This is a genomic window from Pseudanabaena mucicola FACHB-723 (genome assembly GCF_014696385.1).
GTDB lineage: Bacteria > Cyanobacteriota > Cyanobacteriia > Pseudanabaenales > Pseudanabaenaceae > Pseudanabaena.
The window spans coordinates 1-42043 of the sequence record NZ_JACJQB010000030.1 but is presented as its reverse complement, the minus strand read 5'-3'; the positions used below and the strand labels follow the sequence as shown (position 1 = coordinate 42043).

Below are 42043 nucleotides of genomic sequence, written 5' to 3'. Positions count from 1 at the left end.
GAGTTGCGGCGCTTCGCGCCGCAACTCTATTTGGGTTTTATGTCTTAACTTACTTGGCTATAGCTATAAATCGCTACAATTTCATCATTCATTTTTCTTGCTGCTACTCGGCTTTTGTCCTTTGTAGCAGCATTTCTTTCTTGTTACCATAGGTAGAATTGAGATACTCAAGAACTCCTCATCATTTCCTCATTTTTTGCTGATAATACAAGTATTGCCACAGAATATTAAGCTAAAAGGTACTGTTGTTTTTTGACAGGAGGGAATTTTGAAAATTTTATTAGTTGAAGATGATTTGTACTCTGCGGCGACACTCTTACAGCTACTTGCAGAATCTCATTACACAATTGATACGGTAGCCGATGCAAAAATGGCTTGGCGATATGTGGAAACCTACAATTATGACTTGATCATTCTTGATGTAATGTTGCCTGATAGTGATGGTATTGGACTATGCACCAAGCTGCGTAATTCTGGATATAGCATTCCTGTGCTGTTACTGACGGCGAAAGATAGTATGAACGATCGCGTGATGGGGTTAGAAGCGGGAGCCGATGACTATGTGGTTAAGCCCTATAACTTTCAGGAATTAGTGGCAAGGATTCGAGCGCTATTACGCCGCTATTATGAAAATAATAATCTCATTCAAGAATTGATTTGGGAAGACTTGCGGCTCGATCTGAAGATGCATACCGTTACTTACAAAGAGAAAATTTTACGCTTAACGCAAAAGGAACATGGACTATTAGAAATATTTCTTAGGCATCCACAACAGATATTTAGTCGTAGTGCTTTGATTGATCAGGTGTGGTCGGCAGGAGAGTTTCCCAGTGATGAAGCAGTGACTACCCATATTAAGGGATTGCGGCAAAAACTGAAGGCGGCGGGACTACCAATAGATCCTATTGAGACTTTGTACGGATTGGGCTATCGGCTCAAACCTGCACCTGTATCGGTATCTGCACCTGTGCAACTTAAGGCGGTAAGTTCTTTGCCTAAAGAGTCTGTAGTTGAGAACCTATCACCTCTAGATAATGGGCGAGTACAGGAAGTTATTGCGATTATGTCTAAGAAATTAATTGCGGGTTTACCAGAGACGATCGCCATGTTTCGACGAGTAGCGATCGCTTTGGAGAAGAATAAATTGGGTGCGAATCTACGTTATGAAGGATATATGCAAGCACATCGACTGATTGGCTCATTAGGTTCCTTGGGGTTTCCTGAAGAATCGGCGATCGCCCGCCAGATTGAGGAGATGCTAAATAGTGAGTTCCCTTTAGTTAGTTCTAACGCGGAGTTGCTAGGACAATTAATTACAAAGCTTGAACAGATTACCCTAAAATCATCGCCGACAGTTCTTCCTGAGCTTCCATCCCATCATTCCCATTCACCATTACCTCTGTTACTAATTGTCGATGATAATGTTTTGTTGACACAGAAGATTTTGCTAGAAGCGGAAACTTTGGGAATGCGGGTGCAAACGGCGTTGGATCTGACAACTGCTAGAGAGAAAATTGAGAGGGAAGTTCCTGATGTGATTTTGCTAGATATCGCCCTTCCTAACTCTAGTCAGGAGGGGCTGATGTTTTTGGACGAATTGGCTCAGAGAGAGACGCAAATTCCAACGGTGATGATGACGGCAGCGAGTGGATTGAACGATCGCATAATGGTGGCGCGTAAGGGTATTTGCTCATTTATTGAAAAACCCGCTTCGACGGAAGAAATTCTGAATACGGTGTCGCAGGTTTTGTATCAACACGGTAGCGATCGCTCTAAGGTGATGATTGTCGATGACGATCCGACTTTGCTCAAAACCCTGCGACGATCACTGGAAAGTCGAGAAATCGAAGTCATTACTTTACAGAACCCCAAACAGTTTTGGCAGGTATTAGAATCTACCACTCCCGATCTCTTAATTTTGGATTTGATCATGCCAGATTATAGCGGTGTTGATTTATGTCAAGCCGTGCGAACGTCTTCTCTCTGGCATGATTTACCGATTGTGTTTTTATCGGCTCATAGCGATCGCGAAACAATTAGGCAATTATTTGTTGCGGGTGCTGATGATTATCTGAGTAAACCAGTCGCGGAAAGTGATTTATATACCCGTATTGTCAGCCGTTTAGATCGCAGTCGCTTATCGAGACAGACTGCTGATTTTGATGGTTTGACAGGGGTTTATACCCACCGTCGCGGCATTCAAGTTTTGACACAGCTTTTGCGGATGGCGGCACGCAATCAACAGACTCTCAGTTTAGCGATTTTGGATTTGGATTTATTCAAACAAGTGAACGATCGCTATGGGCATATTATGGGCGATGCGGTGTTGAAGCAATTTGGTAACCTCTTGCGTCAAAATTTTCGCAATGAAGATGTAACAATGCGTTGGGGCGGTGAGGAGTTTGTGGTGGGGTTGTATGGGGCTAACCTTCAACAAAGTATCGAACGCTTAAATATTTTGTTGGCAACATGGCGCAAAGAAAGATTCACCACGGTGAGAGGTGAGTCTTTTGGAATTACTTTTAGTGCGGGTGTGGTGGAATATCCCCATAAAGGCACAACTCTAGAGGTTTTATATCGCAATATGGATGCAGCATTGTATCAGGCGAAGGCGGCAGGAAGAGATCAGATTGTTGCCGCAAGTGATTGGTTGCAGTCGGCTTGATTTCCTCAGACTTTCCTCATTTTTAACTGTTATTTATTGAAAAGCAATTGGGACTGAATCTCAGGCATTAACTACATTTTATAAAGAATTTGTAACATGAGAATATTTGAGCAATTTTATGAATGTCCTGTTACTGGTCAAAACTCAGCAATCTGGCAGCTAAAATGCCATTTACGGATTATTCATCGGCAATTCGGACAACAAGTTGTAATCGTCTCTGTGCAGAACTGCGAGATTGGTTGGTTTATTCCTTCCCAACTCGAACAACTTGCCACACACATAGTTAGGGTGTTTCAGCTTGACCCTGAGCGCTTGCTTTGGATCGAGCGTGACCCCCATTACGCTAACCGTCCCATTAATACAGAATATAGTGAAGTTTCGTTTGATTGGCATCAGGGGGTTGCTACTAATGCTAAATGGAAGGCGATCGAGAATGAATCAGTAGAATTTCTCAGCTACAAAGAATTTATTTGGAATCGCGATTATTTCAGTCATGCTTTCGTTGTAAGCGCTTAACCAATCTTGCATCGCATTACTGACCAAGTTTTAATCCTGAACATTTATCACCCAAATTCCTACATTAACTATGTATTCGTGTGATCCACTCATGTCCAAACCCTTCGTTAAATTAACATTGATGATTGCTGTGGAAGAGGTTGATAGTTTCCTTAACGATTATCCCAATTGCTTGCACCCAGAATATTCCATGATACCTGAATGTCAAATCAAAATGACTAATACTGAACTGCGACAGCGATCGCTAGAGCATATTACCCGTCACATCCCCAAGCGCTATGAGATAATTGACTGTGCGAGGGAAAATCCTGAAAAGCCGAAAATGCCCTACAGTGTTGTAGAGCAAGGAATACATATTAAAGCTCTAGTTAAAGATGGTATTTTTCAAATTTTGCCATAGGTAGCCTAGCGTAGTTAAAATACAAAACCAGATCTTGTGACGCCCACTACGCGCACGGCATAAGATCTGGTTTTAAGCTTATTTATGCTGCACTACTTAGTATGCTCGGCAGACTCCCCACTTTAGAAAACATACTAGATTGGTAATGGATAATTTTTTGAGACAGGTCGATCATGATTTTTACGAATTTGAAGCGATTAATCTGACTAATTGCGATCGCGAACCAATTCATATTCCTAGTTTGATTCAGCCCCATGGGCTATTGATCGTGCTTACCGAGCCAGATTTGCGGATTGCTCAGGTGAGTGCCAATTCCCTTGATATTTTAGGAATTGCGATCGATGACTTACTTGATCGCCCCTTAGCAGAATTTACAGGGAAAGAACTGATTAAATCGATTCGAGCTTGTCTCAATCACCATTTTGAATATCCCAATCCTCTGCGTGTTAATTTTTATGGATTGGCGGAGAGCTTACCTAGTGCTTTTAATGGCATTGTCCATCGCGCCCCCACAGGTGAAATTGTGCTGGAACTGGAACCTTGGGACGCATCGGTGAGCAGTGATTTTTTTCATTTTTATTACCAAATTAAACAGACTCTTACTAAAATCCAGACAGTAAAAGACCTCGCGGCATTATGCGAACTAGTGGTGCAGGAAATACAAGCATTAACAGGATTTGATCGCGTGATGATCTACCGCTTCAATGAGCAGGGAGACGGAAGTGTGATTGCAGAAACTAAACAGCCTGACCTAGAGCCATTTTTAGGACTACATTACCCTGACTCAGACATTCCCAAACAGGCAAAACATCTCTACACCCTCAACTGGTTGCGCTTAATTCCCGATGTGAATTATCAACCAGCGGGGCTAGTCAGTCATGGGCAATCTCTAGACAGAAAATCACCTTTGGATATGAGTTATTGTGTTTTGCGATCGGTGTCGCCAATGCATATTGAATATCTGCAAAATATGGGTGTAGCTGCCTCGATGTCTGTCTCTCTGGTTCAAAATCAAAAGCTATGGGGATTGATCGCCTGTCACCATGAGACACCCAAATTTGTACCCTATGAAATTCGTACGATCTGCGAATTTTTGGGACAGTTGATGTCTACGGAATTAGCCAATAAAGAAGCCAATGAGCATCTTGATTACAAAACACGCCTCAAAATCCTTCAAGGTCAGTTTGTAGAACGTTTGACTAAAGCAACGGGATTTGTGGAGGAACTCAATTACGATCATGCCGCTTTGTTAGAGCTGACGAGCGCTCAGGGTGCGGCTATTGTTGATGGCGATCGCCTGATTTTGATTGGCGAAACTCCTGATGCCGCCGCCATACAATCTCTACTGAATTGGTTACAAGATCGTTTTGATCAGGATCTCTTTGTTACCGATGCGTTATCCAGTCTCTATCCTGAAATGATGGAATATCAGGCCACTGCCAGTGGCTTGATGGTAATGGCAATTTCTAAAATCCAGCATCGATATGTTCTGTGGTTTCGTCCAGAACAATTGCAAACCGTTACTTGGGCAGGCGATCGCGATAAACCAACACAAGTTGCTGAAGACGGTAGTATTGTTCTGCTTCCCCGTCAGTCCTTTGCCGCTTGGAAAGAAATCGTGCGCGGTAAGTCTACTCCTTGGTTGCCCTGTGAAGTGGAAAGTGCGACCAAACTGCGGCAGGCGATCGTTGATATTGCCCTGCGACAAGCCCATGAAATCGACATGATTAACGCAGAGCTCGAACGGAGTAATAGTGAACTCGATGCCTTTGCTTACATCGCTTCCCATGATTTAAAAGAACCCTTGCGCGGTATTCATAATTATGCCACTTTTTTATTAGAAGACTATGGCGAAATCCTTAATGGTGATGGGGCAGACAAGCTGCAGACATTGGTAAAACTAACGAAACGGATGGAAGCATTGATCGAATCTTTGCTAAAATTCTCGCGACTAGGTCGTCAGGAGTTGCAGATGGAACCCCTTGATCTCAATCAATTATTAAGAAATGTGATAGAAATATTTGCGATGAATCCGCAATGGCAGAACTGCAAAATTCTCATCCCCCGATTGCTGCCGATGGTATGGGGCGATCGCCTCTTGATCGAAGAGATTTTTATTAATTTGATTAGCAATGCTTTTAAATACAATGAAAATCCTGAAAAATTGGCAGAAATTGACTGGCTTGAGGATCAGTCTAAATCGCCTTTGGTAATGCTCTATGTGCGCGATAATGGGATTGGTATCCGTCAGAAGCATTGGCAATCAATATTTCAAATCTTCAGACGGTTAAATGCACCGAGTAAGTATGGTACTGGTACGGGTGCTGGGCTAACGATTGTCAAAAAGATTGTCGAACGCCACAAAGGTAGCATTCAAGTGCAATCTACCTACGGAGAAGGAACTACTATTTCTTTTACTCTACCTGCGAGAAATCCAAATTTGCTATGAACGATCTGCATTTGCATTACCGTCTTGACCACATTAAGCAGGCAACGCGATATTCAAATCTATTACGAGAATAAAACAAGTTGCTGTTTTACCTAGCTAGGAACAATTCACCATCTGAAATTCTTCCTGAAATTTATGCTCTTGACATCACCACCCTTAGACTCCACGATCACCATTCTGATTGTCGATGATTCGGCAGAAGATCGTGCTACTTACATTCGTTACCTGCAATCAGATACATCCCGTTACTATATTTTTCTGGAAGCGGAAACCCTAGCAGAAGGTATAGATCTATGGCAATCGCAACATCCTGATATTGTCCTCGTTGACTATTTTCTCCCCGATGGTGAGGGATGGGAATTATTAGCCGCTATGGGCGAAGGCGATCTTGTGCCGAAGCTAGAGGCGATCATCTTAACTGGGCATGATGGCAATGAGCAGCTTATCTTACAAACAATGCGGTTAGGAGCTGCCGACTATCTTATTAAAAGTGAGGTGACATCGGTATCTCTCTGTACCCGTGTGGGTCAGGTGTGTGATCATCTAATTCTTACCCGCCAGTTGCATCGATCGCAGGAGCAGGAACTTTTAATTGCCAAAATTGCTCTACATATTCGTCAATATCTTGGTTTGGAAGAAATTCTCAATGCGATCGTTCAAGAAATACGCACCTTTTTAAAAGCCGATCGCACCGTTTGTCTATCAATTCAATCCCGATTTTAGTGGTCGGGTTGTTGCTGAGTCAGTCTTACCACCTTGGACAACCTGTCTCAATCAACAAATTGACGAGTTCTGCTTTCAAGGTAATCTCGGAGGTGAATACGCGGAAGGTCGTGTTTTTTCAACTTTCGATATTTATGAGGCGAACTTAACTGAATGCCATTTGCAACTAATGGAACATTTTCAGGTCAGGGCAAATCTTGTATTACCGCTCCTGATCATCAACGGCAAAAATCAAAGGCTATGGGGATTGTTGATAGTCCATCAATGTTCTAATCCGCGCGTTTGGCAAAAGAGCGATATTAGCTTACTGCAACAATTATCAGTACAGGTAGCGATCGCAATTCAACAGGCAGAACTTTATCGGGATCTGCAAAGTAGCAATGCTGAATTAGAAAATCGAGTTACTGAGCGCACTGCCGAGCTGTTTCAAAGGCAAATTGCCCTGCAAGAATCCAATCGGCGCTGGCAATCGTTATTAGATAATGTCCGCTTAATTGTTATCGGCTTAAATCGTCAAGGACAAATAGAGTATGTCAATCCCTATTTTCTAGAGGCGACTGGTTACGATCTAAAGGAGGTCATGGGCAAAGATTGGTTTGCTAACTTTTTACCGCACCTCGACCGCGCCCAGAGTAACCGTGATTTTGTCGATGCTTTAGTTAATGACTTTCAGCCCTATTATCAAAATTCTATTTTGACTAAAGCCAAGGAAGAAAGAGAAATTTCTTGGAATAATACGCTCCTTCGCAATGAAACGGGAGAGATTATTGGAATCATCAGCATCGGTGAAGATATTACCGAAAAGTTGAAGATTGAACGGGTCAAAAGTGAATTTATTTCCATTGTTAGCCATGAACTACGCACACCTTTAGCCTCGATTCGGGGCGCTTTGGGGCTGCTAGCTTCTGGCGTATTGGCAGACAAGCCCGAAGTTGCTAAGAACATGCTCAATATTGCGGCGACCGATATTGAGAGGTTAGTCCGCCTAGTCAATGATATTTTGGACTTAGAGCGCTTAGAATCCAATCAAGTCGATATCGATCGCCAATGGTACGACACATCAAGTCTATGCCACCAAGCCGTTGAAACCATGCAGGCGATCGCTATGGAAAGTCAGATCCAGATCTTAATTAAATGTCCATCCTTCGAGATTTTTGCCGATCGCGATCGCCTTGTGCAAACCCTAGTCAATTTACTCAGTAATGCGATTAAGTTTTCACCACCGCAAAGTCAAGTCGAGATTACAGTAGAATCTGCTAATGAGGCGATCATTTTTCATGTCAGAGATTGGGGGCGTGGGATTCCCGAAAACTATCTAGAAAGGATTTTTGGGCGGTTTAACCAAGTTGATGCTTCAGATTCTCGACAGATGGGAGGCACAGGGCTGGGTTTAGCGATCTGTCAGAGTATTGTCCAGCAGCACGGCGGCAAAATATGGGCTGAAAGTAAATTATCAGAAGGAAGTACGTTTTCATTCACAATTCCACACCAGAGGAAATCATAACCATGATCACCAAATCGATTCTACTAATTGATGACGAACCAAATCTGGCTCAAGTCATAGCTGTTTGTTTAGAAAGCTTTAAAGGCTGGAAAGTCCAAATCGCTAATTCTGGAAAAGCAGGACTAAGTATTGTTGAATCACTTAAGCCCGATGCGATTCTCCTTGATGTGATGATGCCTGAAATGGATGGTATTAAAGTTCTTCAGCATCTACAACAAAATCCAGTAACTCAAAAAATTCCTGTAATTCTGTTGACCGCAAAAGTACAAGCTAGCGATCGTGCCAGATTTGCTCAACTAGATATTGCAGGAGCGATTGCTAAACCCTTTGAGCCACTGCAAATTGCCGATAAAATTGCTGAGCTTTTAAATTGGTAACTATAGCGCAGGGCAGTTAAGAGAGTGTTTGAGAAGTTAAGCGAGACGTTTAAGGAGGAGCTGAATCATACCGATATAGAAAAAAGCCTGAGAAGATTCAGGTAAAAGTTCGTATTCTCTGTTTGAGATGGAAACCAGTGGAATGCCCCTGTGGGTGTGGAAATAATCGCAGAGAAGCTTAGAGCGTGTTTGAGAAGTTTTTTACCCCCTCTAACTCCCCCTTTGAAAGGGGGAGAATTTAGGTTTCCCCCCTTTCAAAGGGGGGATTAAGGGGGGTAAAAGCAGAAATTTATGCTAGACAGAAGACTTCCCAAACACGCTCTTAGGCAGACCACGCAGTGGTCTGCCTAAGCTTTAATTTTGAGCTGACTGATAAATTTTGTGGCAGAATCGCGAATAGCCTGTTTTTCAACTTCAGTCTTCTTGTTATAGGAATTCACCATTAATGATACTCGTCCATTCTCGGCAAAACTCTCGCGATGTTGATCGACAAAATGCCAATACAGATAATTGAATGGACATGCCTTGTCACCAACTTTCTCTTTGACATCATATTGGCATTGGGAACAGCAATTACTCATTTTATTGATGTAATTTCCACCTGCGACATAGGGTTTGGATGCCAAAATACCGCCATCGGCAAAGGTGGACATCCCCAACACATTAGGAAGTTCTACCCACTCGTAGGCATCGATATAGGCAAGCCAAAACCATCGATTTAATTGACGCGGATCGGTATTGGTAAGGTTGCTAAAATTGCTCAATACCATCAAGCGCTGAATATGATGGGAATAGCCATAATTTAAAACATTAGTTACGGCATCTTGCATACAGAGCAAATCTGTATCGGCATCCCAATAGAGCTGTGGCAAGTCGTTGGTAAATCCAAAATAATTATGCTCACGGGCTTGGGGCATCTGTGCTTCATAGTAAACACGAATGTATTCGCGCCAGCCGAGAATTTGCCGCACAAAGCCTTCCACAGAATTGAGAGGTGCAAGATTTTGGTGATAAGCTGCGATCGCAATTTCACAGATTTCCTGTGGCAGTAATAATCCATTATTGAGATAAATCGACAATACCGAATGAAATAGAAATGGCTCACCCGTCTTGGTGGCATCTTCATACGCACCAAAGTTAGCCAGCCGAGTTTCGATAAATACCTTTGCTAGTTCTAAGGCTTGGTCACGGGTAACCGCATAGCTAAATCGATCTAACTTCCCAAAATTATGAGGCAAATAGTTATTTACTAAATCAATTACTTCTTGAGTAATTAGATCGGGTGGAATTTCAGGTATTGGGGGGATAGAAATATTTTTGGGCAGCGCTTTGCGGTTTTCTTTGTCATAGTTCCAATTACCGCCAATCGGTTTACCATCTGCCATCAGATAGCCCGTTTGCTTGCGTAATTCTCGATAGAAGTTTTCGAGACGGTATCCCTTTTTAATTTTGTCTTTGAACTGATCGGCATCAGCGATAAAGAAGTTATTGGGGATTTGCTCTATGCGATCACAAAATGTATCCGCTAAAGCCGCCATCTGCGATCGCGTATCCCATTCCGAGGGCTGCATATAGCTAAGTTTGATCGCAGGATATTGCTGCAAAAACTCAGCTAAAGCCTCGGCATGAAACCCCTCTGTAAATAAATTCAGAATAGGAAAACCTTGCTGATAACATGCGATCGCAAAATGTCGTTGAGCGCTGAGAATATAAACTAATTTCTGTTTATGGTGCGGAATTGCCGTGGCATATTTGAGGGATTCGACAAAGATGAGTAATGGCTTTTGGTCAAGTAATTGCTTAGGAAATACACTGAGATTGAGTTGGTCATGAAGAATAAATAAACTGCGATCGCAATTTGCTAACTTGTTCTCCAGACTAGCGGTAATTGGATAGTTATCAATTTGAGAAAGAAATTTACGGGCAGTTTCTAGCATAATAATTTATTTTTAGATAATGAAATGCGCCGCAGTGCGGCGCATTTCATTATCTTTTGGCAGCAAGGCGATGCTGAATTTCTAGATACACCAGCAAAGCATTCACATCCGCAGGGTTGACCCCACCAATGCGACTCGCTTGCCCAATCGTCATCGGACGAATTTTGCTTAACTTCTCTCGCGATTCCTTAGAAAGAGTTTCGATCGCATTGTAGTCAATGTCCGTTGGCAATTTGCGATCGCTATGTTTGGCAACCTCCTCAATTTGATGCTCTTGGCGTTGGATATAGCCCACATACTTGACTTCGATTTCGGCGGCAAGACGCTCAAAGCGATTTAGATTGGCATCGGCTAAACCATAATGAATTAGTTCCGCATAGTTAAACTTAGGGCGACGCAATAAATCCGATAGTGTAATTGCCCCACGAATCACTTCTCCCGTTTCAGCAGTAATCCGTTGACCTAATTCTTCCTTTTCTTTGACGCGAGTTTCGTTGAGACGGTGGACTTCTCTATGGACGCGCTCCTGCTTGTCACAGAATAATTGCCAGCGCCGATCATCAACTAAACCAATTTCACGACCAATGGGAGTCAAGCGGCGATCGGCATTATCCGATCGCAAAATCAAGCGATATTCGGAACGGCTAGTCAACATGCGATAGGGTTCGCGCAATTCCTTCGTACATAGATCATCAATCAGAGTCCCGATATAGCTACTAGCTCGCGGCAATACCACCATTTCTCGCTTCTGGGAAAATAAAGCCGCGTTCATCCCCGCCACTAGACCCTGTGCCGCAGCTTCTTCATAGCCTGTGGTTCCATTGATTTGTCCTGCACAAAACAGCCCTTCAATTAATTTGGTCATCAAAGTGGGATAGCACTGAGTCGCAGGGATGTAATCATATTCCACAGCATAGGCAGCCCGCAGCATATGACAGTTTTCCAGCCCAGGCAGAGTCCGCAACATTTGCAGTTGGATATTTTCTGGCATTCCTGTAGAAAAGCCTTGAATATATAGCTCAGGAATATCCCGACCCTCTGGCTCAATAAAAATCTGATGACTCTCTTTATCAGCAAAACGGACAATCTTATCTTCAATACTGGGACAATAGCGTGGGCCCTTCGCGTCAATAAATCCACCGTAAACAGGGGTCAGATGTAAATTGTCACGAATAATGCGATGGGTTTCGGCAGTGGTGCGAGTTAAATAGCAATTCATTTGTTCCCGTTCTACCCAAGCACTCGGATCAAAGCTGAACCAGTTCTGCTCCGTATCCGATGGCTGCACTTCCATTTTGCTGTAATCGACGCTACGGCGATCGACCCTTGCGGGTGTGCCTGTCTTCAGGCGATCGGTGACAAAACCGAGGGCATTGAGGGTTTCGGTTAAACCTTCAACCGCAAACTCACCTGCGCGTCCCGCAGACATAGAGCGGTTACCCACCCAGATTTTGCCATTGAGGAATGTACCCGTTGTCAAAATCACAGCTTTGCAAGCATAGCCCACGCCAAATTGAGTTTCCACACCGATAATTGCTTGGTTCGCATCAAGCAATACATTAATCACCGTTCCCTCGCGCACCGAGAGATTTGGCTCATTCTCAACTACCGTTTTCATTTCAGCGGCATATTCGCGCTTGTCGGTTTGCGCCCGTAATGCCCAAACGGCGGGGCCACGCGAACTATTTAAGATTCTTTTTTGGAGATAGGTGCGATCGGTGATTTTGCCAATTTCACCACCGAGGGCATCGACCTCATGGACAAGTTGCGATTTGGCAGGGCCGCCCACAGCGGGGTTGCAGGGTTGCCATGCAATGCGATCGAGATTAAGGGTAAGTAGTAAGGTTTTGCAGTTCATTCGGGCGGATGCAAGGGCAGCTTCACAACCTGCATGACCCGCACCAACGATGATCACCTCAAATTCATCAAGAAATTGGACTTGGTTAGCTAAATTTACGGAATTGCCCTGCATCGCGCTCACTATTTGACAGATATGAACAACAAAAATCTATTTTATTGTATAGCTGCCGCCACTTGTTTCTTGGGTTTAGACGGGCAACAACTATAGTTGTAATTCCAATAACATTGCGTAGGGACACACTTAGCATGTTTTAATGCGATATTGCTATACAAATAATGGAAACCATGGCAGTAGATCTGACCCGCGTCCAACCACCTCTCAATGTTTATCCGCCGAAGGCCAATCAATTTATATTGAAAATCATACGGCTGTTAACGCCTTTTTGGTTGCGGTGGCAATGTGGCATCAAGCAGATTGAAACTCGCTATATTGATCGCCTTGTCGAAGCTACGAAAAAATTTGAGGATGGCAAATCTCGATACATGCTTGCTTTCCGACATCCCACTACCGATGATCCCTTTGCGATGTTGTATTTGCTTGCCTATGCCGTCCCAGAACAGGCAAAAGAGATGGGAATCAAGCTCACCACCAAGCCCCATAGCGGTTTTGTGTACGATCGCGGTATTTCTCTGTGGGCAGGGGACTATATCAATTGGCTATTTCCCGCCTTGGGCGGTATTTCCATATTTCGCGGCAAGCTGGATCGTCCTGCACTAAACCTGATGCGAAAGCAAATTACTCAAGGTGATGTGCCGCTATCGATGGCTCCTGAAGGTGGCACTAATGGCAAAAGCGAAACCGTGGCGGAACTGGAACCAGGGATTGCTCAGATTGGATTTTGGGCGGCTGAGGATTTACAAAAGGAAGGTCGCACCGAGGAAATGTTAATCATTCCTGTGGGGATTCAGTACGAATATTCAACCGATGCGTGGGGCGTAATTGATCAGACGATTACCATGATTGAAAAAGAAAGCGGAATTATTAAGCCTGCGATTACTTCAGAAAATCGTTATCAACGGCTTTATGATTTGGGTAGCTATCTGGTGCAGTGGGTCAGTGACTATTACAAAGCTTTTTATGGCAATTACGCTAAATTTAATAGCCAAAATACAAATCCTGACAACTTAGCCGAAAATTTGCAAGAACTCGCCGATCGCATTTTGAGTGTGGCGGAAATGAATTTCGGGATTAAAGCGAAGGGATCACCAATTGATCGTTGTCGTCGTCTAGAACAATGCGGTTGGGATCGTATTTTCCGTAACGATATTAAGAATATTGAGCAGCTATCTCAGGTGGAACGGGGTTTTGCCGATCAGCTCGCCCTCGAAGCTAGTTATAGTAATTGGCATATGCGGATCGCCGAAAGTATCATCGGAGTCACCAGTGACTACGTGCGTCAACATCCTAGCCCTAGCCGCTATATTGAGGTATTGAAACTGATGTGGAGCGTTTTACAACGAATCAGTGAGCGTAATCCCGATTCACCTTTCAAAGAAACCCCTAATTTTGGCGATCGCAAATTGACTATTTCTGTTGCCGAACCGATCTCGGTGTCGGAGCATCTGGCTGAATATCAATCTAGTCGCGCTGCTGCCAAAGAATGTACGCGCAAACTGACCGAAGAAATCCATCACGCGATGAAGGATTTAGTTATTCCCTCAGTAATGTAGAAAAAAGCGCCGCGATGCGGCGCTTTTTTGTAGAGATCGTCCCCGCCTTCGGCGGGGACGATCTAATTTGTTTGATTTAAAGATTGCGATATAAACTCTGGCAGTCTTCGAGGTTGAGTCGCGATCGCGTGGCAATGTTCATTGATGAAGTTTCACCGCGTGCAAGGTGAATTGCCCCTGCACAGCCAATCATCGCCGCATTATCAGTACATAGGCTTAGGGGTGGAAAGATCGCACGAATGTCATGCTCGGCTGCCATGGTCACTAATCGCGATCGCAAAGCACTATTCGCTGCCACGCCACCAACCGCCACAATTGTCGATAAATTATGCTCCAGCGCACATTTAATCGTGCGATTAACCAATGCCGCCGCCACGGTTTCTTGAAAACTGGCGGCAATATCAGCAATCGGCAATTCCTCACCATTGGGGCTAAGCTTTTGAGTAAGTCGCAATACTGCCGTTTTCAGACCACTAAAACTAGAATCATAGGGAAAATCAGGAATTCGCCCCTGTGGCAATTTGTAAGCTTTCGGATTTCCTGCGATCGCAATTTTGTCGATCACGGGGCCTCCGGGGTAACCCAAGCCTAACAACCTTGCCACCTTGTCAAAGGCTTCACCCGCCGCATCATCACGAGTTTTTCCCATCACCTGATAGTCGGTATAGTCCTTTACTAAAATAATGCTGCTATGCCCACCAGAGACCAACAGACATAAAAAAGGTGGCTCTAGGGTAGGCTCAGCCAGCAAAGCCGAACAAATATGTCCCTCAAGATGATGGACGGCAATCAAAGGCTTTTGATGCATCATTGCCAAGGTTTTCGCCGCCGTCACGCCAATCATCAACGAGCCAATTAGTCCGGGGGCAGTGGTCACCGCGATACCGTCAATATCTGCCCATGTTTTACCTGACTCACGATAGGCTTTTGCGATCGCAGGATTAATCGTCTCCACATGCTGACGTGCCGCAATCTCTGGCACCACACCACCATAGAGCGCATGGGTTTGGATCTGCGAAGAAACCACGCTACTAAGAATTTGGCGATCGCAAACCACCGCCGCCGCCGTTTCATCACAGCTAGATTCGATCGCAAGAATAGTTGGCATTTTAATTAGCTGTTAGCAATTAGCTGTTAGCGATTAGCTTTGAGGGGACTTACCTATGATACAGAAACACTTGGCAGCTTAAGCGGCTGTTGGCAATTAGCTGTTAGCAATTAGCTTTGAGGAGACTTACCTATTCTAAAAAAGCTAATTACTAATTGCCAACAGCCAAAAGCTAAAAGCCAAAAGCTAAAAGCTAAAAGCCCTTAATTGATAACTTACTTTACAGGATGTGAAGATTGCTTTACCAAGGCGCGATCGCTGATATAGGATCTGAGGCTAAGTTCTCAAACTAAAATCTCGTTATTTTTGCCTATCTTAAACAAAGGTAAATTAAGGTCAGTCCATGAAAAGACTTTTTGCTCTCATCCTCGTTATTAGCTTGTGGTTTGGCGTAAGCCTTGCTGCAACCCCTGCCGCATACGCAGAATTCTCCTTCAACGCCTTGACTCCCTGTGCAACCTCTTCTGCTTATCAAGATCGCTTGCAATCAGAAGTTGATGGCTACACCACACGTTTGGCTAACTTCCAAGCTGGTAGCGCCCCTGCTGCATACCTCAAGGGCAAAATCGCCCAAACCGAAGCTCGCTTTGCTAAATATGCAGATGCTGGCTTACTTTGTGGTGAAGATGGTCTACCTCACTTGATCACCGATGGTCGTTTGGATCGCTTAGGCGAATTCACCATTCCTGCCTTGATGTTCCTATACATCGCTGGTTGGATTGGCTGGGTTGGTCGTGCTTACTTGATCGCCATCCGTAAGGACAAGGCAACTGCTCAACAAAAGGAAATCCTCATCGATCTTCCTCTTGCTATTAAGTACATGCTAACTGGCTTTGCATGGCCTTTGGCTGCACTGAAAGAATTTGGTACTGGCGAACTTGTAGCTCCTGAAAACGAAGTTACTGTTTCCCCTCGCTAGACAAAACTATATTTCTCTAAAAGCAATACTATGCATTGCTTTTAGAGAAATATTCAGAAAGAAATTACTACTTCAAGTATTTATCAAATCTATCTAAAAGGAGAACTCCATTGAAAGGTTTCTTATCATCTGCTCCTGTTTTAGCTGTTGTATGGATGTCCATCACTGCTGGTGTATTGATCGAAGCTAACCGCTTGTTCCCAGACACCCTCACATTTCCTTTCTAAGCTGGCTACAGCCTATTAAAACAATGAAAGCGCGGCTTTTGCCGCGCTTTCATTGTTTTTTATGTAAAAAAAGAGTTAACTGATCCAAATCCAGAAGATGAATGGCGGCGCGAAGCACCGCCATTCATCTTCTGGATTTAAGCGCAAAGCGTTGCGTTGTAAGTAAGACTAAAGCGCTTTACTTCGTTGGGGATCAATGACATTCAGCATTAGTTTCTAAAACTTTTCTATACTTCCTTGCGAACCACTAAGTAGATCTGCCAAGATGTAAGCAATGTCGTTCGCCCTAAGGGAAGATTTGCGTGACTGTTGCCGCCTCTGTTGCTTCGCCTACTGTCCAGATTCCAACCGATTCAGGAATATATATTACAATTCACGGCCACTTTTATCAGCCTCCCCGTGAAAATCCCTACCTGAATGCGATCGAGCGCCAAGAGAGTGCTGCTCCCTTCCATGATTGGAATGCAAGAATTCACCACGAATGCTATCGCCCCAACGCATTCTCACGAATCGAGCGCCATGATGGCAAAATCGTCAAAATTGTCAATAACTATGAATACATGAGTTTCAACATGGGGCCAACCTTGCTCTCATGGATGGAATTTCATGATCGCGATACCTATCAAGCCATCCTCGATGCAGACAAACGCAGCGCTGATCGTCTCAATGGTCATGGCAATGCGATCGCACAGGTTTACAACCACATCATCATGCCTTTGGCGAACTGGCGTGACAAATTAACCCAAATTCGCTGGGGAAAGGAAGACTTTAAATCTAGATTTGGCAGAGATCCCGAAGGCATGTGGCTAGCAGAAACTGCCGTGGATTACGAAACCCTTGAGGCACTGGTTTTAGAAGGGATCAAGTTTATTATTCTTGCGCCATCACAGGCGCAGCGTTGTCGCCCTATGCCCACCAAAGACAATCCCAACCCTGCATGGGAAGAAGTGGGTGGGGCACAGATTGATCCCAATCGTCCCTATCGCTGCCACTTACGCCGCCATAGTCAGAATGTAGGCGGCAATTTCTCGGAAATTGGTCAGTTTCATCTTCCCGCCGACACGGATGCCTATATCGATGTGTTTTTCTATGATGGTCCCATTTCTCGCGATATGGGCTTTGGTGATTTATTAGGTAGTTCCCATAACTTTGCCGAACGCATCGGGCAAGCTGTCCGCCATGATGCTCGTCCACATCAAATGGTTTCCGTTGCTACCGATGGGGAAACCTTTGGACATCACAAGCACTTTACCGAAAAAACCCTGTCCTATGCCTTTGTTGGGGAATTTCCGAAACGGGGCTGGACTGTTACAAACTACGCCCATTATTTGAGTCTATTCCCACCCACATGGGAGGCTGAACTAAAATCTGTCACCGCTTGGAGTTGCGCCCATGGGGTCGATCGCTGGCAAGGTGGCTGTAACTGTGGCGGCGAAGGAACAAACTATCAACTACTATGGCGGCGACCATTGCGCGATAGCCTCAACTGGTTGCGCGACCGCCTCGCCGCGGTGTATGTGGATATTGGACGCAAGTATTTTAATGATCCTTGGGAAGCTCGCGATCGCTATATCGATGTCCTGAAATATTCCTTGCGGGACGGCATTGCCGAAAACTCGCCTGTACTAGAGAAATTCTTTGAGCGGCAATGTGGTAGCAAGGTCGCGACATCCGCACAGCGTATTGATGCTCTGCGCCTATTAGAGATGCAGCGCCATGCTCTGTTGATGTTTACCAGTTGCGGTTGGTTCTTTGAGGAATTATCGCGTCCTGAGACCGTGCAGATTTTGCGCTATGCCGCCAGAGCGATTGAGCTAGCCGCCGATGTTGCAGGCGTATTGCTAGAGGCTGAATTTATCAAGCGGATGGCAAGCGCTCCCAGTAATCTGCTTGAATTTCGCGATGGCGAAGGGGTTTATCGAGAGCAAGTAGTCACCAATCGCATCAGTCTGGCGCAGGTTGCTGCTCAATATGCCCTGAGTTCGACTCTTGGGAACTATTCGCGATCGCAACAAATTTATTGCTACACGATCCAACAGCAGGACTATCAACTGCAAAGAATCGGTTCAATGTCGTTAGCAATTGGTCAGATTAATTTGGTCTCAGGGATTACCCAAGAGTCAGTCAACTACATTTTTGCCGTGTTACACCTCGGTGGTGATGATTTCCATTGCTGCATCCAACCCTTTACAGGGCGACGTGAATATGAAGAAATCAAGGCGACATTGTTTAAGGTTCTGAAACAAGCGAATACGGCGGCGATCATTCTTGCTATGGCAAGCAACTTTAGCGGTGAGCAGTTCAATCTGCACCATCTCTTTGCGGAGGAGCGCCATCGGATTTTAAGAATGCTTGCCGATGAGACGTTAACGAGACTCGATCAGCTCTATGAGCAGGTCTATCGCGATAACTATGGCATTTTGATATCCTTCCGTCGTGATGATTTGCCAGTACCCCATGAGTTGCAGGTTGCGGCAGATATCGTCTTAAATAATCGTCTTACAGAAGAACTCAAGCGACTAGAGATAGGAGAATCACTGCCTAATGTGGGTCTAGATGCCGTGGCAATCGAAGCGATTAATCTTGGTTGTAAGTTTACTAATTCTGAAGATACAGAAATTCTGGAAAACTATATTTTGAAGCAGATTCAGATGCTTTCACAACTGCAAGAGCCAAACGAAAAATCCATGTTTAGCTACCTTAGTCAGATTGAGCAGTCTTTGTTGATTAGCGATCGCTTAAATCTGCAACTTGATCTCAATCTAGCTCAAGAGGCTTTTCTGAACTATCTATCGCGACGAATTGCTCCTCAATGCGTCCTAGCACGTCAGATCCTTGATTTGGAAGCTGTTGAAAAGCAACCAATTCACATTGAAGTTAATCTCTGTGAGAGGATCTCAAATCTGGAACTACACCAGTTAATTGATACTGCTGGCAAGCTTGGCATTGCCACCGAAGCTTGGCTTCACGCTTAATTAAATAATTAAGTAAACGATTAGAAAGATTTAGAAGCTTGCAATGCAAGCTTCTAAACCTAAAGCCTTAAAAATCTAAAGCATTAAAAATATCGATGAATTTTGAAGACGAATTAAATCTAACCCTTCGCGCCCGCTATCCTCTGATTTATATTCCTTCAGCAGAAGAAGAACGAGTCGAGGCTGTCATTAGCAATGTATCAAAATCCCTTGGACGCAGCATATTTGTATGGGATTTTGTCGATGGCTATCAGTCGAATCCCACCGATGCAGGCGCAGGTAGGCGAAATCCGTTACAAGCCTTAGAATTTGTCGATAAAATTCCTAAAGGGGCTGTGTTTATCCTACGAGATTTTGATCGCTTTCTAGAAGATGTGGCAATTGCCCGTAAGCTCAAAAATCTGGCGCGGAAGCTCAAAAGTGAAGCTCAAAATATTATCGTGCTTGCTTCACAAATTAATATTCCTGACAGCCTCAGTGAATTTTTCTCGATTTTAGAATTTCCACTTCCCAATGCCAATGAATTAAACACAGAAATTGATCAAATTATTCGTTCCACGCATTCGGCTAACGACATTCAACTGGATAAACAAGCGATCGCAGATTTGGTGCGTGCAGGTCAAGGACTTTCGTTAGAGAGGATCAGACGGGTACTGGCCAAAGCAATCGCCGAGCATGGCAGATTGCGTCCTGAAGATGTGGAACTCATTCTCGAAGAAAAGCGCCAAAGTATTCGACAAACCCAAATTCTTGAATTCTATCCATCAACTACGGAAATTAGTGATATTGGGGGCTTGGATAATCTCAAGGAATGGCTATTGCGTCGTGGTGGAGCCTTTAGCGATCGCGCCCGTAAGTATGGACTACCCCACCCCCGCGGCTTACTGCTAGCAGGGATTCAAGGTACAGGGAAATCTCTGACTGCTAAGGCGATTTCCCATCACTGGCACTTGCCACTACTCCGTCTCGATGTTGGTCGCCTTTTTGCAGGTTTAGTTGGTGAAAGTGAGTCCAGAACCCGTCAAATGATTCAGCTTGCTGAAGCGCTATCTCCTTGCGTCCTGTGGATTGATGAAATTGACAAAGCCTTTGCAGGAACCGATGGACGTGGGGATTCAGGCACAACGAATCGGGTGTTTGGGACATTCCTAACATGGATGGCGGAAAAGACATCCCCTGTCTTTGTGGTGGCTACTGCCAATAATATTCGCACTTTGCCCCCCGAACTATTGCGAAAAGGACGTTTTGATGAGGTGTTTTTTGTCGGTTTGCCTAACCAAGAAGAGCGATCGCAAATTTTTTCTGTCCACTTAAACAAATATCGTCCCCATAATACTCGTGCCTACGACATCGAACGCCTTGCTTACGAAACCCCAGACTTTTCTGGTGCAGAAATCGAGCAGGGCATCATCGAAGCGATGCACATTGGCTTCAGTCAAAATCGTGACTTTACCACCGATGATATTCTCGAAGCCGCTAGCCAAATTGTGCCATTGGCGCAAACAGCGCAACAGGAAATTCAAGTTTTGCAAGAATGGGCAGCTTCGGGCAAAGCCAGATTAGCCTCTCGTCAAAATGTATTTAACAAATAAAATTAGCCAAACTGCGATCGCACCTAAATTCTGACTAGCTCTGAACCATTGATCGATTTGCGAACATGAATTTGGGTGGGTAATCGCTCAGCTAAGGATTGAATATGGGTAATTATGCCAATTAATCGATCCTGTTGCCGTAACGATTCCAGAATTTGGGTAACGGATTCGAGAGTTTCACTATCGAGAGTGCCAAAGCCTTCATCAAGGAACAGGCTGCCCAGTTCAATGCCCATGGATAATCTTTCGGATAATGCTAGTGCCATTGATAGGGAAGCCGCAAAGGTTTCCCCACCCGAAAGAGTCCGCACCCGCCGCTTTTCGCCGCCATTCCAGTTGTCTGACACCCAATAGTCACCACTTTCAATTTGGAGAATATAACGATCTTCCGATAGTTGCTGCAAGAGCGTGGAGGCACGGTGAGCGAGTTCCTGTTGCAGACTATCGAGAATATATTCTTGGAATTTATTAGATTGCAAATCTTGGGCGAGGGTGTGATAAACCTGTTCTTGAGCCTGTAAAGCAATTTTACGCGCTTCTAATTCCTGCGATTCTTGATGTTTTTGGTGAGCTTGTTCTAGCCATGCTTTGATGGAGGCACGATTCTCATTGGCTAGTTGCAGAGATTGTTCTATTTGTTGTGATTCCTCACGCAGCTTGGCGATCGCAATTTCATCGGTATGTTGATCGGCAATTGCTTCGGCAAACATTTGCAAACGGGTTGTTAATTCCTGTTCTTGCCGTTGGTAGTTGTCGATTTCCTGTTGCCATAGCGTTATTTGCGATCGCGAAACTTGCGCCGCCAAAAATTCTGATTCGGTAAAATTGATCGAGTTCAGTTCTGATTGCCAATTGTTTTCCTGTTGCGAACATTCAGAAATAGTCAAGTCGTGATTTTCCTGAGCTTTATTTGCCGCCGCTTCCCATTTGACAACATTTTCTCGCGCTTTTTGATAGGTTGTCTCTATATTTTGGGAGCGCTGATGTAGTGAGGACTTTGCTTGCAAAATCGACTCCTGTAAAGACTCATAACTCTGTCCTGCGGTAATTTCTTGCAGCCGCACCCGTAGCTCTTGCAGTTGCGATTGACGCTGTGATCGTTCTTTTTCCGCTTTTTCCAATTCTATTTGGGCAAGTTGCCGAGATTCTTGATTGGAATTTAATTTATTAGTATTGTTTTGTACTGCGATCGCAATTTCTTTTTGTTCCGCAATTAATTGTTGATAGGCTTGCTCTTGTGCTTCTAATTCTTGACGATCGTGAATCAAATCCTCAGCTTGCCATGGGGATGGAAAGATCTGATCGATCTGTTCTCGCAGACCTGTAACTTGTTGGCGTAGATCGGCAAGATCCTGATTTTGCGATCGCAATTGTTGCTGGGAATTATCTAAATTGGCGGTAATTTTCACCCTGTCTTCTCGCAATTTTAGCAACTGCCTTTCGATGCGATCGCAATTTTTTTTCAAAGGCTCAGTATTAATTAAATCGATTTCTGATAGCGCAGGCAATTCATCAATATGATAGATCTGATTACAAACAGGACAATTGTCACCATCATGGAGTTGAGTCCGTAACGCACTGACATGACTGCTTTGTAATGCTTGTAAGTTGGATGCCTCGGCTGTGGCGAGGGCAGTATTTGCCTCGCTAAGCTTATCTTCAGTCCCAGAAATTTCCTGTTGTAATTTTTGTAACTGCTGATTGAGATTACTAATTTCTGTGTTGAATTGCACCGCTTTTTGTTGCCGCTTCCCAAAGTCAGTCTGCAACATTTGCCACTGCGTCACGGTTGCGGCAACCTGTCTTAACTTTTCTAAGCGTGTGGCATCGTGGGGAGAATTTGCGATCGCAGTGGCAATTTTTTGTAATTGCTGAGTTGTGGTTTGCAATTCCGATTCCGCCTGTTTTACGGATATCGTCAATTTTTCAAGAACCTGCGATCGCTCTTGGCTATTTTGTTGGGCGCGTTCTAGCTCCGTGGCACATTGTTGTTGTTGTATATGCAGAGATTCCGCTAGAGCTAAATTACGTTCTTGGGCTGCAATTTGACCTTGAGCGATCATTTGTTCAGCCCGAAATTGATCAAAAACCTGTTGTTGCGTATCTAGGTCTAATTTGCTATTAGCTAGCTTTTGCTGAGCATTATGCAAATCTGCGATTGCAGTTTCTACCCGCTTACGCACAGTTTGTAAAACCGTCCAAGTACCCACAATCGAATTTGCTAATTGAGCATTGCGGAACTGAATTTCTAAAGTCTGAATTTTGGACGAATCCTGTTGTAATCGCTCTAATTTGGCTAAAGCCTGTTGGTGTTGTTGAATTTGGATAAATAATCTTTCCTCGGCTTCCAAAAGCTTGCGACTCTGCTTGGCTTTAACATCTAATTCAGGTATGGCAGATTCTAGATTCGCCAGCTCTGTTTGTTGGGCATGAACCTCTTCACCATCAGGTACTTGCATCCCTTGCAAAACCTTCTCCAAGCCCTCTCGCTCCGCTTTAAATCGACTGCTGCGATCGCTTGCCTCTTTCCGCATTTGCTCAAAAACTTGAAACCCTGCTAACTGACGCAAAATCTCACGGCGTTTACCAGCTTCACCCTTAAGGAATTCATCAAACTGTCCCTGCGGCAAGATGATCACCCGAGTAAAAGTCTCGAAGTCCATGCCGATGATATCTTCTACTTTTTGACTGCGATCGCAGCGCTCCCATTCCCCATCCACTAACTGATCAAACAGAAATTTCTTCTCATCGGTTTTGCCACGATTGCGCCATGTGCGTACCACTTTGTATTCCGTTTGCCGCATCACAAATCGAAATTCGACCTTTAACTGTGTCGCCCCTTGGCTCACTAACTCCCTTGATGCGTTTGGCTTTTGAGCAACTTTGTCATAGAGCGCAAAGGTAATCGCATCCAAAAGCGAAGTTTTGCCAGCTCCCGTTGCACCTGTAATTGCAAATAAATCAAGGCTGGCAAAGTCGAGAACTTGTCGCGACCGAAAACTGGTAAACCCTTCGACAATTAGTTCAATGGGACGCATAGTATTGTGTATAGCAAAAGGTCAGAATTACGGATTAGGCGAATGGAGGGATAAGGCTAGATTACTCATCTTGCCCTATAACCAACGGGACAAGTAAAGCCTTGATTATTAAAAACTGGTCTAGGTGGCTTACCTGAAATATTTTGATCGGATATGCAGACTACGCTTGCTGTCGTTTTTTTGGCTTTATCATAGGTAACTGCGCCGACCACCCCAGAGATATCAGCTTTGCTCAAACCTAGTTTAAAGAGGTCGTTGGGAACATCACGGGGAGTCGCATAGATAAAAGCGCGATTGCCTGCGACTTCATAGGCGTATTCGTAGCGCACAGATTTAGGTGGCTCTGACCAACCCATCCGTAGTTCAGCATAGGAGGAAGCAAAAGTCTGATTCTCTATAAAATATGCTTGCTGTGACCTTACATAGGATCCCACAATTGGGATTGCAGGATTGCCGCAGCTACAGGCAATCGGCACTTGGATAAAACAAATACCGATACCAAGAGGAATTGTCGCTAACCCACAGATTTGAAGAACTCGTTTGCGGGGAAATTTAGGCTTAGACTCGCCAGACATAGAAGGATGCTCCATGCTTTACCTCAACTATGATTTAGATTACAGCCGCTTCACTTTAGTTTTGAGAATCTTTTCCTCAACCTCATTTACCTGCACCTCTCGTAAGCGGGTAGCATAGGCAGGAAAAGGAAAACCAACTAGCAAAGGTGATGGCACTTCAGGCTGATGGATAAACATACTACCCGATTTGAGTAATAGCGATCGCTTCCGACAAGCCCCTGTCAAAAAGTTATACTCAGGACGTTCCACCTCGGCAGAGTCCAATCGCCCCACCACGCGCACAGCCGCCTGACCCACCACCCGCCGCTCTACCTCCGAAGCAGTTTGTTGTGCGCCAATCAAAATAATTCCCAACGAGCGTCCCCGTTCGGCAATTTCCACAAGCAGATCCTTAATTGGGCTACGACCTTCCTTAGGAGCGTACTTATTCAACTCATCCAAAACGATAAAAACAACGGGATATTGACCGCGCTTTTCCTTTTCCATGAATAGCTTTTGTAACAACACACCCACTACAAATTTCTGGGCTTTGCTACCGAGCTTGTTAATATCTGCGATCGTTAATTGATATTCCGCAGCTAGAGGATCAAGTTTATGTTTTTGCAACTCCTCCGCAGGTAAATCACCACGAATCAAGTGGGACATCTCATCCGCAATACCCCACATGCGCCTTGTGAGGGCTTCAGCCGTGGAAGGGGCATTGCGCCCTAGCCATTTTTGATCTGCATTCTCTACCAGTTTATCTTCGAGAAATTCAATTAAATCTCGGAAGGTTTCCACCGTATCCTTGCCATCTTCACCATATTCATCATCAAGATCAAGATTAGTTTTGGGCATGAATCCCATTTTCATGTCGTGCTTATCATTGTCGATCGCTAATTTTGCTAAACGTTCTTCAACAATACTTACCAAAAAACCAATATTACTGCGCTCTAAGTCTTCACCAGCAAACAAAAAATGAAATAAGCGATCGCGACAAAATTCCCGCATTCCCCAAGCATAGGCAGAAATTTGATCAGACCGTTGATCGAGATGGGGTTCTATTTGTTGTGTATTTTTTTTGGGTGCGACGCAAAATCTCACATCTTGAAAGGGTTGGACTGGCAAATCAAGAATTTGATAACTAGCGCGATCATCTTCCCGCATCTTGTTGTTAGGCTTATCTAGGAAAAATAAATCCTCCCCCTTAACGTTGAAAATCAGAGCTTTAGTATTGGCACGTTTAGAACCAAGGACGGTGGAATTAAAAATAGAATGAAGAATAAACAGAGCAAATGAGGTCTTGGTTGCCACGCCTGAAATCCCTGAAATATTGACGTGAGCACCCTTTGTGCCATCGATAAATTCATAGTTTAAATAGGCTGGACTACCATTTCGCATAATTCCTGCGGAAATACGCTGTTCCATACCATCGAAATTTAGAGCAAATCGCAGGTTCTCATCTTCGGCCAAATAAACGGCATCCCCCGGCTGCGGTGGCAAATATTCTTCAGGCTCAATGCGTGTGACTTGGATATGCGCCGCATAGGAAACATTCACAGGCATACTGCCACTGGTGACCAAAAATGTATCCGTATCAAATTGAGTGCCTTCATGAATCGTCCGCACATGATCGACAACACCATAGAAATTAACCACTCCTTTGTTGTCAGGGCGATCGGTTTTGACTTGCACCACATCATCAAGACGCAAAACATTACCATCACTCACCGCTACCCAAAATTCAAGGGGGGTGGCATCTTTAGTTCCGAGAATATAGCCAATCGGCTCGACCATTTATTGTTTTTCCTATTATGTTTTGAGTTTTGAGTTTATAAATTCTGTTGAAAATACTACAAAATTGTGGATTACATATTTTATTCATCTGTATTTACTGATGTTACGTGGAAGTTTCTAAAGCCCTCACCCCTAGCCCCTCACCCGTAGGAGAGGGGAACAAAAAAATATTAGGATTTGCTCCCCCTCGCCCGCAGGCGAGGGGCTGGGGGGGAGAGTTCCACATAACATCACTGTATTTAGTCTGAGCATATTTTCAACGAGCACCCTCAAATGAAAGAAGCACCCTTTGGGTGCTTCTTTCATTAATATGCGTCCTGCAATTCGTAAAAATCTGGTGTGACGTAATCCTTTCGCATTGGATAGCCAATCCAGTCTTCAGGCATAAGAATCCGCTTAAGATTGGGATGCCCTTCATAGATGATGCCGTACATATCGAAGGTTTCACGCTCTTGCCAATCCGCAGTTTTCCAAATCCAATAGACCGATGGACAACGAGGATCGGTGCGAGGCAAAAACACCTTGATACGGACTTCTTCAAAGCGATCGCTTTTATTAATCCCCTCCTCGGTAAGCTTCGCCAGATGATAAACACTTACCAAACTGTTGCCAGCGCCAGCATCATAACCACATTGCATCATCAAGTAGTTGAAGCCATAGGCATAGAGTGCTGTCGAGAAGGGGAGCAAGAATTGGCGCTCAACCTTGAGAATGGGAACACCCTGTTGATCTAAGCCCAAAAATTCATGCTCAAAGCCATTGCTAGTCAGCCATTGCGACACGGGAGCTGGTGCTTCCGTTGTAGCTAATGCTGCTTCCTGTTGAACTTCTTGATTATCTGCCAACGGTTTCTACCTCCTTCTGAGACATTTGCAATGCAGGTAAAGGAATGCCAGATTCGACTAACTCTTGGGGTGGAGCCATCCGACTAGGCATTTCTAGATATTGACCAGTTAAAATTGGGCTAACCACCTTCATCTCATGCTTCACCGCATAGTAGCGATGGGTGCGATCGAGGTTAGCTCTTTCTTTAAATCCTTCGGTCCCAATTTTTTTACGCAATTTGATGATCGCATCCATAATCGCTTCGGGACGAGGAGGGCAACCGGGAATATATACATCAACGGGGATAAGTTTATCCACTCCGCGCACTGTGGTGTACGAGTCAGTGCTAAACATGCCACCTGTAATCGTACAAGCACCCATGGCAATTACATATTTCGGTTCTTGCATCTGCTCATAGAGTCGCACCAAGGCAGGAGCCATTTTCATGGTGACCGTCCCTGCGGTGATAATCAGATCAGCTTGGCGAGGGCTAGAACGGGGTAATAAACCAAAGCGATCGAAGTCAAAGCGTGAGCCAATCATCGCTGCAAATTCAATAAAACAGCAGCTAGTGCCATAGAGCATCGGCCACAGACTAGACATTCTCGACCAGTTATATAGGTCATTGAGGGTTGTCAAAACGACGTTATTTGATAGATCTTGAGTGACTTGTGGCGTTGCCGCAGGATTGATAAGACGTTGCGTCTGTTCTTCAATACTAAAGTCCAGACCAACATTTTCGGATTTCATGACCATTCTAAGGCTCCTTTTCTCCAAGCGTAGACTAGACCTAATACGAGAATGCTAATAAAAATTAGTGCTTCAACAAAGGCGAGTAAGCCTAGTTTACTAAATGCGACTGCCCAAGGGTATAAAAATACCGTTTCTACGTCGAAGATAACGAAAGCAAGCGCGAACATATAATAACGAATATTAAATTGTATCCAAGCCCCGCCAATGGGTTCACAGCCAGATTCGTAGGTGGTGCGACCTGCGGCTCCTGACTGCTTTGGGCTTAAAAGTCCCGATAGCACCAGTCCCGATATGGGGACAAGTGTACAAATGATGATGAATACCAGTAGGTATTCGTATCCGCTTAAAACCAAGATGTATTACCTCTTCAAGCTAGCCTGACTAAAATCTAATTTATAACGGCGGATATTAGCAACTGCTACAAATTAGGAGATCCTGACTACATTATATCGGTGTGGTGGTAGATGAAAATTTGTTACAGACTATAAATTTCTCTATAGTTTGGCTTATATAATTACAGCTTATGTCAAATACTGATGGTCTCAGACTTTAGCTGTGATCGCAATTTAGTTTGACTTTGCTGCAATTATCTCGATTAATTTTCCTTATTTATCTCAAAATATAATTCCATAATCTCTTTTATTGCTGTTTTTACTACCAATTTAAAATCCTTGCCAAGTGCAATTTTGATGTACTTGGCTCCAGCAAACACCCAATATTTTAATTAAAAAAGTTTAGGAGAATCCATGAGTCAAGGTTTAGCAACACTTTTGCGTGTAGGGACACAAAAATCTCACTCGGCAGCCGAGAGTACAGACTTCATCAAATGTTTTTTAAAGGGCGTAGTAGATAAAACATCCTATAGCAGACTCGTCGGTAACCTTTACTTTGTTTACAAAGCGATCGAAGAAGAGTTTGAAGCTCACAAAAATGATCCCGTTCTCAGCAAGCTCTATTACCGCGAATTGTGGCGTGAAAAGAGCCTAGAACTCGATATGTTGTTTTACTTCGGTTCTAACTGGCGCGAAGAGTTTAAGCCAACCCCTGCTTGTGAAAAGTATCTTGCCCGTATTCGTGAGATTTCGGCTAATGACCCTGTGTTGCTAGTGGCTCATGCTTACACTCGCTATATGGGCGATCTTTCGGGTGGTCAAATCCTTAAAAAAATCGCCAAGGAGGCGATGGGTTTGCAGGATGAAAGGGGTACAGCATTTTATGAATTCGACGACATTCGCAATCATGGCGAATTCAAAAAGCGCTACCGTGAAGCTCTGGATACCTTACCTGTAGATGCCGCCACTGCTGAACGCATTGTTGATGAAGCTAATGCTTCATTCCACATGAACATGGCAATGTTCCGCGAGCTAGAAGGTAATTGGTTGGTGGCTCTAACTAAGTTTGGTTGGAATTCTTTAGTTACGAAGATCAAAGGTGAACCTAAAAATAATTCTGTTCGCCGCGAATCAAAGGTGGCTGGCTAATTAACCAGAATAAAAAAGGGGCGCAAAGCGCCCCTTTTTTATTGCATGGTGACAAATTCTTCGGCAGCAGTCGGGTGCATCGCCATCGTATTATCTAGATCTTTTTTGCAGCCTCCCATCGTAACGACTAGAGACATACCCTGAATGATTTCGGCAGCATCTTTACCGACCATGTGCAAACCGACAACTCGTTCCTCTTCTCCAACAACAATTAATTTCATCATTGTTTTTGCCTCACCACCTGCCAGACTGTAAAACATGGGGCGAAATTTAGTTTTATAGACTTTTACCCGATTGCCATATAGTTCACGCGCTGTTTCTTCAGATAAGCCAACGGTAGCAGCTTCGGGTTGAGAGAAGACAGCCGAAGGAATATTTTTATGACTGATAAAATGTGGTTTATGTCCATAAACCGTATCGGCAAAAGCGCGACCTTCGGCGATCGCCACAGGGGTTAAATTCACGCGATTGGTACAGTCCCCGATCGCATAGATATGGGGTTGATTGGTGCAGCTATCTTCGGTAACTGCGATCGCGTCATTAACAACTGCGATTCCTGCTTGCTCTAGACTGAGGGGGGCTAGATTTGGCTTACGTCCTGTTGCCGCTAAGACAACATCAGCATTGACCTGTTGTGCCTTGCCTTCTGCATCATTAAAGGCAATCGTTAATGCGTTTTCATGCTCCTGACTATTCTTGATAATCTTGAGAGAATTGCTATCAATGCAGGTGTGGAAATTGATGTCGTGATTGACCATCCCTTCTTGCACATTGATACGCACATCATTGTCAAATCCTTTTAAGACATAGTGATCGCGAATAATTTGCGTAACCTCAGATCCGAGTCCCCGCATGATGCCTGCAAACTCAGTCCCAATATAACCACCACCAATCACCGCAAATCGTTTGGGAAACTGCGGCAACAAAAACATTTCTTTAGATGTGATGGCATATTCAATACCAGCTAAATCAGGTTTGAAAGCTTCACCACCCACTGAAATCAAGATGCGTTCGGCGGTAAATTGGCGATCGCCCACAGCCACCGTATGGGCATCAACAAATTTGGCAAATCCTGAAATTAGCTCGACATTGTTCTTTGATAAAAAACTAATGTGCAGTTTATTTAATCTTGATACTTCTGTTTGAATCGCATCGCGGAGTTTCTCCCAATCCAAAGTTCCTTCAGGAATTGTCCAGCCATAGCCTGCGGATTCATGGGGAAAATGGGAAAAGTGGGAGGCATAAACCATCAACTTTTTGGGGACACAACCACGAATTACACAAGTACCACCTACTAAGTCCCCTTCTGCGATCGCAACTTTTGCACCATAACTGGCAGCCCGTTTCGAGGCGGCAAGCCCACCACTACCCGCACCAATTACAAATAAGTCATAATCAAAATCTGTCATATTTTTATTTACAGCCTATTGAGGCTTAAAGTATTACAAAAGAATTTTTGAAAGCGTGGCAGAGCCACGCTTTCAAAAATTCTTTTGGGTTTTAATTAATGGATTAATTGTCCACGTCCTAGCCATATCTCTAGGAGCAAAATTAGAAACCCAAGCATTGCTAAGCGTCCATTCCAAACTTCGGCAGATTGAGTCATACCCCATTCCCAACGCTCTTGTGGATAGAGTTTGGTATTTTTCTGAGGTTGAATTGTTTCTGAGAATGATTTTTTGGGATCGTTGAGAGCCTTGATCACGATGTCGGCTAAGGCCTGGATAAATGTGGGATCAGTATCAGGGGCAGGAACTCTCGCAAAGGTCTCAATACCTGCATGTTCAGCAATTTCGCGGTATTCCATATCAATTTCTTCGAGAGTTTCAATATGTTCAGACACAAAACTAATTGGCACAACTACTAATTCTTTGACTCCTTGCGCCGCCAGCTCCTCGATCGCAATATCGGTATAGGGCTGCAACCACTCCACAGGACCAACCCGACTTTGGTATGCGAGTTTATAGGAGTTAGGGCGGTTAAGCTTTTGCATGATTAACTCTGCACAGGCTTCGATTTCCTTTTGGTAAGGATCACCTGCTTCCTCAATGTAGCTAACTGGTACACCGTGGGCGCTAAAGAATACATAGGCTTCGCTAGGATTTTTGACTTGATCGAGTTGGGTAGCAATTAAGTTTGCCATCGCTTGCAAGTAGCCTGAGTTGTCATACCAAGAAGGTACAACTGTGTATTTAATTTTTTGGAGTTCAGGATCGGTTTTCCAGATGCGGTCAAGCAATCGAAAACTGGAACCTGTGGTACTAATCGAAAATTGAGGATATAGGGGTAAAACAACTAATTCTTCGATTTTATCTCGTTTAATTTGAGCAATTGCCTCTTCAGTAAAGGGATGCCAATAACGCATTCCTAGATAAATATGTGCCTCATGCCCTTTCTGCTGAAGCTGCGATCGCAAAGCTTGTCCTTGGGCTTCAGTAATGCGCCTTAGCGGTGAACCACCACCAATTTTTTTATAATTTTCTTGGGACTTCTTAGCCCGTAACGTCGAAATTAACCAAGCGAGAGGAGCTTGCAATAATGGTGAAGGCAAGCGAATAATTTCTGGGTCAGCAAACAGGTTATACAAAAATGGGCGGACATCCTCTAACTTGTCTGGCCCGCCAAGATTCAGCAGTAAAACTCCTAATCGCCCCATATCAATCGCTATATCCTTTTGTAATTTGGATTTGTTATTTAGATTAAATCTCATTAATTATAGCTAGCGTCAGGATCGTTACACCGTTTTAAGCAGACATTTATAATTTATAGATGAGCTAACCATGCGATTGCTGCATCAATACTCGTAACCTCATCTCCATCAGGCATCGCAGGACGTTGCACCATGATTACAGGAATTTCTAATTCCCTCGCAGCAATAATTTTGGCGTAGGTGGCAGCACCGCCACTGTTTTTACTAACGATTACTTGAATTTGATAATCTTGTAGCAATTGGCGTTCTTGCTCAAGGCTGAATGGCCCGCGATCGAGCAATATTTTGCTATTGGGCAGATCCAGATCAGGTGGATCGATAGAGCGAATTAAGTACCAAGTTTGAGAATGAATTTGCGATCGCAACAAAAACGGCTCTAGTTGCTGTCTACCTGAGGTAATAAATACCCGATTTAACGCATCAGGAATAGCTTGCGCTGCTGCTACGATACTTGCCACTTCAATCCAAATATCACCAACAACTTTTTCCCACTGCGGACGCACCAGCATCAAATGAGGTATTCGGGCAATTTTCGCCGCAATTGCCCCATTATGCGTAATTTGTCCTGCACAAGGATGGGTTGCATCAATAAGCGTATCAATCCCATTGTCCTGCAAATATTTAGCTAGCCCCTCCGCGCCACCAAAGCCCCCAATGCGAAATTTTCCCACGAGTGCGGCAGGTTTCTTGGTTCGTCCTGCAAGGGAGCTAATTACTTCTATGTCGTCTATTGTCGCCAGTTTTGCAGCAAGCTTTACCGCATCACCCGTACCACCTAAGATCAGGACTTTTCTCATTTTTGTCTAAAATAATAAAAAACAGAGCTTACACCACCTAATATGTAGGCAACACAAGCCTCTAGGTTTAAAAATCACCATATTCAACCTGTAAGCAAGTCAAACCCAGATCGCGCCAAACTCTCACAACCTGATCGCGATCATCTAGTACAAAAGCCACATTGTATTGGTCAAGGATGAATTGATCATAAATTTCCCTTTTGACAATACTATCCTTGCGTGTATCTCCAGAACGCCGCATGTATAAACCCTCAAAATCAATTTGATGCTTACGCAGCCAAGCCAAAGTTTGCGGCTTATATTGATCTTCACGGCCAGATACCAACAAAATCTTCTTTCCTGAATTTTGTAAAATTGATCGCACTGGCTCATTCACCATATCCCCCTCACACCTAGAGCCATCGTAGGGACTCCGATCAACGATCAGAGCAAGAGTACCATCCAAATCACAAATAATGGCATCGGTCAGCTCAGGTTTGTATATTGGTTTCGTGGCTCTAGGTGCAGCAATAAATTGATCATAAAGTTTACGAATTACTTTCTCCCCGACAGAGTTAGGACGCTGCAAATCACGTTTGATACAAGTTTCTAAGGGAACATCTCGAAAGTCTACGACTTCTAATACGGCGAGATCTTGAATTAGTTCTCTAACTCTCAATTCATGTTTAGCGTCAAGATTTAGATTATCTACAATGACATGCTTCCCATTGATTAATGACTCTTTAATAATCAAATCTTGCACAGCCAAGGCAAACTGCTCATTATGTTTAGAAGCATAGGAATTATCAAGCATGACAGAAATTTCACCTTGGCTAACCCGTTTAATCGCATTTGGTGATTTATCGACCCTTTTCTTTGCCCATGTGGATTTTCCCGAAGCAGGTAAACCAATTGTGAAATAAACTATCAGCATGAATTTTATGGTGTACTTTACAGCCCTGCATTGATCATCAAACTTGAAGGTTTACCCTTCCTCAAACAATTTGAGATTGCTATATAATCATGGCAATTGCCTCAAAACCAAAAAATTTAGAATTATGATTATATCTACAGAAGCCAGCACTCTAAGAGTTCTCATCGTAGAAGATGAACCACTGATGCAACTAGGATTAGAAAAATCCCTATCGCAACAACCAAATATCAATGTAGTTGGCATCGCTGAGGATGGTTATATTGGCGTAAAAATGGCTCAGGAATTAAATCCTGATATTATTGTCATGGATATTGGCTTGCCAAGACTTGATGGAATTTCAGCAACCCAAAAAATTAAGTCTAATGCCCCTAATATTCATATTGTGATGCTCAGTTCCCATACTGATGATACGGAAATTATTGCCGCCCTATCCAGTGGTGCTGATGCCTATTGTGTCAAAGGAACATCGACAGAAAGCCTCTTAGCAGCTTTTGCCGCCGCCAAGGACGGGGCAACCTATCTTGATCCACAAATTGCACGTAAGGTCATGGATCACCTCAAGCCGCCTACTCCATCGGAAAATACTTCGCACCTCTCTCAACGAGAATTAGAGGTTTTAAGGTTAATCGTTGATGGCAAGAGTAATCCTGAAATTGCCAAAGAACTCTACCTTAGCCCCAACACGATCAAAACCCATGTACGGGGCATCATGAATAAGCTCTCTGTCGATGATCGTGTGCAAGCAGCAGTAGTAGCTTTGCGATCGGGATTAGTCAATTGAGGGATCTTTTTTGACTAAATTGTTAAAAAAAAGTTTACATAACAAAGAAATTTGCTTTAGGGAGATATACGGTGTAAACACGCAAAAAAAAGAGGTAGCAGAAGCTAATACATACAAAAAACTATAGTAAGCTCTATTGCCATTGGTGAAAATGCAAGATAGCTTATTGTATGGGAATAGAGCAAAAGCGTTCTACACAGTCAAAAAAGTTACTAACCGACTAAAGTTAGTTATCTCAAAAACTATCTTGAGATAGATTTATTCCAAAATTGAAATTCTACAGATTTTGCATGATTGCTTTACCAAATTGGTGGTTGACATAAACGCATTAACAGTGCATGTGAGCCATATTTTAGAGTGAAAGCATATAAGTGGGATTTAAGATGTTCACTGTGAACTTGTTTTACGGAAAAAATCGAGGTAAGTTATAGTTTGTAATCGCTCCTAGCTGAGATGATGGGCTACCTATTTAAATAGGCAAGACTACTCAGATCAACTTTATTCTCACACTTGATTTATTCAGGAGCAAAGCTAGTCTAAGAGGAGGCAGTTTTTTGAAAAAGGTATCTTCCCAAGAAGAGGATCTGACAACCAATGTTTCCCTGCCATTGGGCGAAAAGACGCTTTCTCTGAAGGTACGTCGTTCGCTAGCGGTTTTAGGGTTTGCTCTATCCGCAGGCACTGTGGGGGTATTAGTCAGCCAACAGTCGGCAAACAATAATCTTAAAGCTACACCAGTAGCAGCGTCATCCCGTACTTTGACGGATGTGATGGGTCAAAACCAAGATCGTAAGTACGAAATGGCGAGAACTGCGATCGCATCTGGCACATGGGACAACAGCCAAGGCGTAATTGTTCATGAGGTTCGTGAAGATGAAACTCTCTGGAAATTAACTCAGGTTTACCAAGTCGATGCAGCAGCCATCGCCGCCTCTAACGGAATCAGTGCAGATACTGAATTACAAAGAGGTATGAAGTTAATGATTCCTCCTGTAAACGGGTTAGTTCACAAGGTGAAATCAGGTGACACCCTAGAGGCAATCGCTAGCTACTATAAAGTCCCCAAGGACGAAATCATCAAGTTTACCTCTCTAACTTCTGGTGACTTCTTAGCAATTGATCAGCCTTTGGTAATTCCGGGCAATGTGACAGTTCTAATGCAAGTCAAAGAAGATCATGTCAAAAGGCAACTGTTGGCTGAAAAAGAACGTCTCGCAAAACGCCTCCAAGAGCTAGAAGGCAAAAAAGCAGTAGCAACTTTGGCAAGCAACAAGTCTGAAAACAAAGTTGCCGCAGATACAATCTCAAAGCAACCAAAGCATACTCTTTATAAAGTCCAAAACGGCGATACTATTGAGACTATTGCTCGTCGCTATGGCATTACCCAAAGGGCGATCATCGAAGCTAATAAGCTAGAAAATCCCCAATGGTTAGAGTTAAACCAAGAACTGAAACTGCCTCAACAGCAGAATTTGCCGAATACTCGTACGGTTGCTTCCTCGCTTAACGAAAAACCTGTTAAACAAGTTCCTTCACCTACTACAACAGCCAATACTGCCGTTCCTAGAGAAGTAGAAGCAATTCGTGTAACTGCGGCAACTCCGATGGTGTTACCTAATGCTTCTGTGGCAAAGATTGCAGCAGCAAATCCTGCATCCCCTTGGGATGGTTTAATGCAACTAACTGGTTCTGATGTCGCTGCATCTAAAACTGTAGCAACCACATCGGTTAATGGCGAGCCTGTTACAAGAGTTGCGGCGGCGCTCTTTCCCTTTACTCCCGACCAACTACTTGGTGATTTAAGCGGTGGTGCTAGAAGCAATTCTATTCCTGCACTAAGTATCAATTTGCCTGCCAGATCGATTGCCGCACCAGTAATTCCCTCTCAAGTTGCTTCCGAGCAGTACAGTGTCAGTGGTTCTAATCCTATTGACAATAGAACCTCTCAACCAGTAGCTGAGCCTGTATTACAGCTACCGCTTAGGATATCTGCGGCTTTGTCAGTGCCACAAATTCCAACAGCTCTAGTTTCTGAGCAAAGAATCAGTGCCAACAGCAATGCCACACCCGTAGAAGCTATAAATCAGCCTGTTGCTGAACCAGAGGCAAAGCCTGAAACAGTTACAGCAGTCGTGACTCCTACAATTCCCTCGAATCCAGCAATTGAGCAAAGTGGTACTTCTAATGCTGGTGTTGCGGATACTGTCTCTCAGCCTGCATCTGAACCAAACATCCAGATACCTACTCAATTAGCCGCTAGTCTTGCACCGAAGATTCCTTCCTCAGCCTCAGTTGATCAGCAATCAGATGTCGTCATCAAGCAACCCAATCAAGTCGCGTTATTGCCTGACCCTGAAGCAAGAATGACTTCCTTAGAAGTCAAGCGCCTTGAGTCTGAGGTTGATCTGCTCACAAATAAAGTTCGTGATGCTGAAATCAAGGAAGCTGCTCGTAAAGCTGAAGAACTTCGTAAGATAGAAGCCGCTAAGATTGCGGCGGCAAATCTTAATGCTACACCTAACCCTGATCGCAACTTTGATTCTAGTCGTAGTGCGATCGCAAATCCTGGAGATCGTTCAGGATTCGCCCCAGAGCTACCACAACTGACAGCTAGTGCCTACTTACCTGATGTCCAAGATTATGGACTTTCCACTGGCTTTATCTGGCCCGCAGATGGTGTATTCACATCTGGCTATGGCTGGCGTTGGGGAAGAATTCACCAAGGTATTGACATTGCAGCTCCTGTTGGCACTCCAATTTTGGCTGCTGCTTCTGGAGTAGTAGAATACTCGCAGTGGAATGATGGTGGATACGGTAACATGATTGATATTCGCCATGCTGACGGCACAATCACTAGATATGCCCACTTGAATGCGCTGTATGTCAAAGAAGGTCAAACGGTTAGCCAAGGTCAGACAATTGGTGAGATGGGAAGTACAGGATTCAGTACAGGCCCTCACCTTCACTTTGAAATTCGTCCTAATGGTGGTAGTGCGATTGATCCAATGGCTTTCTTAGCTAGTGCTAGAAGGTAAAAGCCATAAACCCAAAAAATGAATTGCGGCGCGAAGCGCCGCAATTCATTTTTTGGGTTTTGATTTGTCCTAACGAAGTCTGTACTTTGCTATAGACACAAAAACAAGAAGTGAATAGCTATAGCTGTCGGAAGCGAGAGAAATCGAGAATATTTGCAGAGTTTGTATTTTTTCTGCTAAAGTGAAAATAATAGAATTCTTCATCAGTAAATAGGAAACGTTGATGGCAACGGACTTACAGAGCTTAACTGCTCAATTGCAATCTTTAGCAGAACTCGCAACAAAATCGGTTGGAGATGTGCAAACACCTGAAGAATTAGAACAATTAAGAGTGGAGTATCTGGGAAAAAAAGGTACTCTGTCTCAAATCCTTGGTGCAATGGGTAAGCTATCTGCCGAAGAGCGCCCTCAAGTTGGGGCAATCGCCAATCAGGTCAAGCAAACCTTACAAACTCAGCTAGAAGAACGCAAAGCCTCGATTCAACAAAATCTTATTGCCAAGCGTCTTGAAGCTGAAACTCTTGACGTGACTATGCCTGGCATTTTGCATTCCTATCAAGGTAGGCAGCACCCTATCCAAAGTACCATTGACCGAATGCTGGATATTTTAGTGGGTATGGGATTTACCGTTGCTCAGGGACCCGAAATTGAAACTGATTATTACAATTTTGAAGCTTTAAATACTCCCGCCGACCACCCTGCTCGTGATATGGCAGATACCCTGTACTTGAGTGATGGCAAATTATTGCGATCGCAAACTTCCTCAGTACAAATTCGCTACATGGAAGAAAATGACCCCCCACTGAGAATTGCTTGTCCAGGTCGCGTATATCGCAAGGATGACATAGATGCAACTCACTCCCCAATTTTCCATCAGATTGAACTTCTGGCAGTCGAGGAAGGATTAACTTTTGGAGATCTTAAAGGCACTGTCAAAACCTTTGTTGAGGAACTGTTAGGCGATTGTCCAATTCGCTTCCGTCCCAGCTACTTCCCATTTACAGAACCATCGGCTGAAGTCGATGTGATGTGGAATGGACGATGGTTAGAATTAGGCGGCTGTGGCATGGTCGATCCTAATGTATTTAAATCTGTTGGCTATGATCCTGAAGCTGTTACTGGTTTTGCTTGGGGTTTTGGCGTAGATCGAGTAGCCATGGTACTGCACAAAATAGACGATATTCGCCGTTTATTTACAAGTGACTTACGATTCTTGCGACAGTTTTAAGCTTAATCAATCTGATATATCTAAAAATTCATGCGCCAAGTTTTAGCTTTCTTCCGAAGCTCTCTTAAGTTAACTAATTTTTGGCAAGACAATTATGTTTTCTTGAGAGAATTTAAATATTTCTGGCGATTAGCATTATTAGCGATTGTATTCTCATTCTTGGCAGCAGTCTTTGAGGGCATAGCATTAGCAGTAATCAGTTCATTCCTACAAGTATTAACTAATCCCAATAGCCCAGATGTTAGCCTAAGGCTAAAATTGCTGGATCAGATAATTCTCTCGCCCCAGTCTAGCTCTGGCGATCGCGTATTAAGGTTGGGATTACTGGTAATTGCCCTATCTTGGTTGCGATCGCTATTTGCCTATTTAGGTCCCGTCTATGCCAAGCTCACCGATGCCTCCTTTGCAGATCGGATGCGAAAATCGATGTTTGAGCAATTGATTAGTTTGAGTTTGGGTTATTACTCCCAAACGAGATCAGGGGATCTGATTAATTGTCTAAATAACGAAATTGCCACAATCCAAAGAGGTTTTGGAGCGGTTTCAGCCTTTGCGATTAGAGGCTCAACTTTGCTGGTATATATCAGCGCCATGGTTGTAATTTCGTGGCAATTGTCAATCGCGACTATACTCCTGTTTGGGATGCTATCGGTATTTATATCTAGCTTTGTGCTACGGGTGCGTGAAGCGAGTTTTCCTGTGACACAGGCTGGCGCCAACTTTACATCTCTAGGCATTGAGCTAATCAGCGCAATGCGAACAATTCAAACCTCATCAACCCAAGGATTTGAGCGCGATCGATTCTACAATTCTTCTGAAAGAATCAAAACAGCTCTATATCGACTTAATAAAGCTGTTGATCTAATTCGCCCAATGGCAGAGGCGATCTCCACAACTATTCTAATTTGCGTGATCATCAGTGCTTTTAACTTCTTTGTATTGACGGGACAATTACAAACTAACGCACTCCTAACATTCATGTTTGTGCTATTTCGGATGATTCCCCTTGTTGAGCAGGTAAATGGATTGCGTGTTGAGCTAGGCAGCTACGGAGGTTCGATCGCCAAAATTAAGCAGGTACTAGCTACTGAAGATAAGAAATATTTAGTTGATGGACATATAGAACTGAAAAAGTTTGAGAGAGCCATTGATTTTGTATCGGTTGACTTTGGCTATGATATCCTTGACCAGCCCGTCTTACAGAATATTAATTTATCTATTGAATGTGGCAAGACTACAGCATTGGTGGGAGCTTCAGGGGCAGGCAAAACCACGCTTGCTGATTTAATTCCTCGGCTATACGATCCCACTAATGGCTTTATAAATATTGATGGCATTGATTTACGCGATTTAACCATTGATTCACTACGGCGCAAGATGGCGGTAGTCAGTCAAAGTACATTTATCTTTAATGCCTCAGTCCGTTATAACATTGCCTATGGTTTAACTGATATTAGCGAACAAGCAGTAAAAGATGTGGCGCGACAAGCCAACGCCCTTGACTTTATTACGGATATGCCTGAAGGCTTTGATACTGTATTAGGCGATCGCGGCGTGAGACTATCAGGTGGTCAATGTCAACGCATTGCTATCGCTCGCGCTTTACTACGTAAACCTGAGATCTTGATTTTAGATGAAGCCACTAGTGCCCTTGACTCAGTGACAGAAAGGATGATTCAAGAATCCTTAGATGAATTATCCAAAGATTGCACCGTGATTACAATCGCCCATCGACTTTCGACCATTGTCCGCGCGGATAAAGTAGTCGTACTAGAGAAGGGTAGAATAGTTGAAGAAGGCACTTACCAAGACTTAATTGCGAAAAAAGGCGCTTTGTGGAATTACCACCAAATGCAAAACCAGTAGGCTTAACTTCTTTTTGGTAATTTTATTTCAAAAAGAATATGTGAATTAGCTATTTGCGAATAGCCACACAATACATATTCATACCAGTTTTAGTAATTGAAGGTATGAAGGTTCTTATCATGGCTAATGCGATCCTAATCTTTCGATCAAAGGGAGATAGCATAGATATCTCTAATCCTGATCTCTTAAGCTTTTTAGCTATCATAATATTAGATAAACCAAGCCAGTTAAAAGGTTCTTCAACATAATTTTGTAGTTCCCAGCCAAATCTTGAGAGAATTGTTTCTGCCGCAACTTTATTCCATCTCGTTTGATGATGCGGCGGGTAATCCCATCCTTCCCTTCCCCCCACCTTGACATCTTGAAGATTCATTGTCCACCGATTAGGAGCGGGGCAAGTAAAATGTAGAGAAGAGCCTTTAGTCATGATGGGATAGAGATCTTGAAAGAACATGACCAAATCATCTAAATGCTCAATCACATGAAAAAACGCAACAGCATCAAATTTCCTGTCTTGCAAGTTACTTTTAAGCTTCTTCAAATCCCAACAATGGGCATCTAAATTCTTAGATTTGGCAACTTCTATAGCTCTATGATTAAAATCTAGTCCCATAGCACTATGTCCTTGTTTAATCGCCAGTTCAAGAAAATGTCCCTCACCGCAACCAACTTCTAAAATATGAGAGTTAGGCTTTAAATTTTGAAAGCACTGTTGAAAATCCCAATTACGAACTCCATAATCTTCTATCTCCGAATACCATTGACTTGGTGCTGTGAACATTGGATTAGCGAACTCTAGTCCACAATTGCCACACTTATCTATATGAATAGAAGATGGAATATCGCCACTACTAACCATCTCAGTTAAAAAAGTTGATGCAGCCAAACTAATTCGTGAGTAATAGTTTACAAGCTCTAATGTAGGTAAATCTTGTGCTGACTTAATTTTCTGTGAGTTACAAACAGGGCAAGAGTGAACTTCTGTTTTATTATTCATGATTTTAGATAGATAGGAAGTATTTTGTTGCAAGCAAAAATAGTGCTTGCATTATACATAGATTTGCAAGTTAAAACATGAAATTTTTAGCTTGTGAAACAACATCATATATCGCTTCAGCAATGCCTCTTCCAATCGTTGGCACTGGTTGCTAAAGAAGTTAGGACTTACGCAGTGGAGAAAAAGAGGTAAAAAGGAGTAAGAGTTAGGCAAAGCCAAATGACGAAGAAATTTAGCACCCTAAACTATTGCCAGTATCTGCTGAGTAGCCAGATCAACTATACAATCACGAACTTAGCCGAACATATAGAGGGATACAGTCACGACCAAATCAACCGATATATG

The 42043-nt window shown here is 43.6% G+C and carries 32 protein-coding genes and 1 pseudogene; 18 read left to right on the top strand and 15 right to left on the bottom strand.

Annotation, left to right across the window (positions count from 1 at the left end; genetic code table 11):
• Window positions 1–268: 268 nt before the first annotated feature.
• The 7 genes from H6F41_RS13535 to H6F41_RS13505 all read left to right on the top strand — a co-directional run bounded on the left by H6F41_RS13535 (window position 269) and on the right by H6F41_RS13505 (window position 8634).
• The gene (locus tag H6F41_RS13535; protein ID WP_190404002.1) at window positions 269–2665 is read left to right on the top strand and encodes a response regulator; all 2397 of its coding nucleotides are present in this window, start codon (window positions 269–271) and stop codon (window positions 2663–2665) included.
• 96 nt (window positions 2666–2761) lie between these two features.
• Complete coding sequence (locus H6F41_RS13530) at window positions 2762–3181, top strand: hypothetical protein (RefSeq protein ID WP_190404001.1); 420 nt, start codon at window positions 2762–2764, stop codon at window positions 3179–3181.
• 91 nt (window positions 3182–3272) lie between these two features.
• Window positions 3273–3581, top strand: coding sequence for a hypothetical protein (locus tag H6F41_RS13525; protein WP_190404000.1), 309 nt, complete (start codon window positions 3273–3275; stop codon window positions 3579–3581).
• A 145-nt stretch (window positions 3582–3726) separates the two neighbouring features.
• Window positions 3727–6030 (top strand): ATP-binding protein, encoded by a 2304-nt coding sequence (locus H6F41_RS13520; RefSeq protein WP_190403999.1) that lies wholly within the window; start codon window positions 3727–3729, stop codon window positions 6028–6030.
• 135 nt (window positions 6031–6165) lie between these two features.
• The gene (locus H6F41_RS13515) at window positions 6166–6753 is read left to right on the top strand and encodes a response regulator (RefSeq protein WP_190403998.1); all 588 of its coding nucleotides are present in this window, start codon (window positions 6166–6168) and stop codon (window positions 6751–6753) included.
• The gene (locus tag H6F41_RS19275) at window positions 6716–8257 is read left to right on the top strand and encodes an ATP-binding protein (RefSeq protein WP_322095920.1); all 1542 of its coding nucleotides are present in this window, start codon (window positions 6716–6718) and stop codon (window positions 8255–8257) included. The genes H6F41_RS13515 and H6F41_RS19275 overlap by 38 nt, the downstream gene beginning before the upstream one ends.
• 2 nt (window positions 8258–8259) lie before the next feature.
• Window positions 8260–8634: a response regulator gene (locus H6F41_RS13505; protein WP_190403996.1), complete on the top strand. Its 375-nt coding sequence runs from the start codon at window positions 8260–8262 to the stop codon at window positions 8632–8634.
• A 347-nt stretch (window positions 8635–8981) separates the two neighbouring features.
• Here the strand turns inward: H6F41_RS13505 and H6F41_RS13500 are convergent, their stop codons facing one another.
• The gene (locus H6F41_RS13500; RefSeq protein ID WP_190403995.1) at window positions 8982–10571 is read right to left on the bottom strand and encodes a cryptochrome/photolyase family protein; all 1590 of its coding nucleotides are present in this window, start codon (window positions 10569–10571) and stop codon (window positions 8982–8984) included.
• A gap of 49 nt (window positions 10572–10620) precedes the next feature.
• Window positions 10621–12543 carry a tRNA uridine-5-carboxymethylaminomethyl(34) synthesis enzyme MnmG gene (mnmG, locus tag H6F41_RS13495; RefSeq protein WP_190404005.1) on the bottom strand — a complete coding sequence of 641 codons (1923 nt, stop codon included), beginning with the start codon at window positions 12541–12543 and terminating at the stop codon, window positions 10621–10623.
• Between the two features lie 173 nt (window positions 12544–12716).
• On the opposite strand from mnmG, the gene H6F41_RS13490 reads away from it, so the two are divergent.
• Window positions 12717–14102: a lysophospholipid acyltransferase family protein gene (locus H6F41_RS13490; protein ID WP_190403994.1), complete on the top strand. Its 1386-nt coding sequence runs from the start codon at window positions 12717–12719 to the stop codon at window positions 14100–14102.
• 76 nt (window positions 14103–14178) lie between these two features.
• Here the strand turns inward: H6F41_RS13490 and tsaD are convergent, their stop codons facing one another.
• Window positions 14179–15210 (bottom strand): tRNA (adenosine(37)-N6)-threonylcarbamoyltransferase complex transferase subunit TsaD, encoded by a 1032-nt coding sequence (tsaD, locus tag H6F41_RS13485; protein ID WP_190403993.1) that lies wholly within the window; start codon window positions 15208–15210, stop codon window positions 14179–14181.
• Between the two features lie 343 nt (window positions 15211–15553).
• On the opposite strand from tsaD, the gene H6F41_RS13480 reads away from it, so the two are divergent.
• The 4 genes from H6F41_RS13480 (at window position 15554) to H6F41_RS13465 (ending at window position 20923) form a co-directional block, all read left to right on the top strand.
• Complete coding sequence (locus tag H6F41_RS13480; RefSeq protein ID WP_190403992.1) at window positions 15554–16129, top strand: Photosystem I reaction center subunit III; 576 nt, start codon at window positions 15554–15556, stop codon at window positions 16127–16129.
• A 110-nt stretch (window positions 16130–16239) separates the two neighbouring features.
• On the top strand, window positions 16240–16356 hold the full coding sequence (locus tag H6F41_RS13475; protein WP_190404004.1) for a Photosystem I reaction center subunit IX: 117 nt from the start codon (window positions 16240–16242) through the stop codon (window positions 16354–16356).
• A 302-nt stretch (window positions 16357–16658) separates the two neighbouring features.
• Window positions 16659–19331 (top strand): DUF3536 domain-containing protein, encoded by a 2673-nt coding sequence (locus H6F41_RS13470; protein ID WP_190403991.1) that lies wholly within the window; start codon window positions 16659–16661, stop codon window positions 19329–19331.
• A 95-nt stretch (window positions 19332–19426) separates the two neighbouring features.
• On the top strand, window positions 19427–20923 hold the full coding sequence (locus tag H6F41_RS13465) for an AAA family ATPase (RefSeq protein WP_190403990.1): 1497 nt from the start codon (window positions 19427–19429) through the stop codon (window positions 20921–20923).
• 23 nt (window positions 20924–20946) lie between these two features.
• Here H6F41_RS13465 and H6F41_RS13460 read toward each other — a convergent pair whose 3' ends face one another.
• The 7 genes from H6F41_RS13460 to ndhC all read right to left on the bottom strand — a co-directional run bounded on the left by H6F41_RS13460 (window position 20947) and on the right by ndhC (window position 28246).
• The gene (locus H6F41_RS13460; RefSeq protein WP_190403989.1) at window positions 20947–23961 is read right to left on the bottom strand and encodes an AAA family ATPase; all 3015 of its coding nucleotides are present in this window, start codon (window positions 23959–23961) and stop codon (window positions 20947–20949) included.
• Window positions 23962–24026: 65 nt separating this feature from the next.
• Window positions 24027–24551: a type IV pilin-like G/H family protein gene (locus H6F41_RS13455; protein ID WP_190403988.1), complete on the bottom strand. Its 525-nt coding sequence runs from the start codon at window positions 24549–24551 to the stop codon at window positions 24027–24029.
• Between the two features lie 24 nt (window positions 24552–24575).
• Complete coding sequence (locus H6F41_RS13450; RefSeq protein WP_190403987.1) at window positions 24576–26312, bottom strand: ATP-binding protein; 1737 nt, start codon at window positions 26310–26312, stop codon at window positions 24576–24578.
• 103 nt (window positions 26313–26415) lie between these two features.
• On the bottom strand, window positions 26416–26538 hold the full coding sequence (locus H6F41_RS19170; RefSeq protein ID WP_277873995.1) for a hypothetical protein: 123 nt from the start codon (window positions 26536–26538) through the stop codon (window positions 26416–26418).
• Window positions 26539–26617: 79 nt separating this feature from the next.
• Window positions 26618–27157: an NAD(P)H-quinone oxidoreductase subunit J gene (locus H6F41_RS13445; protein ID WP_190403986.1), complete on the bottom strand. Its 540-nt coding sequence runs from the start codon at window positions 27155–27157 to the stop codon at window positions 26618–26620.
• Window positions 27147–27887: an NADH dehydrogenase subunit K gene (locus H6F41_RS13440; RefSeq protein WP_190403985.1), complete on the bottom strand. Its 741-nt coding sequence runs from the start codon at window positions 27885–27887 to the stop codon at window positions 27147–27149. The genes H6F41_RS13445 and H6F41_RS13440 overlap by 11 nt, the downstream gene beginning before the upstream one ends.
• Complete coding sequence (gene ndhC / locus H6F41_RS13435) at window positions 27884–28246, bottom strand: NADH-quinone oxidoreductase subunit A (RefSeq protein WP_190404003.1); 363 nt, start codon at window positions 28244–28246, stop codon at window positions 27884–27886. The genes H6F41_RS13440 and ndhC overlap by 4 nt, the downstream gene beginning before the upstream one ends.
• Window positions 28247–28636: 390 nt before the next feature.
• On the opposite strand from ndhC, the gene H6F41_RS13430 reads away from it, so the two are divergent.
• Window positions 28637–29371 (top strand): biliverdin-producing heme oxygenase, encoded by a 735-nt coding sequence (locus H6F41_RS13430; RefSeq protein ID WP_190403984.1) that lies wholly within the window; start codon window positions 28637–28639, stop codon window positions 29369–29371.
• 38 nt (window positions 29372–29409) lie between these two features.
• Here the strand turns inward: H6F41_RS13430 and gorA are convergent, their stop codons facing one another.
• The 4 genes from gorA to H6F41_RS13410 form a co-directional block, all read right to left on the bottom strand.
• Window positions 29410–30780 (bottom strand): glutathione-disulfide reductase, encoded by a 1371-nt coding sequence (gene gorA / locus H6F41_RS13425; protein WP_190403983.1) that lies wholly within the window; start codon window positions 30778–30780, stop codon window positions 29410–29412.
• 95 nt (window positions 30781–30875) lie between these two features.
• On the bottom strand, window positions 30876–32027 hold the full coding sequence (gene hemH / locus H6F41_RS13420; protein WP_190403982.1) for a ferrochelatase: 1152 nt from the start codon (window positions 32025–32027) through the stop codon (window positions 30876–30878).
• Between the two features lie 107 nt (window positions 32028–32134).
• Window positions 32135–32878, bottom strand: a complete 744-nt coding sequence (locus H6F41_RS13415; protein ID WP_190403981.1) for a cobalt-precorrin-6A reductase — start codon at window positions 32876–32878, stop codon at window positions 32135–32137.
• A 67-nt stretch (window positions 32879–32945) separates the two neighbouring features.
• The gene (locus H6F41_RS13410; protein ID WP_190403980.1) at window positions 32946–33791 is read right to left on the bottom strand and encodes a phosphatase domain-containing protein; all 846 of its coding nucleotides are present in this window, start codon (window positions 33789–33791) and stop codon (window positions 32946–32948) included.
• A 124-nt stretch (window positions 33792–33915) separates the two neighbouring features.
• On the opposite strand from H6F41_RS13410, the gene H6F41_RS13405 reads away from it, so the two are divergent.
• From H6F41_RS13405 to hepA, 4 genes are all read left to right on the top strand, one after another.
• Window positions 33916–34572, top strand: a complete 657-nt coding sequence (locus tag H6F41_RS13405; RefSeq protein WP_190403979.1) for a response regulator transcription factor — start codon at window positions 33916–33918, stop codon at window positions 34570–34572.
• 554 nt (window positions 34573–35126) lie between these two features.
• Window positions 35127–37607: a peptidoglycan DD-metalloendopeptidase family protein gene (locus tag H6F41_RS13400; protein WP_190403978.1), complete on the top strand. Its 2481-nt coding sequence runs from the start codon at window positions 35127–35129 to the stop codon at window positions 37605–37607.
• Window positions 37608–37830: 223 nt separating this feature from the next.
• Window positions 37831–38835 carry a phenylalanine--tRNA ligase subunit alpha gene (gene pheS, locus H6F41_RS13395; RefSeq protein WP_190403977.1) on the top strand — a complete coding sequence of 335 codons (1005 nt, stop codon included), beginning with the start codon at window positions 37831–37833 and terminating at the stop codon, window positions 38833–38835.
• Between the two features lie 30 nt (window positions 38836–38865).
• Window positions 38866–40701, top strand: coding sequence for a heterocyst formation ABC transporter subunit HepA (gene hepA, locus H6F41_RS13390; protein ID WP_190403976.1), 1836 nt, complete (start codon window positions 38866–38868; stop codon window positions 40699–40701).
• 49 nt (window positions 40702–40750) lie between these two features.
• On the opposite strand, the gene H6F41_RS13385 is transcribed toward hepA, so the two are convergent.
• Window positions 40751–41698, bottom strand: coding sequence for a class I SAM-dependent methyltransferase (locus tag H6F41_RS13385; RefSeq protein WP_190403975.1), 948 nt, complete (start codon window positions 41696–41698; stop codon window positions 40751–40753).
• Between the two features lie 219 nt (window positions 41699–41917).
• On the opposite strand from H6F41_RS13385, the pseudogene H6F41_RS19030 reads away from it, so the two are divergent.
• A pseudogene (locus H6F41_RS19030) lies at window positions 41918–42043 on the top strand (IS701 family transposase); the annotation flags it as partial.

Bases quoted from the DNA above. Each gene is read 5' to 3' on its own strand.
- H6F41_RS13455 (WP_190403988.1), bottom strand. From the start codon at position 24,551: ATGGAGCATCCTTCTATGTCTGGCGAGTCTAAGCCTAAATTTCCCCGC.
- hemH (WP_190403982.1), bottom strand. From the start codon at position 32,027: ATGGGGCGATTAGGAGTTTTACTGCTGAATCTTGGCGGGCCAGACAAG.
- tsaD (WP_190403993.1), bottom strand. From the start codon at position 15,210: ATGCCAACTATTCTTGCGATCGAATCTAGCTGTGATGAAACGGCGGCG.
- H6F41_RS13520 (WP_190403999.1), top strand. From the start codon at position 3,727: ATGGATAATTTTTTGAGACAGGTCGATCATGATTTTTACGAATTTGAA.
- H6F41_RS13430 (WP_190403984.1), top strand. From the start codon at position 28,637: ATGAGTCAAGGTTTAGCAACACTTTTGCGTGTAGGGACACAAAAATCT.
- H6F41_RS13490 (WP_190403994.1), top strand. From the start codon at position 12,717: ATGGCAGTAGATCTGACCCGCGTCCAACCACCTCTCAATGTTTATCCG.
- mnmG (WP_190404005.1), bottom strand. From the start codon at position 12,543: ATGCAGGGCAATTCCGTAAATTTAGCTAACCAAGTCCAATTTCTTGAT.
- gorA (WP_190403983.1), bottom strand. From the start codon at position 30,780: ATGACAGATTTTGATTATGACTTATTTGTAATTGGTGCGGGTAGTGGT.
- H6F41_RS13415 (WP_190403981.1), bottom strand. From the start codon at position 32,878: ATGAGAAAAGTCCTGATCTTAGGTGGTACGGGTGATGCGGTAAAGCTT.
- H6F41_RS13465 (WP_190403990.1), top strand. From the start codon at position 19,427: ATGAATTTTGAAGACGAATTAAATCTAACCCTTCGCGCCCGCTATCCT.
- pheS (WP_190403977.1), top strand. From the start codon at position 37,831: ATGGCAACGGACTTACAGAGCTTAACTGCTCAATTGCAATCTTTAGCA.
- H6F41_RS13405 (WP_190403979.1), top strand. From the start codon at position 33,916: ATGATTATATCTACAGAAGCCAGCACTCTAAGAGTTCTCATCGTAGAA.
- H6F41_RS13505 (WP_190403996.1), top strand. From the start codon at position 8,260: ATGATCACCAAATCGATTCTACTAATTGATGACGAACCAAATCTGGCT.
- H6F41_RS13460 (WP_190403989.1), bottom strand. From the start codon at position 23,961: ATGCGTCCCATTGAACTAATTGTCGAAGGGTTTACCAGTTTTCGGTCG.
- H6F41_RS19170 (WP_277873995.1), bottom strand. From the start codon at position 26,538: ATGTGGAACTCTCCCCCCCAGCCCCTCGCCTGCGGGCGAGGGGGAGCA.
- H6F41_RS13385 (WP_190403975.1), bottom strand. From the start codon at position 41,698: ATGAATAATAAAACAGAAGTTCACTCTTGCCCTGTTTGTAACTCACAG.
- H6F41_RS13515 (WP_190403998.1), top strand. From the start codon at position 6,166: ATGCTCTTGACATCACCACCCTTAGACTCCACGATCACCATTCTGATT.
- H6F41_RS13530 (WP_190404001.1), top strand. From the start codon at position 2,762: ATGAGAATATTTGAGCAATTTTATGAATGTCCTGTTACTGGTCAAAAC.
- H6F41_RS13450 (WP_190403987.1), bottom strand. From the start codon at position 26,312: ATGGTCGAGCCGATTGGCTATATTCTCGGAACTAAAGATGCCACCCCC.
- H6F41_RS13480 (WP_190403992.1), top strand. From the start codon at position 15,554: ATGAAAAGACTTTTTGCTCTCATCCTCGTTATTAGCTTGTGGTTTGGC.
- H6F41_RS13525 (WP_190404000.1), top strand. From the start codon at position 3,273: ATGTCCAAACCCTTCGTTAAATTAACATTGATGATTGCTGTGGAAGAG.
- H6F41_RS13440 (WP_190403985.1), bottom strand. From the start codon at position 27,887: ATGAAATCCGAAAATGTTGGTCTGGACTTTAGTATTGAAGAACAGACG.
- H6F41_RS13500 (WP_190403995.1), bottom strand. From the start codon at position 10,571: ATGCTAGAAACTGCCCGTAAATTTCTTTCTCAAATTGATAACTATCCA.
- H6F41_RS13410 (WP_190403980.1), bottom strand. From the start codon at position 33,791: ATGCTGATAGTTTATTTCACAATTGGTTTACCTGCTTCGGGAAAATCC.
- hepA (WP_190403976.1), top strand. From the start codon at position 38,866: ATGCGCCAAGTTTTAGCTTTCTTCCGAAGCTCTCTTAAGTTAACTAAT.